The 47,027-nt window shown below is 69.7% G+C and carries 38 protein-coding genes and 3 pseudogenes; 22 read left to right on the top strand and 19 right to left on the bottom strand.

The genetic code is table 11. The features are described from left to right. Positions 1–184: 184 nt before the first annotated feature. The 4 genes and pseudogenes from U5771_RS30815 to U5771_RS30800 form a co-directional block, all read right to left on the bottom strand. Positions 185–505 (bottom strand): annotated as a pseudogene (locus U5771_RS30815) (GGDEF domain-containing protein); the annotation flags it as partial. 12 nt (positions 506–517) lie between these two features. Further along, a pseudogene (locus tag U5771_RS30810) lies at positions 518–718 on the bottom strand (transposase); the annotation flags it as partial. A gap of 930 nt (positions 719–1,648) precedes the next feature. Continuing rightward, a pseudogene (locus tag U5771_RS30805) lies at positions 1,649–3,803 on the bottom strand (TonB-dependent receptor). Between the two features lie 222 nt (positions 3,804–4,025). Next, positions 4,026–4,766: a GntR family transcriptional regulator gene (locus tag U5771_RS30800; RefSeq protein ID WP_322027464.1), complete on the bottom strand. Its 741-nt coding sequence runs from the start codon at positions 4,764–4,766 to the stop codon at positions 4,026–4,028. A 156-nt stretch (positions 4,767–4,922) separates the two neighbouring features. On the opposite strand from U5771_RS30800, the gene U5771_RS30795 reads away from it, so the two are divergent. The 4 genes from U5771_RS30795 (at position 4,923) to U5771_RS30780 (ending at position 10,028) form a co-directional block, all read left to right on the top strand. Then, positions 4,923–6,485 (top strand): DASS family sodium-coupled anion symporter, encoded by a 1,563-nt coding sequence (locus U5771_RS30795; protein WP_322027463.1) that lies wholly within the window; start codon positions 4,923–4,925, stop codon positions 6,483–6,485. Between the two features lie 38 nt (positions 6,486–6,523). Continuing rightward, the gene (locus U5771_RS30790) at positions 6,524–8,935 is read left to right on the top strand and encodes a hypothetical protein (RefSeq protein ID WP_322027462.1); all 2,412 of its coding nucleotides are present in this window, start codon (positions 6,524–6,526) and stop codon (positions 8,933–8,935) included. 197 nt (positions 8,936–9,132) lie between these two features. Beyond that, positions 9,133–9,498: a hypothetical protein gene (locus tag U5771_RS30785; protein ID WP_322027461.1), complete on the top strand. Its 366-nt coding sequence runs from the start codon at positions 9,133–9,135 to the stop codon at positions 9,496–9,498. Positions 9,499–9,572: 74 nt separating this feature from the next. Beyond that, on the top strand, positions 9,573–10,028 hold the full coding sequence (locus tag U5771_RS30780; RefSeq protein ID WP_322027460.1) for a GNAT family N-acetyltransferase: 456 nt from the start codon (positions 9,573–9,575) through the stop codon (positions 10,026–10,028). 25 nt (positions 10,029–10,053) lie between these two features. On the opposite strand, the gene U5771_RS30775 is transcribed toward U5771_RS30780, so the two are convergent. The 11 genes from U5771_RS30775 to U5771_RS30725 all read right to left on the bottom strand — a co-directional run bounded on the left by U5771_RS30775 (position 10,054) and on the right by U5771_RS30725 (position 21,527). Then, positions 10,054–12,384, bottom strand: coding sequence for a TonB-dependent siderophore receptor (locus tag U5771_RS30775; RefSeq protein ID WP_322027459.1), 2,331 nt, complete (start codon positions 12,382–12,384; stop codon positions 10,054–10,056). A gap of 81 nt (positions 12,385–12,465) precedes the next feature. Further along, positions 12,466–14,244 (bottom strand): type III secretion system outer membrane ring subunit SctC, encoded by a 1,779-nt coding sequence (gene sctC, locus U5771_RS30770; protein ID WP_322027458.1) that lies wholly within the window; start codon positions 14,242–14,244, stop codon positions 12,466–12,468. Positions 14,245–14,261: 17 nt separating this feature from the next. Then, positions 14,262–15,710: a helix-turn-helix transcriptional regulator gene (locus U5771_RS30765; protein ID WP_322027457.1), complete on the bottom strand. Its 1,449-nt coding sequence runs from the start codon at positions 15,708–15,710 to the stop codon at positions 14,262–14,264. 103 nt (positions 15,711–15,813) lie between these two features. After that, positions 15,814–16,647 carry a type III secretion system export apparatus subunit SctT gene (gene sctT, locus U5771_RS30760; RefSeq protein ID WP_322027456.1) on the bottom strand — a complete coding sequence of 278 codons (834 nt, stop codon included), beginning with the start codon at positions 16,645–16,647 and terminating at the stop codon, positions 15,814–15,816. Further along, entirely contained in the window at positions 16,644–17,153 is a 510-nt protein-coding gene (locus tag U5771_RS30755) for a hypothetical protein (RefSeq protein WP_322027455.1), read from the bottom strand. Before U5771_RS30755 ends, sctT begins: the two co-directional genes overlap by 4 nt. Continuing rightward, complete coding sequence (gene sctN, locus U5771_RS30750) at positions 17,146–18,486, bottom strand: type III secretion system ATPase SctN (protein WP_322027454.1); 1,341 nt, start codon at positions 18,484–18,486, stop codon at positions 17,146–17,148. The genes U5771_RS30755 and sctN overlap by 8 nt, the downstream gene beginning before the upstream one ends. Continuing rightward, a complete protein-coding gene (gene sctL / locus U5771_RS30745) occupies positions 18,483–19,193 on the bottom strand; it encodes a type III secretion system stator protein SctL (RefSeq protein ID WP_322027453.1) in 711 nt (236 codons plus the stop codon). The genes sctN and sctL overlap by 4 nt, the downstream gene beginning before the upstream one ends. Next, positions 19,139–19,834 (bottom strand): SctK family type III secretion system sorting platform protein, encoded by a 696-nt coding sequence (locus U5771_RS30740; protein ID WP_322027452.1) that lies wholly within the window; start codon positions 19,832–19,834, stop codon positions 19,139–19,141. The genes sctL and U5771_RS30740 overlap by 55 nt, the downstream gene beginning before the upstream one ends. Continuing rightward, positions 19,834–20,625, bottom strand: coding sequence for a type III secretion system inner membrane ring lipoprotein SctJ (gene sctJ / locus U5771_RS30735; protein WP_322027451.1), 792 nt, complete (start codon positions 20,623–20,625; stop codon positions 19,834–19,836). The genes U5771_RS30740 and sctJ overlap by 1 nt, the downstream gene beginning before the upstream one ends. Before the next feature lie 7 nt (positions 20,626–20,632). After that, positions 20,633–21,040 carry a type III secretion protein HrpB2 gene (locus U5771_RS30730; RefSeq protein ID WP_322027450.1) on the bottom strand — a complete coding sequence of 136 codons (408 nt, stop codon included), beginning with the start codon at positions 21,038–21,040 and terminating at the stop codon, positions 20,633–20,635. 28 nt (positions 21,041–21,068) lie between these two features. Further along, complete coding sequence (locus U5771_RS30725) at positions 21,069–21,527, bottom strand: HrpB1 family type III secretion system apparatus protein (RefSeq protein WP_322027449.1); 459 nt, start codon at positions 21,525–21,527, stop codon at positions 21,069–21,071. A gap of 305 nt (positions 21,528–21,832) precedes the next feature. Between U5771_RS30725 and sctU the strand changes: the two genes are divergently transcribed. The 16 genes from sctU (at position 21,833) to U5771_RS30645 (ending at position 40,491) form a co-directional block, all read left to right on the top strand. Continuing rightward, positions 21,833–22,906 carry a type III secretion system export apparatus subunit SctU gene (gene sctU, locus U5771_RS30720; protein WP_322027448.1) on the top strand — a complete coding sequence of 358 codons (1,074 nt, stop codon included), beginning with the start codon at positions 21,833–21,835 and terminating at the stop codon, positions 22,904–22,906. Positions 22,907–22,914: 8 nt separating this feature from the next. Next, positions 22,915–24,837 carry an FHIPEP family type III secretion protein gene (locus U5771_RS30715; protein ID WP_322027447.1) on the top strand — a complete coding sequence of 641 codons (1,923 nt, stop codon included), beginning with the start codon at positions 22,915–22,917 and terminating at the stop codon, positions 24,835–24,837. After that, complete coding sequence (gene sctP, locus U5771_RS30710) at positions 24,834–25,469, top strand: type III secretion system protein SctP (protein ID WP_322027446.1); 636 nt, start codon at positions 24,834–24,836, stop codon at positions 25,467–25,469. Before U5771_RS30715 ends, sctP begins: the two co-directional genes overlap by 4 nt. Continuing rightward, positions 25,466–26,554 carry a type III secretion system cytoplasmic ring protein SctQ gene (gene sctQ, locus U5771_RS30705; protein WP_322027445.1) on the top strand — a complete coding sequence of 363 codons (1,089 nt, stop codon included), beginning with the start codon at positions 25,466–25,468 and terminating at the stop codon, positions 26,552–26,554. The genes sctP and sctQ overlap by 4 nt, the downstream gene beginning before the upstream one ends. Next, complete coding sequence (gene sctR, locus U5771_RS30700) at positions 26,538–27,188, top strand: type III secretion system export apparatus subunit SctR (protein WP_322027444.1); 651 nt, start codon at positions 26,538–26,540, stop codon at positions 27,186–27,188. The genes sctQ and sctR overlap by 17 nt, the downstream gene beginning before the upstream one ends. Before the next feature lie 4 nt (positions 27,189–27,192). Continuing rightward, entirely contained in the window at positions 27,193–27,453 is a 261-nt protein-coding gene (sctS, locus tag U5771_RS30695) for a type III secretion system export apparatus subunit SctS (RefSeq protein WP_114182159.1), read from the top strand. Beyond that, entirely contained in the window at positions 27,450–28,388 is a 939-nt protein-coding gene (locus U5771_RS30690; protein ID WP_322027443.1) for a hypothetical protein, read from the top strand. The genes sctS and U5771_RS30690 overlap by 4 nt, the downstream gene beginning before the upstream one ends. Before the next feature lie 37 nt (positions 28,389–28,425). Further along, complete coding sequence (gene hrpD5 / locus U5771_RS30685; RefSeq protein ID WP_322027442.1) at positions 28,426–29,391, top strand: HrpD5 family protein; 966 nt, start codon at positions 28,426–28,428, stop codon at positions 29,389–29,391. 32 nt (positions 29,392–29,423) lie between these two features. After that, a complete protein-coding gene (locus U5771_RS30680; RefSeq protein WP_322027441.1) occupies positions 29,424–29,675 on the top strand; it encodes a type III secretion system protein in 252 nt (83 codons plus the stop codon). 144 nt (positions 29,676–29,819) lie between these two features. Continuing rightward, positions 29,820–30,083 carry a hypothetical protein gene (locus U5771_RS30675; RefSeq protein ID WP_322027440.1) on the top strand — a complete coding sequence of 88 codons (264 nt, stop codon included), beginning with the start codon at positions 29,820–29,822 and terminating at the stop codon, positions 30,081–30,083. A 136-nt stretch (positions 30,084–30,219) separates the two neighbouring features. After that, positions 30,220–30,693, top strand: a complete 474-nt coding sequence (locus tag U5771_RS30670) for a CesT family type III secretion system chaperone (protein WP_322027439.1) — start codon at positions 30,220–30,222, stop codon at positions 30,691–30,693. Between the two features lie 134 nt (positions 30,694–30,827). Then, entirely contained in the window at positions 30,828–34,427 is a 3,600-nt protein-coding gene (locus U5771_RS30665; protein ID WP_322027438.1) for a hypothetical protein, read from the top strand. Positions 34,428–34,542: 115 nt separating this feature from the next. Next, positions 34,543–37,755, top strand: a complete 3,213-nt coding sequence (locus U5771_RS30660; RefSeq protein ID WP_322027437.1) for a hypothetical protein — start codon at positions 34,543–34,545, stop codon at positions 37,753–37,755. A gap of 244 nt (positions 37,756–37,999) precedes the next feature. Beyond that, on the top strand, positions 38,000–38,503 hold the full coding sequence (locus U5771_RS30655; RefSeq protein ID WP_322027436.1) for a sigma-70 family RNA polymerase sigma factor: 504 nt from the start codon (positions 38,000–38,002) through the stop codon (positions 38,501–38,503). Further along, entirely contained in the window at positions 38,500–39,483 is a 984-nt protein-coding gene (locus tag U5771_RS30650; RefSeq protein WP_322027435.1) for a FecR family protein, read from the top strand. Before U5771_RS30655 ends, U5771_RS30650 begins: the two co-directional genes overlap by 4 nt. A gap of 246 nt (positions 39,484–39,729) precedes the next feature. Continuing rightward, on the top strand, positions 39,730–40,491 hold the full coding sequence (locus U5771_RS30645) for a response regulator transcription factor (protein WP_322027434.1): 762 nt from the start codon (positions 39,730–39,732) through the stop codon (positions 40,489–40,491). A 54-nt stretch (positions 40,492–40,545) separates the two neighbouring features. On the opposite strand, the gene U5771_RS30640 is transcribed toward U5771_RS30645, so the two are convergent. Then, positions 40,546–41,844 (bottom strand): T3SS effector HopA1 family protein, encoded by a 1,299-nt coding sequence (locus U5771_RS30640; protein ID WP_322027433.1) that lies wholly within the window; start codon positions 41,842–41,844, stop codon positions 40,546–40,548. A 336-nt stretch (positions 41,845–42,180) separates the two neighbouring features. Between U5771_RS30640 and U5771_RS30635 the strand changes: the two genes are divergently transcribed. Both U5771_RS30635 and U5771_RS30630 read left to right on the top strand, forming a co-directional pair. Next, the gene (locus U5771_RS30635) at positions 42,181–43,980 is read left to right on the top strand and encodes an HrpF/NolX family T3SS translocon protein (RefSeq protein WP_322027432.1); all 1,800 of its coding nucleotides are present in this window, start codon (positions 42,181–42,183) and stop codon (positions 43,978–43,980) included. 82 nt (positions 43,981–44,062) lie between these two features. Beyond that, entirely contained in the window at positions 44,063–44,590 is a 528-nt protein-coding gene (locus tag U5771_RS30630; RefSeq protein WP_322027431.1) for a lipocalin-like domain-containing protein, read from the top strand. A 68-nt stretch (positions 44,591–44,658) separates the two neighbouring features. Here U5771_RS30630 and U5771_RS30625 read toward each other — a convergent pair whose 3' ends face one another. From U5771_RS30625 to U5771_RS30615, 3 genes are all read right to left on the bottom strand, one after another. Further along, positions 44,659–45,483 (bottom strand): alpha/beta fold hydrolase, encoded by an 825-nt coding sequence (locus U5771_RS30625; RefSeq protein ID WP_322027430.1) that lies wholly within the window; start codon positions 45,481–45,483, stop codon positions 44,659–44,661. Between the two features lie 56 nt (positions 45,484–45,539). Beyond that, entirely contained in the window at positions 45,540–45,977 is a 438-nt protein-coding gene (locus U5771_RS30620; RefSeq protein ID WP_322027429.1) for a VirK family protein, read from the bottom strand. A gap of 135 nt (positions 45,978–46,112) precedes the next feature. Continuing rightward, entirely contained in the window at positions 46,113–46,883 is a 771-nt protein-coding gene (locus U5771_RS30615) for a hypothetical protein (RefSeq protein ID WP_322027428.1), read from the bottom strand. Positions 46,884–47,027 lie beyond the last annotated feature (144 nt).

The following is a 47,027-nucleotide window of genomic DNA, read 5'->3' as shown; positions in this document are numbered from 1 at the left end:
GCCTTCGCGACGCGCAGTGCGCTGAGCCGATGCAAGTGTCGTCCCGCCATGTCGTCCGCCTTTCCTACCCACAAAACCCAGCTCGCTACCCATGTTTCATGGGGAGATTGTGCAGAGCCGCGGTGGAAGTCGCAAGCACGCCGTTACCCACAAATCGCTTTGAAATCAGCGACCTACGGCGCGTTTACGGAAGTCGCCGGAATGCCCGGGAAGCCTTGACTGGCGGAAGGCAGCCACACGCCAACTGCCGTCCGGAATGCCCCGCCAGGTTTGACGCCCACACGCCGCAGCAGCGACCTACCCACTTTCCTGCCCAGATGCTGCCGCCGCACCTAGACTGACAACAATCGTCCTGATCCACGCGGCGAGCACGGGCGGGGCACATTGCGCCAGCGGGCGCGGTGTCGGGCAGCATCACCACGAATTCTTCCCCGCTATATCGAGCCGCAATGTCGGTGGGCCGCCGGATATTACCGCTGATGCAACGCGCGACCGAGGCCAGCGCATCATCGCCCGCCTAGTGGCCATAGGCGTAGTTGTAAGAGGTCAGTTCAAAACTCTGATCAGCATGCCTGACGATATTCCAGCAGACGAGCGAGCAGCTCAGTTTCAAGAATGCTTCGTGAATGTCAGCGCGACGATCGAATCGCGTGCGTAGACCACGGAAATTGTGGAGCCAAGAGTGAGTCCGTTCGACCACCCAACGATACTTGCCGATCAGGGCCGCCGACCCGCGCGGCCCGAGCGACAGACCGGCAAACAGGTGATGGAAATACTCGAGGTTGACGGCGATTAGGACGATGCCGGCAAACGTGCCGTCGGGGTGCGAGAGGCGGCGGCTCAGCGCGATGCCGGGCGAGCTTTGCCGCAGCCGGGAGCGAAAGGGATCGCTGATATAAAGTCCGGCGTTCGGGTTATCGCTCTGGATCGTGAAATAGCGGCGGTCGGCAAAATTACCCTTGCGCGGGACGTCGCCGCCCGAGTCGATGACGATGTTGCCCGCCGCGTCGAGCACCAGCATCGAGCCGAGGTACTCCGCGCTGGCCGCCCGGTCGAGGCCGTCGACGACCGCCTGCAGCGACAGCGCGTAGATCTCGAAATTTCGCTCGATGTCCCGCTCGGCAATCAGTGCGACGTTGCGCGATGTCTCGCGGGCGCGATCGAACGCGTCCTGTCGGCTCTGATTCAGCACGGTTGCGCACAGGCCAACCAGCAGCAGTGCGATGACTGCCCCGCCGAGCACCATCGCGTGGGGGGCCGACAGCGTGTATCGCTTCAGCCTGCCCGCCAGCCGGAAGCGCGCTGTTTTCTCGTTCCACCGTCCCTTCCCTCTCTCCGGCAGGCCAGGATCTCGGGTGAGTCTGACGTGTGGCGCAGTCGTGGCCGGGTCCTCTCTCCACACGGTGGAGCAGCATGCTCAGTATTGTATCGCCGCAGGCAGGCAGCCCCGGTCCAGCGAAAAGCAGCCAGTCGGTTGTTCGGGACGCGCGCTCCTGCGATGTCGCGAACAGCGGCGCATCCCAGACTGTCGCGTGGATCGGTTCGCCGGAAGGCCGCTAAAGAAGCTGGACCCCGACATCCTGGACGACGTCGCAGGCAAAGGCGCGATGACCGAAGCAACGCCGGACGTGGTTGACGCACACCTCGATCAGAAATCGGTCGATGCGGACAGGAGGAACGTGCGGGGCGAGCCGAGCGAAATCGTGCCGTACGACGCGACGCCAGACCAGTACTTGCGATCGAACACATTGGCGACACCGGCCCGGAACACCGTTTCCTTGCCGTACAGCCGAGCACGGTAGCGCGCGCCGAGATCCACCGTGGTCCACGACGGCACGGACTGCGTGTTCGCCTGATTCACGTACTCTTGCCCCGTGTAGTTGACGCCGCCCGTGAGGGTGAGGCCGCTCGCCGGAAGCACGTCCCATTCGAGGCCGGCATTCGCCATCACGTCCGGCACGCCGACCGGCCGATTGCCGCGCGTCGCCGCGCTGTTCGTCTTCGTCAGCGTTGCGTCGAGCAGCGTGACGCCCGCAAGGACGCGCACGCCGCGTACCGGCTCACCCGACACGACCAGTTCAAGCCCCTGGTTGCGCTGTTCGCTGTCAACCGCGTAGACCGTGCCGGAAAGTTGACCACTCGGCCGAGTGATCCGGAATGCGGCCAGCGTCGCAGTCACACGGCCGAAGTCGGCCTTGACGCCGATCTCCTGCTGCTTCGTCTTGTACGGCGCGAACACCTGGCCCGCGTTCGACGCGACCGACGGCGCGATGTCGCCCTTGCTGAGGCCCTCGATGTAGTTCGCATAGATCGAGACGTTGCGCCACGGCTTCACGACGACCCCGACGAGCGGCGTCGCCGCACTGTCGTTGTACGACGCGGATTTCGCGCCGCTCGTGTTGAAGTTGTTCGACTGCACGTATTGCTGGCGCACACCGAGCGTCAGTTGCACGCGCTCGTCGAACGCACCGATCGTGTCGGCAAGCGCGACGCCGTAGAGTGTCGAATCGGACACCTTCGGCACCGCACCCGGCGATGCGATCGCTTGCGCGGGACTCGCCACCGGCGCATCGATATTCGACAGTACCTTCGCGCCGCCAACGCTCGCGCTGGCAATGCGATCGCGATAAACGTTTGCCTGCAGCACAACCGCGTGGCTCAACGCGCCGGTACCGAAACGCGCGCGCACGCCGGTATCCGCGCTCGACCGGTTGACCTGAAACTTCCAGTTCTGTACGAACGCAGACGTGTCGCCGTTCGCATTCAGCAGCGTCGGCGTCTGGTCGGACAGGCGCGACACGTCGGATTTCGCGCCGCCGACATCGGCGAACGCCGTGACCTTGTCGTTCACGTCGTATTCCGCATGCAACAGCACCGACGTGTCGTTCGACTTGTACCAGGCCCACGGCTGCGTGACGTTGCGGCGGCCGTCCGCTGCCGAGGGCACCTGAATGCCCGATGCAACGAGGAACGGCCGCGTCGGCGCGTCGATCCACTGGTACTGCTCGATCACGTCGAGCGACGCGCGCAGGCGCTCGCCCTGATAGTCGAGCGAGAGCGCCCCCACCTCCGCGCGCGAATGCTGGTTGTCGAGCGGCGTCGCACCCTGCCGGTGCAGCCCGTTGAAGCGCACACCGAACTGCCGCTCGCTGCCGAAACGCCGGCTCACGTCGAGCGCACCGCCGATCTGCGCGTCGGACGCGTAGTCGGCAGTCATGCGCGTCAGATCCTTCGCAAGCGGACGCTTCGGCACCACGTTGACGACGCCGCCAACGCCGCCGTTCGGCGACATCCCGTACAACAGTGCTGCCGGCCCCTTCAGCACCTCGACGCGCTCGACGTATTCCTTGAACAGATGGTAGTTCGGCGACACGCCGTAGACGCCGTCGAACGCCACCTCGCTGACGATGCCTTCGTTGATCGGAAAGCCGCGCATGAAGAACGAATCGGTCATGCCGCCGGTCTGGCCGGTAAAGCGCGTCGATGCATCGCGATTCAGCACGTCGGCGAGCGTCACGGCCTGTTCGTCGGCGACGTGCCTCGACGTGTAGCTCGACACGCTGAATGGCAGGTCCCCGTTCGGCTTGTCGCCAAGGAGCGCCGCGCGCCACGTGGCCACCGGCATACGCGGCGGTCGGATCGAGCGATGACGCACGCACCTCGACCGCCCGCAGGACCGCGGCGTCCGCGGGCGAGGACGAAACGGCACGAGAACCCGCTTGCGCATGGGCCTGGCCGGCGCCGGCAATCGTCACGGCCAGCGCGACGATCGGCCAGACCGCGACACCAACCGGCCGGCAGATATCGTACGTTGTACTAAACGGCCGGACCCCACGGCCGGAATCGATTCGCTGCCCCGACGGCATGACCTCCCCCTATCCTTATCGAGCGCCGCCCCGCGCGGCGGATAATTTGAAACCGCTCCGAAAGATATACGTAACGATAATGATTTGCAACTTCATTCTCAATTGTTCCAGGAAGCGGGGCAATCGCCATTTAATTTGATTGGCGGGCCGCCCGCCGCGTCAGCCGACGAGCCGCGCCTCCACGCCGCTGCTCACCACAAGGTCGAACCGTTCCGGCCGGATATGGAACACAGTGGATTCGCATGTCTGTCCATCCGCCAGGCGAGACGTGCGCCGCAACACGAGAAGCGGCAGATGCGCGCCGATCCGCAAGCGGCCCGCGACATCGTCCGGTGCGCTCACGGCCGTGACCGACATGTCGGCGTCCACGATCCGCCAGCCGAGCAACCGCTCCAGCACCTCGTAGGTCGACATGCTTCCGGCCTGCTCGAAAGTCACGGCGCGCGCGCCGGGCAGCAGGCAGGTCTGCGCGAGCGCGACCGGCTCGTCGTCGACCCAGTGCAGGCGTTCGAGATAGATGCAGCGCGCGACATCGCCGGCAAACGCATGGCGCAGGCCAGGCGGCACGTCGCACGCCTCCATGCGCAGCAATTCCATCCGCGCCCGCGCGCCCTGCCCTGCAATCGAGTCGTGGAAGCCTCGCAGCACGTCGAGCCGATGCCGCAGCCGCTGCTTCGCGGCGAACGTGCCCTTGCCTTGCTTGCGTTCGACGATGCGTGCGTCGGTCAGGCGATCGAGCGCGAGCCTGACGGTTACGCGGCTCACCGCAAAACGCTCGCTCAACTGCGCCTCGGACGGCAGCTTGCCGGTCGGCTCATAGAGGCCCTGCTCGATCTCGCCGCGCAGCGTCGCCGCAATCTGCTCGTAAAGCGACGTCACGTCGTCGCGCACCAACGTCATCGTTTTTTCCTTCCGTACTCGGCCCGCGCTATGCGCGATTCCCGATATCGATATGAAAAGCGATTGGATCGCTCAACTTGTATTAATACGTATTATGACATCTCGACAGACGGTCGAGGCTGCCGTTTCAGGGCCCGACGCACGGGGAGCATATCAGTGACTGAAAACGCAATCGGCACGCCGCCGCTGGACGGCGCGCAGGCAAGCCGGCCGTCACGGGCCGAACCGGCAGCGCAGTTGCGCTCCGATCCGCACGCGACGGGGCGATCGCCTGGCGCGCAGCGGCGTGCCGCAATCGGCTTCGCCGCCGCGTGGCTCGCTTTCTTCGCGATCGCGTGGTGGCTGCCCGCGCCCGCGCATCTGTCCGCCGAAGGTAAGGCGACGCTCGCGGTCGTCGCGTGGGTCGCGATCGTATGGATCACCGATGCGATTCCCGTCGGCGTAAGCGGCATCCTGCTGCCGATGCTGCTCGTGCTGTCGCATGCGAGCCCGTCGTTTCCGAAGGCGGCCAGCGGCTTCGCCGCGCCCGTCGTGTTCCTGTGCCTCGCCGCGTTCCTGTTCTCCGCGATCATGCAGGCGAGCGGGCTCGACCGGCGCATCGCGCTGCTGCTGCTCGATCGCCTGAAGGTGCGTACCGCCAACGGCGTGATCTGGGCGATGTTCGCCGTGAACTGCGTGATGGCACTGGTCGTGCCGGCCGCGAACGCACGTGCCGCCACGCTGCTGCCGGTCACGAACGGCATCGTCCGGCTGTTCGGAGAATCGCCGCGCGAACGCGCCGCACGCAAGGCGATAGTGATCCAGACGCTCGTGTACGGCGCAATGATCAGCGCCATGTGCATTCTCACAGCGCATCTGCCGAACATGGTCGTGTCAGGGCTGCTCGAAAAGCAGCTCGGCATCCGGATCTCCTATCTGACGTGGCTGAAGCTGCAGTGGCCCTATCTCGGGATGTTCGCGATCACGCAAGGCTGGGTGCAGTTCTATTTCCGCTCGCGTGCAGTCGCGATTCCCGGCGGCCCCGGCGCGATCGCGGCGATGCGCCGTACGCAACCGCCCGCTGCACGCAACGACTGGGCCGTGCTCGCGCTGTTCGCGGCCGTCGCCGTGTTGTGGGCGACCGAGCCGCTCCATCACCTGCCGTCGGAAATCGTCGCGCTGATCGCGCTGGCGCTGCTGTTTGCGCCCGGCGTGCTGCGCTTCGGCTGGGCCGAGGTCGAGCAGCGGACGATCTGGGGCACGCTGTTCCTGCTGGCCGGTGCGCTGTCGCTGTCGTCGGCGATCAGTACGTCCGGGCTCGCGAACTGGGCCGCCGATCATATCTATGTCGCCGCGCGCGGGCACGGCTGGTGGCTTGCGATCGCGATCGTGATGCTCGGCACGCACGTGATCCGCATCGGCATGCTGTCCAACGTCGCGGCCGTCACGATGATCGCGCCGATCGCGCTTGCCCTCGCGCCGCGCCTCGGGCTGCATCCGGTCGCGTTCACGATGCTCGTCAGCGACACCGACAGCTTCGCGTACCTGCTGCCCACGCAGATCACCGCCGGCGTCATCGCGTACAGCAGCGGCGCGTTCTCGACGGCCGACTACGCGAAGGTCGGCGTGGTGTCGGTGCTGATCGCGATCGGCTATAGCCTCTGCGTGATCGCGCCGTGGTACGCGTACATGGGCATCCCCGTCTGGGAGGCGAGCGCGCCCTGGCCGTTCGCGCACTGAAACGCCCGCATTCCATCGCAATCCTTTTTGAATTCCCCATGAACGAATCCAACGACGTCCTCGATACCGTTGATGCCCGCGCCGCCGCGCTGCGCGACCGCCTGGGCCCGCATGTTGCGCCCGCAGGCCTCTATGAACGCCACAAGCGCCTGCCGTTTGCCGGGCACGTGCGTTGCAACGTCACTCGTCTCGAAGCCGGCGAGTGGAGCGAGATCGTGCTCGACTTCGAAGTCGGCTCGTCCGGCATCGCCGACGGCGGCTGGCTGAAGGCCACCTTCAAGTTCTACTCCGACTGGGCGCTGTTCCAGACGAGCGACCCGAGCGCGGCCAACTACATCAGCGCCGAATACCACGCCGCGCCGCTCGTGCCGGGCCAGAGCCCGGCCACGGTGCAGGCGCTGAACGTGCGTTTCGACCAGAAGGGACACGAGCGGCCGTTCCAGAAGGCCGTGATCGTCGATGTCGTCGACGGCTACGTGAATGCGGGCGACCGGATCGTGGTCCGCCTCGGCGACCGCCGCCGCGGCCCCGGCACACGCGTGCAGACCTTCGCCGAAGACAACTTCCGCTTCCGGCTCTACGTCGATCCGCTCGGCACGTCGCGCTTCGTCGCGGTGCCGGGCGACGTGTCGATCGACATCCGCGCGGGCGCGCCGTCCGACGTGCTGCTGAACGGCCCGCGCTTCGTGCAGCCCGGCGCGCGCGCGCAGTTCCGGCTGTCGCTGCAGGATCGGTGGGGCAATGCATGCCGCGATGTCGGCGGCGTTGCGCGCGTGATCGCGTACGACGCACGCGGCGAAGCCGTCTACCGGCGCGAACACGCGCTGCCCGACATGGGGTTCGCAAGCTGCGCGCTCGACGATCTGCCGGTCGATGCAGGCACGCTGCGCATCGTGGCCGACGTGCCCGCGCGGCCGGACGTACGCGCGGCCGAAGCGTGGCTCACGGTCGACGCGTCGCTGCCCGCGCCGCGCGCGCTGTACGCCGATCTCCATGTGCACGCGCACGACACGGTCGGCACCAACAGTCCTGAATACAACGCGCGCTACGCACGCGACATCGGCGGCGTCGACGTGCTCGGCTACACGGCGAACGATTTCCAGATCACCGACGAGAACTGGCAGCTCGGCGTCGACGCGGTCGAACGCTTCAACGAACCGGGCCGCTTCGTCGTCTACCCGGTGCAGGAATGGTGCGGCAGCTCGACCGCGGGCGGCGATCATAACGTGGTGTTCCTCGGGGACGAGCAGCCGGATTTTCCGTACAACGCGCGCGGCGAACACAACCGTACGCTGGTCTGGAACGAGGACATGAAAGGTCATGCGGTCGAGCTCGGCCGCTGGCCCGTCGAGGAACTGTGGGACGCGTATGCGGACGACGCCGTGCATCATCTGGTGATGCCCCACGTGGGCGGCCGCCGCTACATCCCGGATTGGAACCACCCGGAGCTCGAACGGCTCGTCGAGATCGCGTCGTCGTGGGGGCACTTCGGCTGGCTATACCAGGACGTGATCGCACGCGGCTACCGGCTCGGCGTGGCGGCCAGCGGCGACGAGCACCGCGGCCGGCCGGGCGGCGGCGCGCCAGGCGTGCAGGTGTTCGGCGTGCACGGCGGGCTGACGGGCGTGCTCGCACCGTCGCTGGACCGCAAGAGCGTAGGCGCGGCGCTGCGCGCGCGCCGCACATGGGCGACCACCGGCGAGCATAGTGCGCTGCTGGTGCGCTGCGGCGATCACTGGCAAAGCGACGCGTTTGCGCACGAAGGGCCCGCGCGGCTCGACTACCGGCTGCTCGGCCAGTCCGGCTGGGAATACGTGGCCGCGTACGATCACGACGGCCTGCTGTGGGAACGCAACCTGCATGCGGAACTCGGCTATGCGGAGCATCTGATCCGCGTGCGATGGGGCGGCGCGCGCATCCGCGACCGTTACCGCTGGGCCGCGTGGCGCGGCCGGGTCCGCGTCGTCAACGGCACGATCCACCGCTTCGGGTCGAACGGGTTCGAGCATGTCGAGGAGTCGGCATGGCGCACGGGCGCGACCGACGTCGAATTCCGCAGCGACACCTACGGCGACGCGGACGGCATCGAGCTCGACATCGGCAACCTCGCCGCTGCGACGATCGTGATCGAGGGGACGATCGACAGCTTCGCGAAGGTCGGTGATCCGCTGCAGCGCAATCCGTTCGTTCATGCGCCCGCGTTCCGTTTCGAGATCAGCGGTGCGGAGCTGCTCGCGCGCGGAGCCGCGACGCACGCGCTCGGCGGCACCGAACTGTTCATTGCGATCGAGCGTGTCACGGACCTGCCGCTGCCGGTCGATCTCGCGGGCAGCCTCGAGGTCGCGCCGGGCAATGCAGGCTTCGGGCATCGTCCGGTCTATTTCTTCGGGCGGCAGCGCAACGACAGCAAGGCATGGTCGTCCGCGCACTTCATCCGGTTCGAGACGTGAAGCCCCGCTCCGCCTGATCGCCGGGCGCGCATCGGCGCACGCCGAACCCGACATTTCGTGCGGCCGTACACCGCTTCGCGGCCAGCCACGCCGGCAACCCGCCGTTCGCCCTATCGTTTCGTCGGATCACGCGGCGTCCGCCCGGTGAACCCACCGCGGCGGACGCTTTTTTTCCATGACTGACGAAGGGGCGACTAATGGGTATCTCGATCGGCATTTCCCAACCGCAAACCGATTTCGCGACGAGCAACATCTCCGCGCTGGGCGGCCCCGGCTTTCAGAACGACGCCACCGGCGGCGCGAACGGCAACACGCAAGCGCTCGACCAGATGCTGGCGATGTTGATCATGATGATGCTGCAGAACAGCGGGCAGAACGACGGCTCGCAGGACGGCAGCGGCCTGACCGGCGGCACGCCGGGCTTCGGCGGCGCGAATGGCGCGAACGGGCCGGCATCGCAAGCCGGCGGCGCCCAGAACATCACGCAGGAACTGATGCAGATCCTGATGCAGTTGATGATGAACCAGATGCAGTCGGGGTCCGGCTCGACGATGTCCGCGTAATGCCGGCCGCGCCGGCAACGCGGCCGGCATGCCGGCGCGGCGCTTTCCCCTCCACCGGGACGATTCCCCCTTCGATGAGCCTCGAATATCGGCAGGAAGAATTCGACTCGGCATGGCCCGACATCGCGGCCATGCTGCCGCTGCACTGGCGCGAGATCTCCAGCGGCAAGCAGCCGGATCCGTCCGGCGTCGTTCGTCTCGCATCCGGGCATTACCGGCAGATCGCCTGCGAAGGGCGCCTCTGCATCGTCACGGCTCGCGCGGCGGGCGTGCTCGCGGGCTACTACGTATCGACCGTCAGCGACGCGCCGCTGCTTGGCGAACGGCGCGCCTACACCGACTTCTTCTATCTGCATCCCGTCTATCGCGGCGGCTTCGAAGGGCAGCGGCTGATCGCCGCCGCCGAATGCGCACTGCGCTCGCGCGGTGTGCAAATGCTCGTGATCGGCACCGCGAACGCCGAGCTCGGCGGCGCGCTCGAGGGTCTCGGCTACCGGCCGATCGAACGCGTATACGGCAAGCGGCCCTGACCGCCGCACACACGCGCTGCGCCGCTCAGCCGAATGCCAGCGTCGTGGTCAGCACGAACGTGCGGCCCGGCAGCACCGGAATGAAGTTCGGGTAAAGCGCGGCGCCGTAAAGATGCCGATCGAACACGTTCTTCACGCCAAGCTGCATCGCCCACTTCTCCGCGCGGTAGAACACCGCCGCGTCGACGCGCGCGTCGCCCGGCACGACGTAGCCGGGCAGCCCTGCCGAGCGCTGCGACCGGAAGAACACGCCGCCGCCGACGCCCCAGCCGTGCAGCGGCGGCCCCTGGAACGCATAGGTCATCCACAGGCTGCCGGCGCGCGACGGCGCACCGGGCGCGCGAATCTGCGAGCCGTCGGAATTGGCGATCGAATTCGACGTGGCCAAGTTCAGCGAGCCGATCGCGTTGAGCCCCTTCAGCACACGCCCGGCGACGTCGAACTCGACGCCGCGGCTGCGCTCGCCCGGCACGCGCTCGTAAAAGCCCGGATGCACGGGATCGCCGATGATCTTGCCGTCGTCGCGCAGGCGATACGCCGCCGCGGTCGCGGACAGCGCGTCGCCGAACAGCGACAGCTTGACGCCCGCCTCGAACTGCTCGGTGCGGGTCGGCTGCAGCAGCTTGCCGTCCCACGTCACGGTATCGAGCGACGTTCGGAAACCGCGCAGCCAGTTCGCGTACACGCTGACCGACGGCGTGATCGCATAGCTCACCGCGAGATTCGGCGACCATACCGCGTTGCGCTGCAACGGCGAATTCAGCGACTTGTCGAGCAGCGCGTTCGTGTGCCGCAACGACGCGAGCACCCTCGCACGCTCGGCGATCAGCATTTCGGTCTGCAGGTAGCCGCTCAATTGCCGCATCGCCGAATCGGACACGCGCGCGAGCGGGCCGGTCGCGATCGGCGGCAACGGGTGCGGCGCATACAGGTTCTGGACGGCGAACGTATACGGCGCGATGTCGGCGGTCGACGACAGCCGCCAGTGCTCGACGCCCGCGAGCACGGTGCCCGACACGCCGCGCGCGTCGAACGTGCGCAGCAGTTCGCCGGCGGCCAGCGACTCGTGCCGGCGCTGGACCGAATGCAGCCCGTAGAGCGCGACAACGCCCGGCGTATCCAGCGGCGCATACGGCACGTACCAGTGCGAAATCGACTCGTAGTTCAGCCACGTCGCGCGCCCCCTCGCCTTCCAGCCGCCGCCGAGCGCGCGCTCGGCACTCAGCGCCGCACGCAGCGAGTCGTTGCCCAGATGATCGTCGGGCGTGCCGGCAGGCGCGAGCGACGTGTGGGGCAGCGGCAGGCCGTCGTCGCCGCCGACCGAATACGGCAACGCCGGCATGCGCTGCCGGTAGCGTTCGATGCGCAGCGTCACGTCGGTGTCCGCGTCGCGATAGCGCACGGACGGTGCGACGAAATAGCCGCGCTGTCCGTCGTAACCGCCGTAAGTGCGCCCGTTCAGGTTGCCGCTCGCGACGAACCGGTAGCCGAGCCGGCCGTCGCGCGATGCGTCGCTGACGTCGAACGTGCTCTCGCGCCGGCCGCGCGACGACAGCGTGGTCTGCAGCGTCGCGTGCCGGTCGAACCGCGGCCGCTTCGTGACGAGATTGACGATACCGCCGTTCGGCGCGCCGCCGGCAAGCGCCGTCGCCGGGCCTTTGACGACCTCGACGCGCTCGATGCCGGCAAGCGGTGGATAGTCGGCCGATTCGACGATCATCCCGTCGACGAGCGGCGCCTGGGCCGTGTAGCCGCGAATCCCGACGCCGTAGTTCGCGTTGCTTTCGTCATACACGGGCGTCGCGCCGCTCACGTTCGCGAGCGCGTCCGCGACCGACTCCGCCTGCTGGCTCTCAAGCACCGCCTGGTTCACGACGCCGACCGACTGGGGCGTCTCGGCGAGCGGCAGATCGAGCCGGGCGGCAGCCGACGAGCGCAGCTCGACGAAATCGTCGCCGTCGGCCCGCGCGCGCACGCGAATCGGCGGCAGCGTGGCTGCCGGGGCCGCGGTCGGCGCGCGGGCATCCGGCCCGGCGGCACGTCGCAGCGTCCACGCGCCGTCGCCGGCAGCGGCCAGCTGGAGCGGCGTGCCGGCCAGCGCACGCGCGAAGGCGTCGGCCGCCGTCATGGTTCCGTCGATCGGCCCGGCCCGGGCGCCGTTCGCCAGCGCGCCGTCGAACGACAGCACCACATGCGCCTGCCGGGCAATTTCGAGCAATACGCCGTCGAGCGGCCCGCCGGCCACGCGGAACGCAATGGCGCCGTCGTCGCCGTACGCGAGCGCCGCCGCGCCCCACCACAGGCTCGCGAGCAAACAGCGGCCGACGATGCCGTTTACTTCATTTTTGCTAAACATGCTAAATATCCCATGCGGCTCGGTCAGGTCGGAGCGCGAGCATACAGGGTTCGCGTGAACATCAAAAAACGGCGGCCGCGCTCACGGCGACAGAATGTGCGGAGTCACGAGAAACAGCCGCTGGAATTTCGTCCCCTGGTTCTGCCGGTACTTGAACAGATTGCCGATCAGCGGAATCTTCGACAGCAGCGGCACGCCGGAGAGCGACTGCGAATCCGTATCGGATTCGTAGCCCGCGACGAGCAGGCTCTGACCGTCGCGCACGAACGCCTGCGTGACGATCTCGCTCGACGTGATGACCGGAATCTGGTCGACCGTCTGCGACGTGATCTGGCCGTCCTCGATATGCACGTCGAGCCGGATCTGCCCGTCGGGCGCATCGGGCACGACGGTCGGCAGCACGCGCAGCGATACGCCGGCCGACAGGTTGTACAGGTCGGCCGACTGATAGCCCGACACCCGCACGAAGAACTTCTGCCGGTGGTCCATCACCGCCTCGACGTTGTCGAGCGTCGCGACCCTGGGGCTCGACGTGATTTTCGCGAGGTTGTTCTGTTCGAGCGCGGACACCCGCGCAAGCAGATAGCGGCCCGCGTCGCCGAGCACGGCCGTCAGCGTGCCGCCCAGCGGCGTCAGCGCGGCCGTGCCGAAGCCCTGCGGGTTCAGCGACGTGTCGAAGCCGGCTTGCTGCCGCGTGCCGTCGCCGGTTTCGAAATCGACGCGGCCCGTATGCAGCCGCCAGTCGACGCCGAGCTGCTGCAGCGCGCCGTCCTGGATCTCGATGATCGTCGCGTCGATCTCGAGCAGCTTCGGACGCGCGTCGAGCCTGCGGATCACCGACTCGTAATCGGCCATCCGGTTCGGCCGGTCGCGGATCACGATCGCGTTGGTCCTCGGATCGGCCTGAATGATCGGCGCATCGGGATCGCTGCCGTCGCGGCGCGCATCGGGGGCGGCTGCATCGCGCGTGCTCGACGCGCCGCGCATGTCGGGCGGCAGCGGCGGATTCTGGACCGTGGCGCGCGCGGCGGCGCCCGTGGGATAGCCGGTCGGCAGCCCGACCATGCCGCCGCCCGGGCCTGAACCGCTGCCATCCCGTGCCCCGGCGGATGTGCCGCCGAGCGAATCCACCCGGTAGAAGTCGTTGCTCGGCAGCGTCTGCGCATCGCCTCCGGCCGCGCCGTGCTCACCATACATCCCGCGCAGCAGCGACGCCACGCCGGCAATGCGCACGTTCTGCCCGTCGATGCGCGTCGAACGATCGGCGGCAGACGCGTAGCGCAGCGGGAACACGCGGATCTCGGTCGCATCGCGACGCCGCGCGCTGTCGTCGACGCGACGCGCGACGTCGGCGACGAGATCTACGTAGCCGGGCGGCCCCGACACGAACAGTGCGCGCGCGGCGTTGTCGTAGCGCACCGGAAAGCGCCGCTCAACGATGCCGAGTCGATCGAGCGCGCCGCGCACGTCGGCCACGCTCGCGGCGCTCACGTAGACGGTCGCGCTCTTCACCTCGTTCGCGCCCCATACGCGCAGCGCCGAGCCGTCGTAATACCACGCGATGCCGAAGCCGCCCGCGAGCGTATCGATGAATCGCTGCGGCGGCTCGTGGAAGCGGCCGCTGACGGTGCCGCTCACCTCCGGCGAAATCCACGTCGTAATGCCCTGACTCGCGGCGAAATCCCGCAGCACTTCCTTCAGGTTCTTGTGGTCGGCCACATAGTCGAAGTCGCCGGCCCGCCACGGCACGGCCGCCGCATGCGCACCGCCGCCCGACAGCGCGCAACTCGCGGCCAGCAGCATCCCCGCGCCGCGGCGGCGCCATGCGCCCGGGCGCGCCGAACTCGTCGATCCGCTCATCATCGCGTCCTCTTCCGTCAGCGCTGCTGCGTATCCGTCGGCGTCTCGTCGAAGCAGCGCCGGTAGCTCTTCAACAACGCCGAGCGGCTCGACACCCCCCAGCGGTTCGCGGTATCGAGCACGCCGCCGATCTGCGCGGCCTCGCCCGTCAGGTCGCGGCGGATGCCGTGCATCCGGTGGCGGCGCAGCACCTCGGTGGGGACGAGCCCGGTATGCGCCTTGAACGCGAGCTGCAGCGCGCGCACCGTCACGCCGATATGCGACGCGATCTCGTCGATCGACAAGTCGCGCCGGTGCGCATGTTCGACCATGTATCGGTACGCGCGCCGGTAACGTGCAGGCAGCCGCGCGGCCACGTCGTCGTTCAGCGCGGCTGCCGCGTCGCCGCCCTTGCGCACGTCGGGCTTCGCGGCGATCGCTTCGCTGCGCAGGCAGTACATCGCGTCGAGCGCATAGCGGTGGTAGAAACTCAGCGCCTCGTCCGCGCGCCCCTGCTGGCGGCGCACTTTCGCGACGCAGAACAGATAATCGAGATCCTGATTCGCACCTTCGTCGGCCTGATGCAGCATCGCGATCACGTGTTCGGCGAGATCGTCGACGCCGCCGGCGAGCGCCGCGAGCGCGACCTCGATGGCCTGCATGCGGCGCGTCCCGGCGCTCTGGTTCGGGCGCAGCGCGACGAGCAGCGCGGCGCTCGCGTCCGCGGGCAGGCCCTTTCCTTCGGCGAGACGGATCAGGCGGGCGACATGTTCGAGACGCCGCCGCAGGCCCTGCGCCGCATCGGGCAGCGCACTCGCGCATGCATCGCACTCGGCGGGCTCGCGGCGTGCCAGCACGCGCGCCTCCAGCGGCGTCGCCTGCCAGAACGCGTGGTCGCGCAGCCGATCGGCGCGACGAATCTGCAACTGCGCATCGATGTCCAGCGCCGCGGCGTCGACGATGCATTGCGCGAGCGGATCGAGCGCTGCCGCCGCGCTCTCGGCGGCCTCGAGTGCGGAGCGCGACGCGTCCGCCTGCCCGAGATGAAAGTGTGCGAACGCCGCGCCGAGCGCGCCTTGCAGCCGGTCGATCGGCTGGCAATCGCGGTCGAGCATGAGCTGCGAGAAGCAATTCAGCGCCGTCCTGAAGCGCCCGCGCGCGAGCATTTGCCAGCCCGTGTTGCGGCATGACGCGACGCGCACCGTCTCGCCCTGCGCACGCCGCGCCTTCTGCTCGCGCCGATAGGATTCCTCCGCATCCTCGAAGAACTCGAGCGCGAGCAGCGCATCGCTCAGCGAACCGAACAGCGCGCCCTCGTCATGCGCGGAGCCGTCGCGCGTGGACGAAGCGCCGGCGCGCTCCGCGCGGCGCTCGGCGTCGCGTAGCGCGGCGTCGAAATCGCCCGCCAGCATCCGGGCCGCATGGTCGGGCAGTGCGTGACGATGCACGAGGGCGGACACGGCGCCGAAGTAGATGAGATGAAACATCGCTGACCTCGCTTCTTTAGACATCGGATGGAAGTGAAGGACAGCATACGAACAGACGGCGCCGGCAATACTCACCAACTTTCAGCACAAATTTCAACAAACCTCATCGGCCGCCGCGCGCGCCGTCGCGGCTCGTGTCGCCGCGCAGCACGGTATCGAAGTGCACGAACGCGAGTTCCGCCTTCACCTGCGCGACGAAGGCCTGCGCGAGCAGCGCGAGCAGCAGCAGCGCGAGCGCGCCGCGCACCGGCTGGCTGAGGTTGGATGGCTCGAGCTTCTCGGCCGTGCGCGACATGTAGCCGAAGCCCAGCTCGATCAGCGAGAGAATCAGCATGATCGGCGCGGCCAGCTTCGCGATCGCGGTCATCATCGCATCGGTCCGCTTCAGCAGGAACGACTCGGCGATGCCGCCGACATCGGGCGCCGCTTGCATCAGCGGCCACCAGCGAAACGATTCGTAGATCGCGCCGAGCAGCACCATCATGCCGCCGAGCACGTAGAACAGCGTGATCGAGAGCTGCATCAGCGTGTTGCCGATCGGCGTGCTCTCGTCGCCGTGCATCGGATTGTTCATCTGCACGCTGTTGTAGCCGGCGAGATCGTCGACGTTCGTTCCGACGCCTTCCGCGATCCAGAAGATCGTCGACGCCGCATAGCCGATCAGCGCGCCGACGAACGCCTCCTTCGCGGTCAGCATCACGAGCCGCAGCATGTCGGCCGACGCGAGCGCGTCCGCGGGCTGCCCGTACGCGACGAACAGCGCGAACATCAGCACGACGCCGTTGCGCACCGTGCCGGTGACCGCTTCCTCGCTCGTCGCCGGCAGGATCGTGAACACCGTTAGCAGGCGCACGCTCGACAGCGCGAGCAGATAGAAGAACCCGAGCCCCTGGCCCTGCAGCGCGAACAGCGCGTCACCGAACGATCCGCCGGTCATCGGATTGCCGCCTGCGCACGGCGTCGCCGCGCCGCGTCGATCACGCCTTCCAGCGCCTCCTCCTCGTCGGCCTCGTCGCGCGCGGCCTGCGCTTCGCGCCGCTCGCTCGCTTCGCGCTGCGCGTACCATTCAGCCTGCGCTTGCGTGCGCGCAAGCCGCGCGAGCGTGTCATCGAGCGCGCGCTGCGTCGCGTCGCGGGTCGCGCGCGCGCGCTCGGCCTCCTGCCGCGCGGCGTCGCGCCGCTCCTGCAGCACGTCGCGGTAGCGCGCGTCGTCGACATACGCGGCCGCCGCGATCGCGTGCCCGTTCGCGATCGCGCGGGCAAGCCGCTGCGCGTGCGCATGCAGCGCCTCGTCGCAGTCCTCGACGCGTTCGTTTGCGCGCGCGAGCGCATCGTCGGCGCGGGCGAGCGCAGTGCGCGCGGCCGCCGCTTCGTCGTCGAGCCGCCGCCGCTTGCGCGCCTTCAGGTCGCGCAGCATACGCCACGCGCGTGCGCGGTCAGTCATCGCCGACGGCCTCCCGCAGGCGCCCCAGCGCCGCGTCGTAGTCGGTCAGGTCGTCCGTCGACTGATTCAAGAACGCACGAATCGCATCGATACGCGCGATCGCGTCGTCGGCAAGCGGATCGCTGCCCGCGCGGTATTCGCCGACCTGCAACAGCGTCTCGACGTCGCGATACTTGGCGAGCAGCCGGCGCAGCCGGCCGGCCGCGTGCCGATGCTCGGGCGTCGCGATCTGCGACATCACGCGGCTCAGGCTGCCGAGCACGTCGAGCGCCGGATACTGGTTGCGCGCGGCGATCTCGCGCGACAGGATCAGATGGCCGTCGAGAATGCCGCGCACTTCTTCCGCGATCGGATCGCTGCCGCTTTCGTCTTCGGCCAGCACCGTGTAGAACGCGGTGATCGAGCCGCGATCGCTCATGCCGGCGCGTTCGAGCAGCCGCGGCAACTCCGCGAAAATCGACGGCGGAAAACCGCGCCGTGTCGGCGGCTCGCCGCTCGCGAGGCCGATCTCGCGCTGCGCGCGCGCAAAGCGCGTCAGCGAATCCATCATCAGCAGCACGCGCATCCCGTGCGCGCGAAAGTCCTCGGCGATCGCCGTGCCGACATAGGCGGCCTTCGCGCGTTCGATCGACGAACGATCCGACGTCGCGCACACGACGACGCTGCGCGCCATCCCGTCCTCCCCGAGAATCAGCTCGATGAACTCGCGCACCTCGCGGCCGCGCTCGCCGATCAGCACGATCACGTTTACGTCGCAGCGCGTGCCGCGCGCCAGCATGCCCATCAGCGTGCTTTTGCCGACGCCGGCCGCCGCGAAGATGCCCATCCGCTGCCCCTCGCCGAGCGTCATCAGGCCGTCGAGCGCGCGCACGCCGGTCGGCATCGGTGCGTCGATCAGCCGGCGCGTCATCGGGTCGGGCGCGTTCGCCTGCACCGGCGCATAGCCGTCGTGCTCGAGCGGGCCGCCGCCATCGGCCGGCTCGCCGAGGCCGTCGAGCACGCGGCCGAGCAGCCCCATCCCGACCGGCGCACCGAGCGGACGGCCGGTTCCGGTCACGCGCGTGTCGCGCGACAGCCCGGCGACCGGCCCGAACGGCGCGAGCAACGCGAGGTTCCGGCTGAAGCCGACCACTTCCGCCCGTTGCAGCAGCGCGCCGTCGCGCTGCCGCAGCTCGCAGACTTCGCCGATCGTGACGTCGAGGCCGTCGACGCGCAGCATCGTGCCGATCGATTCGACCACCTTGCCGTAGCGGCGCCCGGGCGCGAGCGCGGACAGCGCGGCGTCGAGCGCGTCCGGCAGGCCGTCGAGGCACGCGTTCGCCGCCGGCGTCATGCGGGATGCTCCGCATCCGACGCCGCATGCGCGGAAGACAACACCTGGTGCAGCGCGCGGCGCACGCTGCCCAGTTGCTCGGACAGGCTGCATTCGAGCACGCCGGCGTCCCATTCGCACAGGCAGCCGCCGGCGTCGATGCCCGGCTCGGACACGATCTCGACCGGCAACGCCCAGTCGAGCGCATGCGCCGCGTGGTCGAACGCCGCGCGGGCCGCTTCGACGTCGTCGGGATGCACGTCGATGCGCAGGAATTTCGCGTCGGCAATCGACCGGTCGAGCGCATGCGCGATCCTCGCGTAGAACGCGTCGCGCGCGTCGACCCGCACGACGTGCTCGCATGCGCGCATCAGGATGTCGGCGAGGCGGGCCCGCGCGTTCGCGAGCGCGTCGTGCTCGTCGACGGCGGCCTGCACGACGTGCACGTTCCATTCGTCGAGCGCGCGACGCCGGCCGGCCGCGTAGCCGAGTCGTGCGCTGCGTTCGAACTTCAGCTGCGCGGAACGCGCGAGCGCGCCCATTTCGTCGCGGGCGGCGCCGACGATGCGCGCCGCCTCGTCCTGCGCGTCGCGCAACATGCGTTCGCACTCGCCGCGCATGCGGGCGTGTGCATCATCGAGTTCGACGAGCGTCGAGAACGCCTCGCGGCGAATCACGTCGCCGTCGACGCCCACGCCGGCTTCATCGTTTCGCAGCCAAACAACCATGTCAGTTCCGGAAAGAGTTCAGGTAAGCGCGAGAAGAACATCGCGCCGAGCGCGTCGTCCGGCATCACGGCGTCGTGCGCCGCATCGCCGAACGGAAGCGCCGGCGCGATCAGCGCTGCCGCGCATCGGTCGAGGCCCGGCTCGGCGCGAACGCGCCGCCAGCCGTCGTGGAGCCATTCGGACAGCGGCGCGTCGTCGGCGAGCAGCGCTTCCGCGAAGGTAGCAGCGCCCGTGTCCGCGCATGCCGCCAGAAGACGCCGCACGAAGCCGGCGCCTGCCTGCGTGTCGAACCGGTCGAGCCGCGCCGCGTCGATGCAGCGCCGCAGCGCATCGGTGCGTGCGACCAGCGCGCGCGCCAGCAGCACGCGACGGAGTTGTGCGCGGCTCAGCAATGCGAGACGCGCGACCGGCGCATCGAACGCGCCGGCAGGCGGCGCCACCGCGCCGGCGGCGGCCAGCCATGTGCGGCGCGCATCGCGGCCGGCGCGGCGCCATGCGGCGCACGGCAGCCCGAAATGCGCGCGAACCGCGCCCGGGTCGAGTCGCGCCGCGCGCTCGGCGACGCGCGCGCGCCACGTGCGCGCCGCGCGCGCAAGCCACACGGCGCGCGGGTCGATGCAATCGGCGTCGAATTCGTTCATCACGCGCCTTCCTGCGCGTGACCGGACGGCGCGACCGGCTCGGGCTGTCCGGCGTCCGCGGCGCGCCCCCGCCAGCCGCCGCGGCGACGCACGAACGCGTAAGCGGCATAGCCGAGCGCGGCCAGTGCCGCGGCGCCCCCTGCCGCCGCGAACGGCCATACCGGCACGCCGCCTCGCGGCGCCGCCGCTTCGGCCTCGTCCTGCAGACTGCTCGGCACCATCGTGACGCTGACGTTCTCGTACGTGAGCCCTTCGACGCTGTGCACGACGAGGTTCTTGATGCTCGGCACGAGCGACGCGACGTCGGTGCCCGGCCGATACTTGATGAACACGGCCGCGCTCGACGGCTTGACCGTCTGCGACAGCGGATCGTTGTTCGGCAGCACGATCTGCACGTTCGCGACGATCACGCCGTCGATGTTGCCGAGTGTCTGCGACAGTTGCTCCGACACGCCATAGATGAAGCGCACGCGCTCCTCGGTCGGCGTCGAGATCAGGCCGTCCTTCTTGAACATCTCGCCGAGATTCGCATGCTTGTCGCGCGGCATCCCGTGCGCATGCAGCACCTCGAGCGCACGCGCGGTCTGCTCCTTCGGCGCGGCGATCGACCAGGTCTTGCCGTCGTCCGGCGTCGCCTTGCGCGCGGCGACGCCCGCGCGCAGCAGGACGACCAGCATGTCGTTCGCGTCGGCCTCGCTAAGCTTCGTGTACAGGTCGCCGTCGCATGCCGCGACCGACAGCGCGAACGCGACGGCCAGCAGCACGCGCGCGAATCGGCCGATTCCGTTCATCGCGTCCTCACTGGTTCTTGAACAGCGTCTGCACCGCGCTCTTGCCCGATTGCGCGAGGCCGGAGCCGACGTTCAGATTGAACGTCGCGACCGTCAGCTCGCTCATCAACTGCATTTGGTGCGCGGTCAGTTCCGCAATGCTCATCGACTGCGCGTTCGCGACGAACGAATCGACGTCCTGGAACGTCGTGTCCAGCGCCTGCTGCTGCGCGCCCATCACGCGATCGATCGCCGATGGGCCGCCCGCATGCTGGATGTCCGGCGGCAGCGGCTGCGCGTCGCGCATCAGCGCCTGAAACCGGTCGACGAGATGCTGCGCGGGCCGCGCGGGCGCGCCGCCCGACGGACCCGCGTCCGCGCCGGCAACGCCCGGTACGGCGGACGGCACCGGGGGAACGGGAGGAATGGCTGTCATCGTGGCCTCGCGTCGGGCGTCGGCGGGCTTACGCCCGCAGGTAATGGAACTGCGACAGGTCGACCTGCGCGGCGGGCGGCGCGGCCTCGGCCGCCTGCGGCTCGTCGGCCGGCTTCGGCTGCCCGCTCAGCAGCTTCACGAGCGACACCGCGTCGGCGTCGAGGTTCTCCTCGATCACCTCGTTCGCGGTAATCGACCAGCCCGCATCGCCGATCGCGAACAGGCAGCACGCGAGCAGCGCCTTGCTGAGCGGCAGCGGCGACTGCTCGGCCTCGACCGTGCGCAGCATGCGCGCCGCGTCGCGGAATTGTCCGCGCTTCAACGCGATCCACGCGTCGAACGTCTCGAGCGCCTTGATCTTCGGCCGCAGCACCCGCACCGCGGCGAGCACGGCCTCGGATTCGGCGATCCTGTTGCGTTGCAGTCCGACCGTGACGACTTCGATCAATGCCTTCACTACATCGCCGCCGCATTGCGTGTATTCCATCGCTGGTTCTCCTATCCGATGCTTCGCGGTCGATCGGAGTCGGCGCTTCAGCGCTTCACTCCGCTCCCGTGTCCGTGACATTCAGCGGTTGCGCCGCACGCCGCGACGACCGTTGCGCCACGATAGCGGCGCGCATCGCGAACCGCGCGGCCGGACGCGAAGCCGCGCATGCGCGGGCGAAGCCGGCGTCGGCCGGCGGGGCGTTTCGTGCGATTTCGTGCACGCGGCGGCGTCTTCGCGCGCCGCGCAGCATGCCGCCCCGTGCGTTGAGACAATCGGCGCGGACTTCACTTCGACGCCAGCCCATGTCCGACGAAAAGACCGAACAGCCGACCGCGAAGCGGCTTCGCGACGCGCGCGAGGACGGCGAGGTCGCGACGAGCCCGGACGTGACCGTCGCCGCGGTGTTCATCGCGATCACGGTGCTGATATCGATCGCCGGCAACTACCTGGGCGACCACGTGCGCGCGCTGCTCGCGATCGGCGTCGATATCGGCGCGGCGCAACGCGACACGTTCGAGCTGCATCGCGCGCTGGGCCGGATGGCGATCGAGGCCGCGTGCCTTGCCGGGCCGTTCGTCGCGGTCGCCGCGCTCGCGGCGATCGCCGGCTCGGTCTGCCAGGCCGGGCTCGTGCTGTCGCTCGAGCCCGTGATGCCCAAGCTCGATGCGGTGAATCCCGCGACGGGTCTGCGCAAGATCTTCTCGATGCGCACCGTCATCGATCTGCTGAAGCTGCTGGTCAAGGCGCTCGTGGTCGGCATCGTGCTGTGGCAAGGCGTCATGCAGCTTCTGCCGCTGATCCTCGGCGTCGCGCACGAGCCGATCGTCGACGTCGTGCAGATCGGCTGGCGCGTGCTGTGCCGGTTTACCGCCGTCGCGTGCGCGCTGTTCGTCGTGGTCGGCGCGGCCGACTGGGGCATCCAGCGCTGGCTGTTCATCCGCGATCACCGGATGTCGAAGGACGAGGTCAAGCGCGAATTCAAGGACGTCGACGGCAACCCGGAAATCAAGGGCGAACGCCGCAAGGTCGCGCACGAGCTGATCTTCGGCGATCCGCGCCAGCGCGTCGCGCAGGCGAAGGCGGTCGTCGTCAACCCGACCCACTACGCGGTCGCGCTCGGCTACGACCCGGACGCGCTCGGCGTGCCGCACGTGCTCGCGAAGGGCGTCGACGGCGAAGCGCTGCAACTGCGCGCGTACGCGATCGCGCACGGCGTGCCGATCATCGCGAACCCGCCGCTCGCCCGCGCGCTGCACCGGGTCGACATCGACGCGCCGATTCCCGAAGCGCTGTTCGAGGCCGTCGCGGCGGTGCTGAAATGGGTCGACGATCTCGGCCGGCCGGCGGACGACGCCTCCGCTCAACCCCTCCTCTGACGCTCATCATGTCCGTGCTGAAAAAACTCGAATACAGCGGCGAGATCGCGATCGCGGCGCTCGTGATCGCGGTCGTCGCGCTGATGATCCTGCCGCTGCCGACGATGCTGATCGACACGCTGCTCGGGCTAAACATCACGATCAGCGTCGTGCTGCTGATGGTCACGATGTACGTGCCGAACTCGATCTCGCTGTCGTCGTTCCCGGCGCTGCTGCTGTTCACAACGCTGTTCCGCCTGTCGCTGAACATCGCGTCGACGAAATCGATCCTGCTGCACGCGGACGCGGGCCACATCATCGAGAGCTTCGGCGAACTGGTCGTCGGCGGCAATCTCGTCGTCGGCCTGGTCGTGTTCCTGATCATCACGACGGTGCAGTTCATCGTGATCGCGAAGGGCTCCGAGCGCGTCGCCGAAGTCGGCGCGCGCTTCACGCTCGATGCGATGCCCGGCAAGCAGATGAGCATCGACGCCGACCTGCGCGGCGGCAACCTGTCGGCCGACGATGCGCGCCGCAAGCGCGCGCAACTCGCGATCGAAAGCCAGTTGCACGGCGGGATGGACGGCGCGATGAAATTCGTGAAAGGCGACGCGATCGCCGGGCTCGTGATCACGATGGTCAACATCTTCGCGGGCATCGTGATCGGCGTCACGTATCACGACATGACGGCCGGCGACGCGGCCAACCGCTTCGCGATCCTGTCGATCGGCGATGCGATGGTGTCGCAGATCGCATCGCTGCTGATCTCGGTGGCGGCCGGCGTGATGATCACGCGGGTCGCAAACGAAGCCGACGAAAAATCGTCGTCGCTCGGCATCGAGATCGGCCGGCAGCTCGTCGGCAACGTGCGCGCGCTCTTCACCGCGAGCGCGCTGCTCGCGTGCTTCGCGCTCGTGCCGGGCTTTCCCGCGCTGCTGTTCCTCGCGCTCGCCGCGGGCGTCGGCGGCGGCGGCTACGCGCTGTGGAAACGCGAACGCTCGCGCAGCGCCGATGACAAGGCGCGCATGCCAGCCGCGCGCCGCAAGGGCGCGAAAGGCGAAGCGCCGGCGATTTCCGCCGACGCGCCGGACTTCGCGTCGCCGCTGTCAGTGCGGATGTCCGCCGGGCTCGCCGCCGCGCTCGACGCCGACGTGCTCGACGCGGCGATCGACGCCGAGCGCAAGCGGCTTGTCGAATCGCTCGGGCTGCCGTTTCCCGGTATCGCGATGTGGCAAAGCGCGGCGCTCGACGGCATGCGCTATGAAGTACTCGTGCACGACGTGCCGATGCTGTCCGGCGAACTCGCCGACGGCGACGGACGCGAGCAGGCGCTCGCGCGCCATGCGGTCGAGCCGCTGCATGCGCGCGCGCACCTGTTCGTCGGCATGCAGGAGGCGCAGTGGATTCTCGAGCAGGTGGGTGCCGACTATCCGGGCCTCGTCGCCGAAGTGCAGAAGACACTGCCCGCGCAGCGGATCGCGGACGTGCTGCGCCGCCTGCTCGAAGAGCGCGTGCCGGTGCGCAACATCAAGGCGATCCTCGAAAGCCTGATCGTCTGGGGACCGAAGGAAAAAGACCTGCTGATGCTGACCGAATACGTGCGCGGCGATCTCGGCCCCTATCTCGCGCATCGCGCCACGGGCGGCACCGGCCGGTTGCCGGCGGTGATGCTCGACGCCGCGGTCGAGCAGCTGATCCGGCAGTCGATCAAGGCGACGCCGGCCGGCAACTTCCTGACGCTCGCGCCGGAACAGGCCGCGCAACTCGTGTCGCAGGTCGAGCAGATCGTCGGCGGCGGGCCGCGCGAGCCGGTCGCGCTCGTCACGTCGATGGACATTCGCCGCTATTGCCGCCGGATGGTCGAGGCGCGTCTCGGCTGGCTACAGGTGTATTCGTTCCAGGAGCTGAGCGGACACGTCGAACTGCACCCGCTGGGCCGGGTCGTCGCATGACGCTCACCCGACGCGCTGCCCGCGCGGTGCGCATTCACGCGCTGCCCGCGCCTGCGACCGGCCCGCAATCGGCCGACGCCGCGCGCCGCGCGCGCTTTGCTGCGCTGCGCGGCTCGGCCGGTAAGCTCGCGTCGATGCGCGACGACGGCGACAGCGACGCACCGCAGGCAGCGGCAGCCCCGCGCGTCGACGTATGTACGGCCATCGGCGCGGGCCGCGGGCAGACCGGTGCGCGCGAGCGCGATCCGTCCGACACCTCGGATGCGCCCGATGCATCCGACGCGCACGACGCGCCGGACGCCGCCGGCCTGTCCGGGCGCATCGCGCTCGCGTGCCTGCAGGAAAGCCGCGCCCGCTTGACGGCCGAGCGAATCGCCGCACGGGTCGCCGAATTCTGCAACACGGCGGCGGTCCGGCAGCACGGTGCGTGGTCGGCACGGCTGCGGCTCGATCCGAACCTGCTGCCCGACACGCTGCTGTCGATGACGCTTTCGCCTCCCTGCCTGTCGCTTCGCTTCGAGACCGCTCACGCGCAATCGCGGCAGCTAATCTGCGCTCACCAGGACACGTTGCGCACGACGCTCGAAGCCGCCCTGCACGGCGGCTACGAACTCGACGTCGACGTCGGATGACTCGCTCGCCTTGCTCGCGGATGAACCACGAACCGAATTGCCCGCCCCCGCTCCCGCTCGCGCCGGCCACCGCCGCGCTGGCGCGCATGACGCCGGCCGCCGCGCGGCTGGCGCGCGTGCTGTCCGATGCGCGGCTGGTTCGCGCCGCCCGCGGCGCGGGCCTCGACATCGCGGTGCGCGCGGCGCGCCCGCCGCGTGCGCTCGGCTGTCCGGCGTCGCTGACGCTGCGCTTCGACGCCGGCGCGCTGCAATTGCGGATCGATGCGCACGCGGACGCCGCGCTTGCCCTCGTCGCAACCGACGCCAACGCCGCGCGCCGCGCGGCGGCGGCCGGCATCGTGCTCGACCGCACGCTCGCCCGGCTCACGCCGCTCGGTCTCGGCCCGGCACGCGTGGCCGCATTCGATGCCGACGATGCGAGCGACACGCCCGCGTCGCTCGACGTGACGCTGCGCGCTCGCGCGCTGCACGTCGCCGCGGGCGTCGTGAGCATCGACGACGACGTCGCCGCGCGCCTCGAAGCGCACTGCGCCGCATTGCCGCCGGCACGCCCGACGTGGCTGCACGCATTGCGGCTGCCCACGCGCGTGCGGCTCGGCGCGCGCCGCTACCGTTGCGCGCTGCTGCGCACGCTGCGTGCCGGCGACATCCTGCTGCACGCGCTCGCGGCCACGCCCGACGGCGAGCTCGAGCATGCGTCGCTGCATGGCGGGCACGCATCCGGCCGGCAATGGCGCGCGACCGTGCGCGTGTCCGGCTCCACCCTGATCCTCACCGCTTCGCCCGCCATGACCTCCGATCACGATAGCGCGCCGACCGGCGCTCCCCCGTCCAACGAAATGGTGCCGCTCGACACGCTCGACGTACCGGTCCAGCTCGAACTCGATGCCGTCGTGCTGCCCGTCGCCGATCTCGCGGCGCTCGGCCCCGGCCACGTGCTCGAACTCGCGCTGCCCGTCGACGAGGCGGACATCCGGCTCGTCGTCTACGGCCAGACGATCGGCATCGGCAGGCTGGTCGCGATCGGCGACCAGCTCGGCGTGCAAATCTCCCGCATGGCGGCGCCCGATGCTGCAGATTCCTGATATCGGCTCGCTGCTGCTCGCGCTGCTGCTGCTCGGGCTGCTGCCGTTCGCCGCGATGGTGGTCACGTCGTACACGAAGATCGTCGTCGTGCTCGGCCTGCTGCGCAATGCGCTGGGCATTCAGCAGGTGCCGCCGAGCACCGTGCTCAACGGCATCGCGCTGATCGTGTCGTGCTTCGTGATGGCGCCGATCGGAATGGACGCGCTGCGCAGCGCGCAGACGGCGGCGCCCGGCGACTACACGACGAATCGCGTCGCGGAACTGGTCGACGCGACCCGCGAGCCGTTCCGCCGCTTCCTGCTCAAGCACACGCGCGAGCGCGAAAAAGCGTTCTTCCTGCGCTCCGCGCAGGAGATCTGGCCGAAGGACAAGGCCGACGCGCTCAAACCCGACGACCTGATCGTGCTCGCGCCCGCGTTCACGCTGACTGAGCTGACCGATGCGTTCCGGATCGGCTTCCTGCTGTATTTGGTGTTCGTCGTGATCGATCTCGTGATCGCCAACGTGCTGATGGCGATGGGCTTGTCGCAGGTCACGCCAACCAACGTCGCGATTCCGTTCAAGCTGCTGCTGTTCGTCGTGATGGACGGCTGGTCGACGCTGATTCACGGTCTCGTGCTGACCTACAGGTAACGCGATGGATGCCGATTCGCTGGTGCGCCTCACTTCCGACGCGCTGATGCTGTGCCTGATGGTGTCGCTGCCGGTCGTCGCGGTCGCGGCGCTCGGCGGGCTGCTGATCGCGTTCCTCCAGGCCGTGCTGTCGCTGCAGGACTCGTCGATCAGCTTCGGACTGAAGCTCGCGATCGTCACGGTCACGCTGATCGTCTGCGCGCCGTGGGGCGCTGCCGCGATCCTGCGTTTCGGCGACGCGCTGATGAAGGCTGCATTCCCATGAGCGTGCGCATCACGAATCGCTCGGGCGCCACCGCCGATCTCGCGCCCGAAGCCGTGCCGGCGACGCCCGCACCGGGTGTGCGCCGCGCGCCGTCCGGCGGCGGCACGCTGCGCGCCGGACGGCGCGGCTGGCGCTTCGCGTCGCAGGACGCTGGCGGCGACGCAGCGTCCGACGCGCTCGACGATGCGGTGTCGCCCGCGCTCGCGCCGTTGATGCGCGCGCCGCGGCGTCCGCGCCGGCGCGGCGCGCGCGGCGCCGACGTGCCGGGCGCCGAAGCCGAGTACGAACAGGCGGACGAACGGCAGGTGCGCGCACGGGCGGGACGCAGCCAGGCCACTTTGAGCGTCGCCGTGGGCGGTGCGTCCGGTGGCCGCGGCGGCGGCGATCATGAAGGCGGCGATGGCGGCGCGCGGCAGCAACGCATGCACGCGGTCGTGCACGCCGCCGAAGCGCATACCGGCACGGCGGCCGCGACGCAGCCGACTCCCGTCGAAATCGCACGCCGCGTCGACCAAGTGATCGACCTGTTCGGCGTCGAGCTGCGCCGGCGCGCGGGCGATCCGGACGGCATGCGCGACACGCTTGCGCACGCGGTGTTCGCGCTCACGCGCGTCGAGCTCGACCACACGGGCAGCACGCCGTTGCGGCACGCCGCATGGCGCCTGATGGCCGACCACCTCGCCGCCGCGCAACAGGCGCACGACGAGGCGCAAGACACGACACACGACGCGGCGCCCGACACGCTGCGTGCGATTCGCGAGCGCCTCGCCGCGCTATTCGGGGACGGCACGCCCGCCGGCTCCGACGCGCTGCGCCGTTTCCAGCTGCTCGCGCCGCTGTGGCTGCTCAACGCGGCGCGGCCGCGGCGCGTGCGCGATGCGCGGCGCGCCGCCGCGCGGCTACGGATGATGCTCGCCGACGGCGACGCCGACTGAAGCGGATCGACAACGAATGGATACCGGGAATTCGCAAATGCAGAACGAACTTCGCGTACTGACCGGCGTGCACGCAGGCGCACGACTAAAGTTGAACGCAACACGTTACCGGATCGACCGCGACACCGACGCGCAAATCCGGTTGACCGACTGGCACGATGCCCCGCTGACGATCGAGACCGACGACGATGGAACGCTTCGCTACCACACTGACGACGACACGCTGCACGGACCGCTGGCCGCTTTCGAGCCGGTCCGCTTCGGCCCCGTCGTGCTGTGCGTCGGACCGGCCGACGGCGCATGGCCGGACGATCTCGCGCTGCTCGGCAGGCTGCTGCACGCGGATCGTCCGCTGCCGCGCGACGACGACGCGCCGCCCGTGCCGGCAAGCGCACGGCACGCGCCGCGCAGCCGCGCAAGCCGTGCGCTCGCATGCGGAGCAGTCGCGATGAGCGTGCTGATCGCCGCCCCGTTCCTGCGCTTCGGCGCGGAGTCGCGCGCGTCGAACGTGCCCGATACGCGGCTCGCGCTCGACGCCACCAACGCGGCGCTGCGGCGCATGCGGCTCGACGAGCTGCACGCGACGCTGGCCGGCGGCACACTCGTCGTCGACGGCATCGCACCGGACGCGGCCGCGGCCACCGCCGTGCACCGGCTGCTGCAGCGCCAGCCGGTGCGCAGCGACGCGCGTTTCGCGGTGGCGAGCACGATCGTCGAGAACATCCGCGAATCGCTCGACAACCGCGATCTCGACGTGCGCTATATCGGCGACGGCGTGTTCGCGGTGACGGGCTCGACCGCCGACGCGCGTCATACGCTCGCACGGGTGGCCGAGGTGCGCTCGGATCTCGGCGCCGGCGTACGGCGCATCGACGTCGCGATCGACGCCGCCGACCCCGCGCAAAAAGCGCCGTCGACCTACGACGCCGCGCTCGGCATCGACGGGCTGCGTTACGTCGAAACGCCCGACGGCGCCAAACATTTCGTCGACGGCACGCGATGATTCCACACCAATCACACGATCAGGAGTTTCCGATGTTCGAACCGCTCGACCCGAAGATAACCGCAGACCTGAATCAGCTCGGCGCGACCTGCGCCGCCGACCCGGACGGCCGCCGCGTCGCGGCGATCGTCGCCGCGCTCGACGAAACCGCGAAGCGGGTCAAGGCGCACTGGATGAGCGCGCCGGACCAGGCGTCGCGCACGGAGGCGAGCGTGCTGCACGAAGGGCTGCTGGCCGCGCGCGAAATCGTGCTCGATGCGAGCGCACAGGCAGCCGCGGACTGAACCGGAACAGCGGGCACGTCCCGCGACACCCGACGCGCACGGCGACGCGGCGGGCGAACGAATCCGAGCGGCATTCCGGTGCTGCAAGGACCACGCCGATGGCAACGCAACTTCCCTGAATCACTTCCTCACAGGAGCATTCACATGAGCATCAGCAGCATCTTCCGTGGCGCGAACGCCGGTTCTTCGGCAACGAGTGTACTGAACAGCGCCTCGATGGGCACCTCGACGCTCGCGACGGAGCAATCCGGCATCAGCGGCGCCGAATCGACGATCACGGGTTCGGTCAACGACCAGATGGGCATGAACAACGCGATCACCAGCGCGATGAACGCGCTGAACTTCAACATGGCCGAGAACCAGGTCATCAAGAAGGCCGGCGACAACGCAAAGTCGCTCACGCAGTAACGCCCGCCGCCGGCGCGAACGCCCCGCCCTACCGGCGGCGTTCGCGCCGGCCCACCCTCCCGCCGCGCGCGGGCCGCCACACGGCGCACGCCGTGCCTCCCACGCGTCCTCAGCGCCGCCTACCGCACTCACGCCGATGTCTTCCGAACGCTTCGATGCGGCCATCGCCGACCTGTGCGACGCGCTCGCCCTGCCCGACGTCGACCGCGTGCTGAAGCACCGCCGGATCGAGATCGACGGATTCGACGTGGCGCTCCACGCGGGCCGCGATCACGAAGACGGCGATGCGGACGACGACGCGCTCTACCTGCACATGCAATACGGCATCGTGACGGCCGGCCGTACGCTGACGGTATTCAGGCTGATGCTCGAAGCGAACCTGTCGATCTACGCGCAGGACCAGGCGCAGCTCGGGCTCGACGATGCGACCGGCGGCATCGTGATGATCGTGCGCGTGCCGCTCGACGACCAGGTGACGGGCGACTGGCTCGTCGACCTGCTCGACCACTACGTCGAGCACGGCCGTTACTGGAAAAACAACATCTTCGCGTCGACCGACGAGATGTTCGACGCGATCGCGACCGGCGCGTATCTGTGGATCCGGGCGTGAGGCATTCGCCCGCGCATCGATGCGTTCGCGTCGCACATCGCGGCACACCTTGCCGCTGCCTATCCTGACCTGTCGGACGCTGACGCCGCTTCGCGCGCCGCGCCGGCGCTCAATCCATCTCCGAGGGACAAACGATGCCAAGAACAACCTCCGTCGCTGCCGCAGCGCAACCGGCCATCCCCGCACCGACCGATCACGCGCCCGATGCCGCGCCACACGAACCGGCCGCCGCCGATTCCGCCACCGTATCCCCGCCGCGCCGCACGCTGGGCGAACTGCTCGGCGGCAGTCCCGGCGCACCGTCGGGGTCCGCGCCGCGCCGCCCGGCGCCGGAGCGCGGCACGGGCGGCACGAACGGCGGCGCCGCGAACTTCGCATCGAAGCTGAAGGGCCGTGCGCAGCGCTTCGTGCAGAAGCGGCTCGTCAGCACGACGACGTCGGCGGTCGTCGTCTCCAGCACGCAGTCGGGCCGGCCGACCGCGCTGCCCGCCCGCGGCGACGCGCGCATCGAGCCGCATGCGGATGCACCGGCGCTCGATACGCCCGCACCGGACGCACCGCCGCCCCCGTTGTCGTCGTCGCAGGAGCGGCGTCTGGCCCGCGTGATGAAGCAGACCTTCGCTCCGGCCGCGTCGCCGGGCGCCGCGGTTCGCAACGACATCAAGCATGCGCTCGGCATGAAGCCCGCGCACGACGCGGCACGGCTCGACGCGATGGGCTCGGCGGCTGGTTTCGAGCAATGGCTGCAGGCGCGCTTCGGCGACGAGCCGCCGGCGCACGCGTTGCGCGCCGCACTCGCGCAGCCGTTCGCCTCGCACGACATGCGCGTGCCGGATGCGCTGCCGTTCGCACCGCATGCGCTGCTTGCCGACGCGCTCGCGCAAGCCACGCACGCGCAGCCGGCTCGCGCACAGGCAGCGCTCGCCGCGCTTCGGCACGGCGCGTTCCTGCCGCCCTCGGCGCTCGACAACGATACGGATGCCGATGTTTTCCACGATGCGAGCGACCGGCTCGACGATTCGGACGACGAATTCGAGGACGCAATCGGCGATACGGCACGGTTCGACGCAACGCCGCCGGCATCGCCCGACGCACGCGCCGCCGCCGATCACGATACCGATTCGCCGCAGGCGCGCGCGGACGCATTCGCGGCTGCGCAGATCCTTGCCGACAGCGGCGCGGGCGCCGACACGCTGGCCGCGTTGCTGCCGCCGCTGTCCGCGCCGCACCGAGATGCGCTGCGCGACGTGCTCTCGGCGTCCGCGCAGATCGCGGCCGAGCGCGGCGAAACCTCCGGCCCCACCGATCTCGCCGACGCGCTGCAATACGCGACGCAAGCCGCCGGCCAGCCGGCGCGCGACACGCTCGCGTGCAAGGCGCTGCGCGCCAGCCACGCGCAGCTTGCCGGCGATGCGCCGCTGTCGATGGCCGACCGCACCGCGCTGTTCGCGTGGCGCCAGGGCTTTCGCGACGATGCGCGGCACGGCATGCTGTCGCGCACGCGCGAGCGGCTCGCGAAGTTTCGCAAGTACGTGTCGCGCGCGGAAAGCCGCGACCGGATGAACCGCACCGCGTTCGATCCGGCGCAGCCGGTCGCATCGTCGCTGCGCGTCGCGGGCAATGCGGCCCGCCGCGCGAAGCATGTGGTCCAGCGCGCGTTCGGCGCCAAGAAGTCGCCGTTCCTCGCGGCCGGCCGATACGGCACGATGGGCGCGCACCTGAAGCACCCGGACGACGACCAGGCGCAGCTCGACACGCACCTCACGCGGGCGATCGACCTGCTGCGCGCGCATCTCGAGGAAACCCATCCGCTTCAGCCGACCGATGCGGCCGACGTGCTGGCCGGCCGCACGCCGGCCGCGCTCGTGCGCATCGCGGTGCTCGCGCACTGGTCGGAACACAGCGAAACCGCGCGGCCGTACGGACAGACGCTCGACGCGCAGTCGCTGGTCGACATCGCCGCGCGCATCGACGCGCTCGCGGGCGTGCCGCCGCGCTTCTCGGCGTCGCCCGCCGCGGCCGGCCGGCCGCATGCGATGCCGCCGCTGCCGCCCGCGGTCGCGGCGCTCGCGGGCATGAAGCTGACCGACGCCACGCTCGCCGAGTGGGCCGCGCAAAGCGCGCTGCCGATGCAGGCCGACGGCGGCGCAGGCGCCTCACCCGCCGAAACGGAATTCGCCAGCGCGCTGCGCCATGCGCACGCGGTCCTCCATCCGCTCGACGTGAAGCCCGACAACCTGTCGCCGGATGCGCTGAAAACTTTCCTGAAGCAATACATCGCCGACCACAACGGCGGCAACGCGGTGTCGTTCACCGACGGCGGCGTCGCCGGCGCCGATGCGGGCGCGCTGTCGATCAACATCGCGCTCGCGGTCACGCACGCGGGCACGGTGCTGCTGCCGATCATCGACGTCGGCGCGTCGCGCGGCCGCACGGCGACCGTGTCGATCGCGACCGGCGCGGAAGGCGGCGAGATATTCATCGGCACGCAGACGGCGCACGAAGGGCACGCCGGCGGCGGCGTGTTCCTCGGCGCGGGCTATGGCGCGAAGCATTTCAATGCGCTGGTCGGCGGCGCGGCGAGCGCGACCGGACGCGTCGAGCACGCGAAGCCGACCGGCGTGCGGCTGCGCTTCGTGCCGCCGAAAAACGCCGACGGCAAACCCGACTACGCGGCCATGCGCACGAAGATGAGCGAGGCGGTCGACTATCTGTTCGAGATGTCCGCGCCCGGGCAGCGCGAGCTGAGCGCGAACGATATGTGGGAGCACTTCGCGAACCGCTACTTCGACGATCGCGGGCTGTCGGTGTCGTGGGTCGACCACCGGCGGGCCACCGCGGGCATGGGCGCGGCGGTGACGGGCATCGCGCGGATCGGCGGCAAATCGAAGGGCGGGCAAACGTCGCGGGTCGGCGGCTCGCTGACCTACGGCGCGCAGTGGGCGGCGACGGTCGCGAAACGCGACGATGCGACCGGCGCGCATCCGCAGGTGCGCTTCAGCGAAGGCGCGTCGCACATGCAGACGCTCACCGCCAGCGCGAACATGACCGTGCCGTCGGTCGACATCCCGGGCGAAGGCGCGGTCGACACGCCGGACTCGCTGAGCTTTCCGTCGATTCCGTTCGCGTCGGCGACCTTCGCGCTGCACGAATCGGGCTTCGACGCGGCGTTCAGCGCGATGCTCGAACAGGGCCGCTTCTCCGAGTCCAATACGTTCATCGACCTGACCGAGCACAATGCCGGCTCGTTCGTCCGGTTCGCGTCGGAACCGGGCCACCGCGAGCAGTGGGAGCGCGTGTGCACGGCGCTCGAAGACGGCGACGTCGACCGCGGCCGCACGCGGCTGGAAAAGCTGCTCGGCGATGCGAAACGGGGCGAGCGCCCGAACCAGGGCTTCTATATCCGCTACCGCCTCAAGCAGGACGTGCTGCGCACGCTCGATCAGTATGCGGCGGCGGCGAAGCAGGCCGCACGCCGACCGGACGGCGCAGACGAGCTTGCCGCTCTGCGCCGCGCGAGCTACGCGCTGGTGCGGCAGCCGGACGCGCGCGTGCCGCAATCGTTGGCCGTCTACGAAGAGGCGTCGGGCCGCCGCAGCGCCGGCGTCAATTTCGGGTTGCAGGTGCAGGCGCAAACGAGCGCGAGCGGTGCGCGCGAAGTGTCGCTGATCGACCTGCCGCTTGACATCGCGAACCGGTGGGCGCAGGCGCCGGCCGGCGCGAACGCGGGTTAGGCGGTCACGCGCTTCGCCGCGCGCGACATCGCTTCGCGCCGCGGCGGCGATTGTCACGCCGGCGCCGGACAGTGGATGCTCCGGCGCCCCGCCGCCCGATCGTCGAGTTTCCCCCATGCTCCGTCTGTTCAATCGTTCGTCGCCGTCGCGCGGCCCGGGCAATGCCGCGGCCGAACCGGCCCAGGCCTCCGCGGCCGCCTCCGAAACAGCGGCAACGCCGCGCGCGCCCGGCAAGCCGGCCGCGCTGTCGCCGCTCGGCCGTTTCAAGCGCACGCTCGGCGTCGCGGACCGCGAGACCGCGACGCTGACGTGGAGCCACAAACGCGCGGGCCGACCGCTCGCGCCGCCCGGGCGGGCCGGCGCGCAACCGGCGGCCGCGGCCGCGAACACCACCGCAGCGTCGCCGGCCAGCGCACAGGAGCATGCCGGACGGCACGCAACCGCGAACGTTTCCGACGCCTCGCCGGCAAACGCCGCAGAGGCTTCCGCGCCAACGCCCGCAACCGCCCCCGCCGCCACGCGCGCCGACCGGCCGGCCAAGCCGCCGCGCGGCGCCGCGAAGGCCGACTCGCTGAAGCGCAGCCTGTTCGCCAGCGCGGCGCGCGCGAAACACAAACCACCGGCCGGCACCGCGCCGAACGCCACGCCGGATGCCGGCGCGGCGCACGTCCCGCATGGCGCGGCGGCATTTCATGCGGCCGCGCGCGTGCTGTTCGCGGGTGACGACGCCCCCGCCGCGCGCGACGCACTGCTCGACCGACTTGCCGCCTTCGCCCCGCGCACCGACGCGATACCCGACGCACCGTTCGGCCGGCCGCTGCTCGTCGCGCAGACGCTCGCGGCCGTCGCGCACGGCGACGCCGCCGCTGCGCTACGCGCGCTCGACTACATCGAGCACGATCTCGATTTCCGGCCGTCCGCGCTCGGCGCACGTGCGAGCGCGCCGGATGCGGACGGCGACGTCTGGTTCGACGCCCCCGAAGCGCCGCAAGCCGGTGACGACGGCGACGCGGAACCCGTGTTCCGCGACGCAGCGGACGCGTTCCCGAACGCGGACGACACCCGCGCCGCCGAACGCGCGGGCCGGCAGGCCGCGCAACTGCTGTCGCACTCGGACGGCGGTTTCGCGGTACTGACCGATCTGGTCGGCGCACGCCTGCCCGCCGCGTCGCGCGACACCGCGCGCGCGTGGCTGCAAGCGTCCGACCAGCTCGGCACAACCGGCGTCGACGCGGCGCTGCCGGCCGACATCGCGCACGCGCCGGCCGCCGCCGGCGACGCGGCCGCATCGCTCGCCGGGCGCACCGCCGCCGCGGCCGCGCGGCGGCTGCGCGGCGACACGGCGCAGCCGCACGACGCCGGCACGCTGTTCGCATGGCGCCAGGGCTATCGCGACGACGGCAAGCATGGCCTGCTCGCGCGCACCGCCGGCCGCCTCGCGAAGTTCACGCGGCGCACGATCCCGCGCGTCGAGAAGCGCAGCGGTGCGTCGCGCCTGTGGGGCATGCTCGCGAAGAAGAAGTCGCCGCTGTCGGGGCTCGCGCTCGGCACGCAGGGCGCGCAGCTCGGCACGCTCGACAAGGAAGCCGCGAAACGCGACCACGCGCTGCGCGCCGCGGCCGCCGCGCTCGCCGATCATCTCGACGGGAACGCCGCGCGCGCGTCCGATACGGCCGCGCCCGAACAATCGGCGCGCGCCGCGCTGCTGCGGCGCTGGGCCGACGACGGCGACGCCCCGCCGGAAGCCGGCGCGCCCGCGCCCGACGCCGACCTGTTCGATACGTGGCTGCGCGAGGCCGGCCACGCCGACGCGCCGTCGGCCACAGCCGCCGCGCGCGCGATCGACGGCGTTCGCGCGATCGACACCGCGCGCGACGTGCTGCCGGATGCGATGACCGTCGACGACGTCAAGCGGCTGTTCCGCGACTTCCTCGAGCACGGCATCGAATCGGCGGGCAAGCTGAAGCTGAGCGACGGCGGCCAGGTCGAGTTCGCCACCCGCGGCGTGTCGACCAACCTGCAGCACCTCGCGCACGGCGTCGGCTTTCCGCTGTCGATCCGGCTCGACCTGCGCATCGGCGGCGGCCGCCACGCGAGCGTCGAGGTCGGCCGCGGCGGCCAGGGCATCGACATCTTCGTCGGCACGCAGCGCTCGATCGGCGCGGTGGCGGGCGCGGGCGTGTCGGTCGGCTACGACTTCAAGGGCCGGCTCGCGCGGCTGCGCGCGAGCGCCGGCGCGAGCGTCGTGCCGGTCGACGTCGAGCGCACCGAGCCGGCCGGCGTGGTGCTACGCGCGCCGCGCAGGATAAAGACGTCCGTCGACGAATACGACGACTGGGCGCTGCCGAAATACGACGACGACGCCACGAAACGCACGATCGGCGAGCTGTCCGATTTCCTGTTCGAACAGGCGGGCCGCGCCCAGTCGCCCGAGCAGCTGTGGGAAGCGCTCGCCGCGCGCTACGGCGACGACCGCAACGTGTCCATCGGCTGGATCGACGCGGTGCAGCGCGAAAGCAAGGCGCACGTCGCGCTCGACGCGGGCATCGGCGTGCGCGTGAGCGGCAAGCACACGCCGGTGCGCATCGGGCCTTCGGCCGAACTGTCGTACGAGACGACGCTGCACGCGTCGCAGGACGGCGTCGAGCGCGCGGGCACCCACCGCGTCGAGACGCACCATCTCGGCGGCAAGTCGCGGATGAAGCTGCGCTACGGGCTCGGCATCGGCGTCGGCGACAAAATCGGCAAGGTCAGCCAGGGGCTCACGTCGGCCACGCCGCTGTCGCGCTCGCATCATTTCTTCGCGAACGGGCAGACCGCGAAGCTGCAACTGGCGACGGCCGGCACGACGCTCATCGATCGCGCGTGCTATGCGGACGTCGAATACCACAGCGCGGACGCGTTCGTCGCGACGATCGAGCACGAACGCGCGCAGTGGCTCGGCATGCTTGCGCGCCGGGCGGGCAGCGACCCGGCGCGCGCCGAGGCCGACCTCGACGCGTTCGTCGCGACGCTGCGCGAGATCCGCCAGCCGAACCAGCTCTACCTGCACCGCCGCAGGCTGCGCCCCGCCATCGCGCGCGAAATCGAGCAGCACCGCGCGCTGGCCGACCTGCAGCGGCGGCTCCGGAACGAAGACGCGGCTGCCGCCCTCGACGCGCGTGAAGACACGCTGCTCGCCGCGCCGGAATCGTGGCTGCCGCAGATGCTCGCGGTGCGCGAGCAGCAGTCGGTATCGAAGAAGCGCGGCTTCGCCGCGATGTTCCGGCTGCAGGGCACAACCGCCAGCGCGGGCCAGCGTGAACTGGCGCACCTCAAGTTCGGCTGACGGCCGGCGCACGGCGCGGTCCGATCGTCCCACTATCTGAATGCGAAGTGAATGTCACGGCACCGTCACCTGTGCGTCATAGATTTGTCGCGTGCGAAACGGCGGAAAACCTCCAGTGACGTGTCGGTTGAGCGCTTAAATTTTCTTTGTTAGCCTGCACTCAGCCCGCCCCGGCGATTTTCGTCCTCGCGGTGCCGTCCGGCCCAGGGCGACCGATCGTTCGATGCAATACGGAATTCGAGGTATGACGACGCTTACCGCTCTCCCCCTGGTCGAATCGATCTTTCGCAACGACTACCACTGGCTGCTCGGCCGCCTGCGCTATAAGCTCGGCTGCGCGTTTACGGCAGAGGACATCGCTTCCGAGACGTTCGCGCAACTCGTCGCGCAGTCCTGCACGGCGTCGGTGCGCGAGCCGCGCGCGCTGCTGACGACGATCGCGTACCGTCTCGTCTACGACTTCTGGCGCCGCCGCGACCTCGAGCGCGCGTACCTCGCGGTGCTCGCCGCACGCCCGGAAGGCGTCGCGCCGTCCGAGGAGGAGCGCGCGCTCGTCGTCGAGACGCTGCATGCGATCGACCGGATGCTCGGCGGGCTGTCCGCGAAGGCTCGCAACGCGTTCGTCTACAGCCAGTTCCACGGGCTCACGCATGCCGAGATCGCCGAGCGGCTCGGCGTATCGAAGCGGACGGTGCGCGACTACCTCGCGCAGGCGCTGCGCACCTGCTATCTCGCCTCGTTGCAGTGAATCTCGCCGATACGCCGAAGACGACCGATCCGATCGATCCACAGGTGCTCGACGCCGCGATCCACTGGATGGTGCTGCTGCGCTCCGGCGACGCCACCGCGCGCGATCGCGCGCGCTTCGATGCGTGGAAACGCGCCGATCCCGCGCACGCGCACGCCGTCGAGCGGCTCGACGCATCGCTCGGCGCGATGGCGCCGCCGGCCACGCACGGCCTGGAGCCGCGTGCGCTCGGCGACGCGCTGCTCGCCGCGCCCGCGCGCCGGCGCGCCGTGCGCGGCGTGCTGTCGTTCGGCGCGCTCGTGGTCGGTGCGGGCGCGCTCGCCGACCGCTTCTACCCGCTCGGCGAGTTGTCGGCCGATCTGCACACGAACACCGGCGACCAGCGCACGACCACCCTTGCGGACGGCTCGTCGCTCACGCTGGCCGCGCGCAGCGCCGCCGACGTCGACTACCGCGCGAACGAGCGCGGCGTCACGCTGCGGGCCGGCGCGCTGCTCGTGCGCACGGCGGCGAGCGACCGTCCGTTCGTGGTCCGGCATGCGGCCGTCGCCGTGCACGCTCGCGCGGGCGCGTTCGCGGTCCGCGCGGCCGGCCCGTGGCTGCACGTCGCCGCGCTCGACACGCCGGTCGGGATCGCCGTGCCGGGCGGCGCCACGCTGTCGCTGCGGCCCGGCCACACCGCGCGCGCGGGCACCGGCCGCATCGAGCCGCTGGCCGCGAGCGCGGCCGACGAGGCCGCATGGCGCAACGGCCAGCTCGTCGTGCATACCGAGCCGCTCGGCGCGGTGATCGCACGGCTGCGCCCGTACTATCCGGGCGTGATCCGCGTGACGGACGCCGCCGCCGCGCTGCCCGTCACCGGCGTGTTCCTGCTCGACGACCCGCCGCGCACCCTCGCCGCGCTCGTCGCGACGCTGCCGCTGCAGGTTCGACGCTATGCCGGATGCGTCGTGATGGTTTCGCTCGCGCCGCAAGCCTGACGCGGATCGCCACGCCCCCGGGACAGGGCGGGTTGCCGCCGGCAAAAAATAAATTTTGCGGAAGGCACGTCACTTTTCTCCGTTCGCCGCACAAACGGATTGAAACACCGCGAAGTCGCGACGCCGCGGGCGAACGGCCATGCCGTCCCATGAGCGTACGCGCGGCCTGTCCGGCGAAACGCCGGACGCCGCCGCGCGGCGACGAGCGCGAATGCCGCCCATCCATTCCGTTCCGAAGAGGTCACCTTGGACTACGCCCTCCTGACCCGCGATCCGCGCCTCGCGGACTGCGTCGCAGACAGCCTCGAACGTCATGCGCACTGCGCGGACTTCCGCGCAGACACGTTCAGCGACGAGCTGACGATGCTGCGCGCGCTGCGCCGCCGTCCGTACGACCTGATCGTGTTCGATGCGCGCTGCGTCGATGCGACCCACAGTCCGGTGCTGGCATGGCGCGCATGCCACGCCGACCGCTGCACGCCGGTCGTCGTGCTCGGCCCGTTCCTCGCGCCCGCGGAGCTGTTTCGCTGGTACGACCTCGGGGCGGCGGACGTACTCACGCTGCCGTTCAACCCGAGCGAACTGTACGTGCGCGCGACGCTTGCCCGGCTCGGCCTGGGCCGCGCCGCCGTCGACCCGACCCAGTTGTCGGTCGGCCCGTATGCGCTCGATCGCGATACGGGCACGGTCACGCTGCACGGCGACGCGATCGCGCTGACGTCGCGCGAATTCGCGACGGCCTGGCTGTTCTTCTCGAATCCCGGCACCTGTTTCAATCGCGGGCAGGTCGCGAAATCGATCTGGGGCAACGACCGCGACTGCGCGGATCGGACGATCGAGCAGCACATCTACAAGCTGCGCAAGAAGCTCTTGCTGGGCGTCGCGAACGACGTCACGCTGCGCACCGTGTATGGCGTCGGCTACAAGCTCGAAGTCGCGTCGTGCGGCGACGCGCGCGGGCCGGCAATCGCCGCGCCCGCCGCCTCCCTGCTCGCGGCGGCCGCGTAGCGTCGGCGCGGCGGCCGGCACGCGGCGCATGCCGCGCCCGCCGGCCCCGCCGCTTCACTTGCGGCCGAACAGCCGGCCGACGAACCCGCTCACACCGCGCCGCTTCGGGCGCGCGTCGGACACGGCGGGCCGTTCGGCGAGATGACTCGGCCGCTGCGGATCGTAGCCGGCTCGCTCGACGGCGTCGCGCATCAGCTCGGTCAGCGGCCGCGCATCGCCGTCGAGCTTGCCCGCCACCGCCTGCTTGACGATCTCGCCGCGATCCATCTCGTGGCTGCCCGGCGAGCCTTCCACGTACTCGGCATACGCGCTCGTCCGGCTGAGCGGCTCCATCCCCGGCGCGGTGCTCGGCCGCTGCGGCGGCGGGATGTCCTTGCGCAGCTTTGCATCGATCTCGCGCGCGGCGTCCGGGTTCGCGACGGTCATATAGACGACCGCATCGTCGACGCGCCCGCCCGTGCGCGCCGGCCCCATGATCTTGGCATGGCCGACGTCGTCGCGGCGATCGTTCACGGTCTTGCCGATCCGCGGCACGGCGGCGGGCAACGCATCCGCGTCGAAGTTCACGGTCAGCCGCGCGAAAGGCTGCTCCGTGCTGAACTCGCGCGGCTTCTTCGGCAGCACGTAATAGGCGAACTCGTTGAGCGCCGCTTCGTTGCCGTGGGTCTTCTCGTATTCGGCCGGATGCGTGCCGGGGCGCGTCTGCGCCCGGACGTCGACGCCGTTCGAACGGCGGTCCAGCTTCTTCAGCGCGCGCAGGCCGGCGCGGGCATCGCCGTCGCGCTGCTCGGGCGACGTCTCCGGCCCGTTCGCACGCCAGTTCACGTAGATCTTGCGTTTCGCATCGTCGAGGTGCGCTTCGGGATACTCGAGCCCCGCTACCGCGCGATGCGTGCGGCCCGCCCATTCCTGCATCGACTTGCGCGCGAAGGTGGCGGCGCGGCCGCTGCCGATCGACTGCTCGTCGAGCGACGCCTTCACGTCCGCGATCTCGTGGCGCATCGACGCCACCGCGTCGACGAACGCGTGCGCCGATTCCTCGATGACCCGCGGCAGGCCGGTCGCGTCGTCCTGTTCGCGCCACCTCGCGCGGCCCACCGGCTCGCCGGTCGCGTCGAGCGGCCCCGCGTCGAGCGTCCGGACTTTCCTGAGCTTCGCGCGGCCCTGCGCGAGCTGGTCGTCGGTCGGCATCCGGCTGCTGTGCGACATCAGGTCCTGCAAGGTCGGCCCGCGCCGGATCGACGTGTCTCGCTCGCCCGATGCATCGTGTGCCGGCGCGTCCGGCGCCGGCGTGTCGTGCGTGCTTTCCGCAGCCGCGCCGACGTGCGACGCACCTTCTCCGATCCTGACCATCCCGCTTCCTCCTTCACTCGCATCGATCGATGCCGCAAGCGTAGCCGCGCGAGCCGAGGCGGGCGCGTCCGGCCGCGAAGCCAGACGCACCGCCGCGAACCCGATGACGGACGGAGTGCTCCGGGCGACCTTCGGAATTGGCGACGCACTTTCGCTCGCGGGCCGCGCCGACCGGCCGCGTGCGCCTACGCTATGCCGTGCCGGAAACGGATGGAAGCGGCGGACGTAAACGGCGGTACCGGCGTCCGGCCGCTTCGCCGTCGGCCAATGCGCTTTTCCGCGGTGCCACGCGCGCATGCGTGGCGCTCTTCCCTCTCGCACTCGCAGGTCTACGCCATGTCGCTCAATCCGCTGCTCTCGTCAACCACACAGTCGCCCCTGCTGGTCTCCGCATCGCTGTCGTCGAACGCTTCGTCGCCGGCCGCCGAGCCGTTCAACCAGAACATGACCGAAACCATCGACGCGACGCTGTCGCGCTCGCTCGGCTCGCTCGTCGGCGACGACGTCGATGCCGACGACGACGGCACGTCGAACGAGAACACGAACGCGGGATCGACGCTGCCGTACGCGAGCGCGCAATCGGCCGGCGGCGCTCCGGTCGACACGGTGCCCGATCACGTCGGCGGCTGGACCCCGCCGGCCGCGGCCGCCGGCTCGAGCGTGACGTGGAACGGCGGCACCCTGAACCAGTCGGAACTGCAGATCACCGCGGTACTCGACCGACACAAGGATCAGTTCCCGCTCAGTTGGGATTCGCTGAACGACAAGATCAACGATGCATCGACGCCGCCCGACCTGAAGGCCGCGCTCCAGGGGCTGCAGCACGACCCGCGCCTGTTCTTCGCGATCAGCTCGCAGGGCGACGGCCACAGCGGCGGCAAGATCAAGGCGAAGGACCTGACCAGTTTCTCGGCCAATCATGCGCAGGTGGCCGCATTCAACGAGGCGAAGGCGGCCGACTATACGCAGAATTACATCCCGTCCGACGGCAGCGGAAACGGGCAGCCTTCGGTGATGACGGAAGGCGATGCAATGCGCGAGCTCTACCGCTATTCGGACAACCTGCCGAAGCATCTCGGCGAAAGCGACTTCAAGCAGATCGTCGACGGCGACGCGAAAACCGGCAAGACGCCGCCGCAGGTCATCGCCGCCGCCCAGTATTTCCTCGAGCATCGGGATGCCTGGCAGCAGTTGAGCGGCGGCGGCGACCGGATGCGCAAGGAGGACTTCCTGCAGGCCGCTTCGTCGTCGATGAGCCTCACGCAGGCCGAACAGAACACGCTCGCGACGATGAATCAAAACCAGCGTGTGTTCTTCGACGGCGGCGACCTGACGCGCGACAAGCTCACGACGATGAGCGGCGACAAGCACCTCGACCCGAAGGTGCGGGACGCCGCGAAGCAACTGCTGCAGGATCCGCTGCTGTTCGGGCTGCTGAACAATACGATCACCGGCTACAAGACCCACCACGGCGCCTTCGATTTCGGCGGCGGGCACACCGTCGATTCGGGCAACATCAGCAACCGGGATTTCAACCACTTCTACGAGAACATGTCGAGCGCGAACCGCACGGTCGAGAAGCCGCGGACTCACGCCGCGACGACGCCCGAGCAGCAGGACGCGGTCGAGGACATGATGATGGGCACGGCCGACCAGCCCGAGATCAAGACGCCGAAACATAACGGCGGCTTTATCGAGCATGCGCTGAACGACGTGCTGAAGGTCGGCGCGAAGGCGCTCGACTGGGCTGCCACCGCGATGAGCGCGCTCAGTTTCATCCCCGGCATCGGCGAACTCGCGGATCTCGGCTCGGCCGTGCTCGAAAGCGAGGCGCAGGCGGCAAACATCCTGCACACCGCGATCAGCGGCGGCAACATCAAGAAAGCGCTCGAGGAAGCCGGCCTGAGCCTCGCCGCCCAGGCGGTCGGCGATATCGCCGGCCCCGAGGCCAAGATCGCGATGCGGGACGGCCTCGCGAAAACCGTCATCGAAAAGGCGGCGAACGCGAGCATCGATCTCGGGATGACGGAAGCAAAATCCTATACCGAGAACTATCTGAACAACCTGAAGGCGAAACTGGAAGCCGGCCCGCTGCAAGGCGCCGGCACGCCGAACGGCACGACCATCCCGGCGTGACGCACGTTCCGAAACCGCGGCTCGCTCGTGTGGGCGTCATGCATGCGCGCCGCGAATCATGTCCCTTTCCCGATCATTCACGATGAAGCATTGCAACCCGACCTCATTCCCGTTGTTTTCGCCCGCCGTACGGCGGCTGACCGCCATCGTGACCGTCGTCGCCGCCATAACGGCGGCGTCAGGCGCCGCGCGTGCCGACGAGCCGCCGCTGACGGGCTCGTGGCGGCTCGTCGGCTATCAGGTCGAGTCGAAGGAATCGAACGGCAAGATTCCGGCGATGGGCGAGCACCCGAGCGGACGCGTGATCTTCACCGACGATCACCGGGTCGCCTTCGTGCTGACCGGCGACGGCCGGCGGCCGGGGAAGACGGACACCGAGAAAGCGGCGTTGCTGAATACGCTGGTTGCGTATACCGGCATCGAGCAGACCAATGGCAACCAGTGGTGCACCCGGGTCGAAGCTGCATGGAACCCCGAATGGGTCGGTACGACCCAATGCGGCGAATTCCACGTAATGGGCAACCGCCTCGAGGTGCTGACGCCGTGGCGCCAGATGCCGAACTGGCCGGGCACCACGCGTTCGATCATCACGTTCGAGCGCGACCGGTAACCGGACCGCGCGTCGGCCGCACGAACGACCGGTCGTAGTCGTAGCCGCAGTAGCCGCGGGCGGGCCCGTCACCCGGCGGAAAACCCATGCTCGTCGAACCATTCGAGCAGCATCCGCGTGACGAACGCCGGATTCTCCAGGTTGGAGATGTGGCCCGCATCCGGCACGAGCGCATGCCGGCAACCGATCACGCGCGCCATCTTCTCGGTCTCCGCCGGCAGGCGGGCCACGTCGCTCGCGCCGCACATCAGCAAGGTCCGCTGTCCGTCCAGCGCGGCGAGCGCCGGCAGCGTATCAGGGCGGCCGAAGATCAGCCGGCCCAGCGGCACGATCGATTCCCGCAGCCGGTGCGCCGGCAAATTCATCAGCGCGTCGCGGAACGCGACCGGCACGGCGCCCGTCAGATCCGCGCCCGGCCGGAAGAACAACGGCACGATCGCATCGAGCAGCGGCGGCGAAATCGCACCCGCGGCCTCGATCGCGTCGAGCATCTGGAAGTAGCGCGTGCGGGTCGTGTCGGGTTCGGCCTCCAGCGAGGTATCCATCATCACGAGCGCGCGCACGCGCTCGGGCTCGCGCAGCGCGAGCCGCGCACCCCACATGCCACCGACGCTGAGCCCGACCACCGCGCAGCGCTCGATGTCGAGCGCGTCGAGCAACGCGCTCGCGTGGGCGGCCAGATCGTCCAGCGTGCGCGTACCGTCCGGAAGCGTGCCCGACAGCCCATGCCCCCACAAGTCCGGCACGATGACCCGGCAAGTGCGGGACAGCGCGTCGATCTGCGGCGCCCACATCGCCCCGTCCCACAGATAGCTGTGTCCTAGCAGCACCGGAAATCCGGTGCCGTATTCCTGGTAATGCAGCGTACTGCCTTGAATAACGTGTGCGGGCATCCCGCCTCCGAGTGTTGAAAGCATCGGCGCCCGCCGGCAGGCGCGCGCACTGCCGGTCAGCGACGTTCCGCGAAGAACGCGATGCCGTGATTCACCGCGCATGCGTAGCTGATGCGCGGCGCGAGCCGCGCATACGACGGCAGCGCAAAGAGATCGGTCGAGAACGCCACGGTCTGATCGGGCTTCACCTGATAGCGGATGAACTGCCAGATCGGTTGACCTGACGCATCGACCGTCGCGTGTTCGTCCGCGAAACTGAGCGTGCCGTCCGGCGTGATCCGGTAAGCATTGATTCGCAGCCCGCCGCGCGTGGTGCCCGGCGTGGTGGTCGTGCCGGCCGGCGCGCATTTCGGCAGGTCGACAGTGACCGAGACGACGGCGCCGCGATTCAATGCGCTCTCCACGTCTTCCAGCGTGAACAGGGATGTCGCCTCGCCCGCGTGCGCGGCAAGACACGAAGCAGCCATTGACGAAGCGACGAGCAGTTTCTTCACGGCGAGGATCTCCTGAGTGAATGAATCGGGCGCGCCGATTCTGCACGCAAGCACGGTCCGATGGGCAATTGCATGAAGATTGTTGAGGATTGGGCGGCACGCGAGCGGGATCGAAGAAAACGGCTACCCCTTCGGCTACGACGGTTTTTCGTCGCGCGATCCGTCGTAGCGCGAGACCGCCTTGTCGAGTATCGCGAGCATGTACCGGCGATGATGTTCTTCATCGCTCGTGCTGCGCCAGCGAGGAACCGGATAGTCCGGCTCCCGAGCGGGCGCCGACGCCGACGCCGTCCGGTCGTCCTCGGCGCGCTGCCGCCATTCTCCGAGCACCTGATCCAGCTGCGCGTCGTCGTTCCGATACCAGGCCTGCACGACCTCGTCGCCCAGCATGCGTTGCCGCAGCCGGTCGCGCTGCTGACGCCAGATCGCGATGCGCTCGATATCGACGGCCGCGGCGTCGGTCGCACGGCCCAGATTCTGGGCCGCAAGCAAATCGTCGTGCGCTTGCATGTAAGCCTGATAACGCTCGGCAATCCCGATCGCTTCCCGGTTCGCCGGCGACGGCAATCGGTTTTGCAGATAGACCTTCAATCGATCTGCCCTGTCGGCGTCGGTCTTCTTCAGCAGAAAGGCATCGATCAGATCGAGCAACGCGGCATTCACGATCAGTTCGCGGTTTTCCGTCACGGCCAGACCGCGATCGTCGGGCGCGATGCGTTGCGCAGCGCCGGAAAACGCGTCCGCCCCGGCAGCGGCGAGGCTCGGGCGCACCCGATCAACCGCCGCGGCTTCCGGTTCGGCATGCCGGGTGCCGGCCACGCCGATCGACAATGCGAGGACCGCGACGGCGACGACGTACAGGTATCGCGCAGTTCCGGCCGATCCGGCATCGCGTCGAGTCCGCATGAATACGCCCCGTTACGGCGCCATGCGGCGGGCCTGCCAACCGGTCCCGCCGCATGGTCGCCCGATCGGTATGACGAGCGTCAGAACGAGCAGCTCGGCACGCTGCCGCTCATCGAGAAGCCGGACGTCGTGACGCCGGGTTCC

Origin of the sequence: Burkholderia sp. BCC1977, assembly GCF_905339595.1 — a bacterium.
Taxonomy (GTDB): Bacteria; Pseudomonadota; Gammaproteobacteria; order Burkholderiales; family Burkholderiaceae; genus Burkholderia.
Note: the sequence above shows the minus strand (reverse complement) of the source record. Positions and strands in the feature narration are given on the sequence as shown.

Coding starts and splice junctions, on each gene's coding strand:
- U5771_RS30800 (WP_322027464.1), bottom strand. CDS start 4,766: ATGACGTTGGTGCGCGACGACGTGACGTCGCTTTACGAGCAGATTGCG.
- U5771_RS30790 (WP_322027462.1), top strand. CDS start 6,524: ATGAACGAATCCAACGACGTCCTCGATACCGTTGATGCCCGCGCCGCC.
- U5771_RS30785 (WP_322027461.1), top strand. CDS start 9,133: ATGGGTATCTCGATCGGCATTTCCCAACCGCAAACCGATTTCGCGACG.
- U5771_RS30780 (WP_322027460.1), top strand. CDS start 9,573: ATGAGCCTCGAATATCGGCAGGAAGAATTCGACTCGGCATGGCCCGAC.
- U5771_RS30775 (WP_322027459.1), bottom strand. CDS start 12,384: ATGTTTAGCAAAAATGAAGTAAACGGCATCGTCGGCCGCTGTTTGCTC.
- sctC (WP_322027458.1), bottom strand. CDS start 14,244: ATGAGCGGATCGACGAGTTCGGCGCGCCCGGGCGCATGGCGCCGCCGC.
- U5771_RS30765 (WP_322027457.1), bottom strand. CDS start 15,710: ATGTTTCATCTCATCTACTTCGGCGCCGTGTCCGCCCTCGTGCATCGT.
- sctT (WP_322027456.1), bottom strand. CDS start 16,647: ATGACCGGCGGATCGTTCGGTGACGCGCTGTTCGCGCTGCAGGGCCAG.
- U5771_RS30755 (WP_322027455.1), bottom strand. CDS start 17,153: ATGACTGACCGCGCACGCGCGTGGCGTATGCTGCGCGACCTGAAGGCG.
- sctN (WP_322027454.1), bottom strand. CDS start 18,486: ATGACGCCGGCGGCGAACGCGTGCCTCGACGGCCTGCCGGACGCGCTC.
- sctL (WP_322027453.1), bottom strand. CDS start 19,193: ATGGTTGTTTGGCTGCGAAACGATGAAGCCGGCGTGGGCGTCGACGGC.
- U5771_RS30740 (WP_322027452.1), bottom strand. CDS start 19,834: ATGAACGAATTCGACGCCGATTGCATCGACCCGCGCGCCGTGTGGCTT.
- sctJ (WP_322027451.1), bottom strand. CDS start 20,625: ATGAACGGAATCGGCCGATTCGCGCGCGTGCTGCTGGCCGTCGCGTTC.
- U5771_RS30730 (WP_322027450.1), bottom strand. CDS start 21,040: ATGACAGCCATTCCTCCCGTTCCCCCGGTGCCGTCCGCCGTACCGGGC.
- U5771_RS30725 (WP_322027449.1), bottom strand. CDS start 21,527: ATGGAATACACGCAATGCGGCGGCGATGTAGTGAAGGCATTGATCGAA.
- sctU (WP_322027448.1), top strand. CDS start 21,833: ATGTCCGACGAAAAGACCGAACAGCCGACCGCGAAGCGGCTTCGCGAC.
- U5771_RS30715 (WP_322027447.1), top strand. CDS start 22,915: ATGTCCGTGCTGAAAAAACTCGAATACAGCGGCGAGATCGCGATCGCG.
- sctP (WP_322027446.1), top strand. CDS start 24,834: ATGACGCTCACCCGACGCGCTGCCCGCGCGGTGCGCATTCACGCGCTG.
- sctQ (WP_322027445.1), top strand. CDS start 25,466: ATGACTCGCTCGCCTTGCTCGCGGATGAACCACGAACCGAATTGCCCG.
- sctR (WP_322027444.1), top strand. CDS start 26,538: ATGCTGCAGATTCCTGATATCGGCTCGCTGCTGCTCGCGCTGCTGCTG.
- sctS (WP_114182159.1), top strand. CDS start 27,193: ATGGATGCCGATTCGCTGGTGCGCCTCACTTCCGACGCGCTGATGCTG.
- U5771_RS30690 (WP_322027443.1), top strand. CDS start 27,450: ATGAGCGTGCGCATCACGAATCGCTCGGGCGCCACCGCCGATCTCGCG.
- hrpD5 (WP_322027442.1), top strand. CDS start 28,426: ATGCAGAACGAACTTCGCGTACTGACCGGCGTGCACGCAGGCGCACGA.
- U5771_RS30680 (WP_322027441.1), top strand. CDS start 29,424: ATGTTCGAACCGCTCGACCCGAAGATAACCGCAGACCTGAATCAGCTC.
- U5771_RS30675 (WP_322027440.1), top strand. CDS start 29,820: ATGAGCATCAGCAGCATCTTCCGTGGCGCGAACGCCGGTTCTTCGGCA.
- U5771_RS30670 (WP_322027439.1), top strand. CDS start 30,220: ATGTCTTCCGAACGCTTCGATGCGGCCATCGCCGACCTGTGCGACGCG.
- U5771_RS30665 (WP_322027438.1), top strand. CDS start 30,828: ATGCCAAGAACAACCTCCGTCGCTGCCGCAGCGCAACCGGCCATCCCC.
- U5771_RS30660 (WP_322027437.1), top strand. CDS start 34,543: ATGCTCCGTCTGTTCAATCGTTCGTCGCCGTCGCGCGGCCCGGGCAAT.
- U5771_RS30655 (WP_322027436.1), top strand. CDS start 38,000: ATGACGACGCTTACCGCTCTCCCCCTGGTCGAATCGATCTTTCGCAAC.
- U5771_RS30640 (WP_322027433.1), bottom strand. CDS start 41,844: ATGGTCAGGATCGGAGAAGGTGCGTCGCACGTCGGCGCGGCTGCGGAA.
- U5771_RS30635 (WP_322027432.1), top strand. CDS start 42,181: ATGTCGCTCAATCCGCTGCTCTCGTCAACCACACAGTCGCCCCTGCTG.
- U5771_RS30630 (WP_322027431.1), top strand. CDS start 44,063: ATGAAGCATTGCAACCCGACCTCATTCCCGTTGTTTTCGCCCGCCGTA.
- U5771_RS30625 (WP_322027430.1), bottom strand. CDS start 45,483: ATGCCCGCACACGTTATTCAAGGCAGTACGCTGCATTACCAGGAATAC.
- U5771_RS30615 (WP_322027428.1), bottom strand. CDS start 46,883: ATGCGGACTCGACGCGATGCCGGATCGGCCGGAACTGCGCGATACCTG.